The 47252-nt window shown below is 68.1% G+C and carries 40 protein-coding genes (1 of these 40 running past the window's edge); 23 read left to right on the forward strand and 17 right to left on the reverse strand.

Annotated elements, in window-relative coordinates:
* Positions 1-493, forward strand: partial view of a LysR family transcriptional regulator gene (locus tag IB278_RS03505; protein ID WP_145745300.1) — the 3' portion only. 410 nt of this gene lie to the left of the window's left edge; the window shows 493 of its 903 coding nt (coding positions 411-903); the start codon falls outside the window, past its left edge; its stop codon occupies positions 491-493.
* Between the two features lie 22 nt (positions 494-515).
* Here the strand turns inward: IB278_RS03505 and IB278_RS03510 are convergent, their stop codons facing one another.
* The gene (locus IB278_RS03510; RefSeq protein ID WP_370878886.1) at positions 516-830 is read right to left on the reverse strand and encodes a c-type cytochrome; all 315 of its coding nucleotides are present in this window, start codon (positions 828-830) and stop codon (positions 516-518) included.
* 128 nt (positions 831-958) lie between these two features.
* On the opposite strand from IB278_RS03510, the gene IB278_RS03515 reads away from it, so the two are divergent.
* The gene (locus IB278_RS03515; RefSeq protein ID WP_192322612.1) at positions 959-2020 is read left to right on the forward strand and encodes an adenosine deaminase; all 1062 of its coding nucleotides are present in this window, start codon (positions 959-961) and stop codon (positions 2018-2020) included.
* Here IB278_RS03515 and IB278_RS03520 read toward each other — a convergent pair.
* Positions 1981-3279, reverse strand: a complete 1299-nt coding sequence (locus tag IB278_RS03520; RefSeq protein ID WP_145745296.1) for an MFS transporter — start codon at positions 3277-3279, stop codon at positions 1981-1983. The genes IB278_RS03515 and IB278_RS03520 overlap by 40 nt on opposite strands.
* A gap of 97 nt (positions 3280-3376) precedes the next feature.
* Here IB278_RS03520 and IB278_RS03525 point away from each other — a divergent pair, with 97 nt between their 5' ends.
* The 4 genes from IB278_RS03525 (at position 3377) to IB278_RS03540 (ending at position 9057) form a co-directional block, all read left to right on the forward strand.
* Positions 3377-4321, forward strand: a complete 945-nt coding sequence (locus IB278_RS03525; RefSeq protein WP_192322613.1) for a LysR substrate-binding domain-containing protein — start codon at positions 3377-3379, stop codon at positions 4319-4321.
* An 89-nt stretch (positions 4322-4410) separates the two neighbouring features.
* The gene (locus IB278_RS03530) at positions 4411-5217 is read left to right on the forward strand and encodes a helix-turn-helix domain-containing protein (RefSeq protein ID WP_145745292.1); all 807 of its coding nucleotides are present in this window, start codon (positions 4411-4413) and stop codon (positions 5215-5217) included.
* Positions 5218-5313: 96 nt separating this feature from the next.
* On the forward strand, positions 5314-7845 hold the full coding sequence (locus IB278_RS03535) for a penicillin acylase family protein (RefSeq protein ID WP_192322614.1): 2532 nt from the start codon (positions 5314-5316) through the stop codon (positions 7843-7845).
* Between the two features lie 111 nt (positions 7846-7956).
* A complete protein-coding gene (locus tag IB278_RS03540) occupies positions 7957-9057 on the forward strand; it encodes a BMP family ABC transporter substrate-binding protein (protein ID WP_145745288.1) in 1101 nt (366 codons plus the stop codon).
* Here IB278_RS03540 and IB278_RS03545 read toward each other — a convergent pair.
* Positions 9054-9935, reverse strand: coding sequence for a LysR family transcriptional regulator (locus IB278_RS03545; protein ID WP_145745286.1), 882 nt, complete (start codon positions 9933-9935; stop codon positions 9054-9056). The two genes, IB278_RS03540 and IB278_RS03545, sit on opposite strands and share 4 nt — an antisense overlap.
* A gap of 104 nt (positions 9936-10039) precedes the next feature.
* Between IB278_RS03545 and IB278_RS03550 the strand changes: the two genes are divergently transcribed.
* The 6 genes from IB278_RS03550 (at position 10040) to IB278_RS03575 (ending at position 16209) form a co-directional block, all read left to right on the forward strand.
* Positions 10040-10645 carry a short chain dehydrogenase gene (locus tag IB278_RS03550; protein WP_145745284.1) on the forward strand — a complete coding sequence of 202 codons (606 nt, stop codon included), beginning with the start codon at positions 10040-10042 and terminating at the stop codon, positions 10643-10645.
* On the forward strand, positions 10642-11625 hold the full coding sequence (locus tag IB278_RS03555; protein WP_145745282.1) for a hypothetical protein: 984 nt from the start codon (positions 10642-10644) through the stop codon (positions 11623-11625). The genes IB278_RS03550 and IB278_RS03555 overlap by 4 nt, the downstream gene beginning before the upstream one ends.
* Before the next feature lie 77 nt (positions 11626-11702).
* Positions 11703-12989, forward strand: a complete 1287-nt coding sequence (guaD, locus tag IB278_RS03560) for a guanine deaminase (RefSeq protein WP_145745280.1) — start codon at positions 11703-11705, stop codon at positions 12987-12989.
* An 82-nt stretch (positions 12990-13071) separates the two neighbouring features.
* Complete coding sequence (dcd, locus tag IB278_RS03565; protein WP_018905384.1) at positions 13072-13638, forward strand: dCTP deaminase; 567 nt, start codon at positions 13072-13074, stop codon at positions 13636-13638.
* A gap of 97 nt (positions 13639-13735) precedes the next feature.
* Positions 13736-14617, forward strand: a complete 882-nt coding sequence (locus tag IB278_RS03570) for a neutral zinc metallopeptidase (protein WP_145745278.1) — start codon at positions 13736-13738, stop codon at positions 14615-14617.
* Positions 14618-14748: 131 nt separating this feature from the next.
* Entirely contained in the window at positions 14749-16209 is a 1461-nt protein-coding gene (locus IB278_RS03575; RefSeq protein ID WP_145745277.1) for a DEAD/DEAH box helicase, read from the forward strand.
* Between the two features lie 17 nt (positions 16210-16226).
* On the opposite strand, the gene IB278_RS03580 is transcribed toward IB278_RS03575, so the two are convergent.
* The 5 genes from IB278_RS03580 to IB278_RS03600 all read right to left on the reverse strand — a co-directional run bounded on the left by IB278_RS03580 (position 16227) and on the right by IB278_RS03600 (position 21024).
* A complete protein-coding gene (locus IB278_RS03580) occupies positions 16227-16448 on the reverse strand; it encodes a hypothetical protein (protein ID WP_145745275.1) in 222 nt (73 codons plus the stop codon).
* Positions 16449-16575: 127 nt separating this feature from the next.
* Positions 16576-18201, reverse strand: coding sequence for a rhodanese-related sulfurtransferase (locus IB278_RS03585; protein WP_192322615.1), 1626 nt, complete (start codon positions 18199-18201; stop codon positions 16576-16578).
* The gene (locus IB278_RS03590) at positions 18198-18818 is read right to left on the reverse strand and encodes a cysteine dioxygenase (RefSeq protein ID WP_192322616.1); all 621 of its coding nucleotides are present in this window, start codon (positions 18816-18818) and stop codon (positions 18198-18200) included. Before IB278_RS03590 ends, IB278_RS03585 begins: the two co-directional genes overlap by 4 nt.
* The gene (locus IB278_RS03595) at positions 18815-19795 is read right to left on the reverse strand and encodes an ABC transporter substrate-binding protein (protein ID WP_192322617.1); all 981 of its coding nucleotides are present in this window, start codon (positions 19793-19795) and stop codon (positions 18815-18817) included. Before IB278_RS03595 ends, IB278_RS03590 begins: the two co-directional genes overlap by 4 nt.
* Entirely contained in the window at positions 19792-21024 is a 1233-nt protein-coding gene (locus IB278_RS03600) for an acyl-CoA dehydrogenase family protein (protein WP_145745267.1), read from the reverse strand. The genes IB278_RS03595 and IB278_RS03600 overlap by 4 nt, the downstream gene beginning before the upstream one ends.
* 109 nt (positions 21025-21133) lie before the next feature.
* Between IB278_RS03600 and IB278_RS03605 the strand changes: the two genes are divergently transcribed.
* The 8 genes from IB278_RS03605 to IB278_RS03640 all read left to right on the forward strand — a co-directional run bounded on the left by IB278_RS03605 (position 21134) and on the right by IB278_RS03640 (position 29323).
* Positions 21134-22126: an ABC transporter substrate-binding protein gene (locus IB278_RS03605; RefSeq protein WP_192322618.1), complete on the forward strand. Its 993-nt coding sequence runs from the start codon at positions 21134-21136 to the stop codon at positions 22124-22126.
* A 36-nt stretch (positions 22127-22162) separates the two neighbouring features.
* A complete protein-coding gene (locus IB278_RS03610; protein WP_192322619.1) occupies positions 22163-23272 on the forward strand; it encodes an LLM class flavin-dependent oxidoreductase in 1110 nt (369 codons plus the stop codon).
* A gap of 149 nt (positions 23273-23421) precedes the next feature.
* Complete coding sequence (locus IB278_RS03615) at positions 23422-24246, forward strand: class II aldolase/adducin family protein (protein WP_192322620.1); 825 nt, start codon at positions 23422-23424, stop codon at positions 24244-24246.
* Between the two features lie 22 nt (positions 24247-24268).
* Complete coding sequence (locus tag IB278_RS03620; RefSeq protein WP_192322621.1) at positions 24269-25282, forward strand: ABC transporter substrate-binding protein; 1014 nt, start codon at positions 24269-24271, stop codon at positions 25280-25282.
* On the forward strand, positions 25279-26361 hold the full coding sequence (locus IB278_RS03625) for an ABC transporter permease (protein ID WP_145745257.1): 1083 nt from the start codon (positions 25279-25281) through the stop codon (positions 26359-26361). Before IB278_RS03620 ends, IB278_RS03625 begins: the two co-directional genes overlap by 4 nt.
* On the forward strand, positions 26355-27152 hold the full coding sequence (locus tag IB278_RS03630; protein WP_145745255.1) for an ABC transporter ATP-binding protein: 798 nt from the start codon (positions 26355-26357) through the stop codon (positions 27150-27152). The genes IB278_RS03625 and IB278_RS03630 overlap by 7 nt, the downstream gene beginning before the upstream one ends.
* Before the next feature lies 1 nt (position 27153).
* Entirely contained in the window at positions 27154-28323 is a 1170-nt protein-coding gene (locus tag IB278_RS03635) for a c-type cytochrome (protein ID WP_145745253.1), read from the forward strand.
* Between the two features lie 34 nt (positions 28324-28357).
* The gene (locus IB278_RS03640; protein WP_192322622.1) at positions 28358-29323 is read left to right on the forward strand and encodes an ABC transporter substrate-binding protein; all 966 of its coding nucleotides are present in this window, start codon (positions 28358-28360) and stop codon (positions 29321-29323) included.
* Positions 29324-29392: 69 nt separating this feature from the next.
* Here IB278_RS03640 and IB278_RS03645 read toward each other — a convergent pair whose 3' ends face one another.
* From IB278_RS03645 to IB278_RS03675, 7 genes are all read right to left on the reverse strand, one after another.
* Positions 29393-30445, reverse strand: coding sequence for a DUF6708 domain-containing protein (locus tag IB278_RS03645; RefSeq protein WP_307697571.1), 1053 nt, complete (start codon positions 30443-30445; stop codon positions 29393-29395).
* A gap of 233 nt (positions 30446-30678) precedes the next feature.
* Entirely contained in the window at positions 30679-31797 is a 1119-nt protein-coding gene (locus IB278_RS03650) for a DUF6708 domain-containing protein (RefSeq protein ID WP_192322624.1), read from the reverse strand.
* Positions 31798-31846: 49 nt separating this feature from the next.
* Positions 31847-32959: an MFS transporter gene (locus IB278_RS03655; RefSeq protein ID WP_145745247.1), complete on the reverse strand. Its 1113-nt coding sequence runs from the start codon at positions 32957-32959 to the stop codon at positions 31847-31849.
* A gap of 14 nt (positions 32960-32973) precedes the next feature.
* Entirely contained in the window at positions 32974-35856 is a 2883-nt protein-coding gene (locus IB278_RS03660; RefSeq protein ID WP_145745246.1) for a T6SS effector BTH_I2691 family protein, read from the reverse strand.
* A 5-nt stretch (positions 35857-35861) separates the two neighbouring features.
* Positions 35862-37028 (reverse strand): DUF4123 domain-containing protein, encoded by a 1167-nt coding sequence (locus tag IB278_RS03665; protein WP_145745244.1) that lies wholly within the window; start codon positions 37026-37028, stop codon positions 35862-35864.
* Positions 37028-39403, reverse strand: coding sequence for a type VI secretion system Vgr family protein (locus IB278_RS03670; protein ID WP_192322625.1), 2376 nt, complete (start codon positions 39401-39403; stop codon positions 37028-37030). The genes IB278_RS03665 and IB278_RS03670 overlap by 1 nt, the downstream gene beginning before the upstream one ends.
* A 338-nt stretch (positions 39404-39741) precedes the next feature.
* Complete coding sequence (locus tag IB278_RS03675) at positions 39742-41217, reverse strand: PLP-dependent aminotransferase family protein (RefSeq protein WP_192322626.1); 1476 nt, start codon at positions 41215-41217, stop codon at positions 39742-39744.
* Positions 41218-41331: 114 nt separating this feature from the next.
* Between IB278_RS03675 and IB278_RS03680 the strand changes: the two genes are divergently transcribed.
* Positions 41332-42048, forward strand: a complete 717-nt coding sequence (locus IB278_RS03680) for a GNAT family N-acetyltransferase (protein ID WP_192322627.1) — start codon at positions 41332-41334, stop codon at positions 42046-42048.
* Positions 42049-42054: 6 nt separating this feature from the next.
* Here IB278_RS03680 and IB278_RS03685 read toward each other — a convergent pair whose 3' ends face one another.
* A complete protein-coding gene (locus IB278_RS03685) occupies positions 42055-42906 on the reverse strand; it encodes a symmetrical bis(5'-nucleosyl)-tetraphosphatase (RefSeq protein WP_145747532.1) in 852 nt (283 codons plus the stop codon).
* 23 nt (positions 42907-42929) lie between these two features.
* Between IB278_RS03685 and IB278_RS03690 the strand changes: the two genes are divergently transcribed.
* Complete coding sequence (locus IB278_RS03690) at positions 42930-44240, forward strand: hemolysin family protein (protein WP_145747531.1); 1311 nt, start codon at positions 42930-42932, stop codon at positions 44238-44240.
* Positions 44241-44279: 39 nt separating this feature from the next.
* A complete protein-coding gene (locus IB278_RS03695; protein WP_145747530.1) occupies positions 44280-44939 on the forward strand; it encodes an FABP family protein in 660 nt (219 codons plus the stop codon).
* 30 nt (positions 44940-44969) lie between these two features.
* On the opposite strand, the gene IB278_RS03700 is transcribed toward IB278_RS03695, so the two are convergent.
* Positions 44970-47252: autotransporter outer membrane beta-barrel domain-containing protein (locus IB278_RS03700; protein ID WP_192322628.1), on the reverse strand; the 2283-nt coding region annotated here is incomplete at its 5' end.

Raw genomic sequence — 47252 nt, forward strand, 5'->3', positions numbered from 1 at the left:
CTACCGCAACGCCGCGCGCCATCTCGACGAGGGGAGGGTCAGCGCGGTCATGAGCTTCCTGAAGGACCTGCCGGCGGGCGCCAAGATACGCAAGGTCCGCACGGCGCGCTTTGCGCTGCTGCGTGCCGACACCGCAGCCGCAAGACTGACGCTCGACGACTATTGCCGGCGGCGGCATGTGCTCGTGACCTACGCGGGCGACCTGTGCGGCACCGTCGATGAAACATTGAACAGCCTTGGCCGGCAGCGCGAGGTGGCCTTCTCGGTGCCGCAGTTCGGCAGCCTGCCTGCCGTGCTCGCGGGCACCGAGCTGCTCGCCACGGTGCCGGAACACGTGGCGCTGGCGCTGTCGGCGCAGGGCGGGCTTCGCTGCGAGGCGCTGCCGTTCGAGAGTCCGAGCTACCAGATCAAGCTGGCCTGGCGCGCCGTGACCGACAAGGATGCGGCGGAGACATGGCTGCGCAAGGCGATGCTGCGGGCCTTCAACGACTGATCTGCCAGACTGCGGCCGCGCTTCATGGCGGCGGCTGCGAAAGAACCCATCCGGCCAGGGCCTTCGCCTCTTCATCGCTCAGCTGCGGCTGGCGCGGCATGATGACGCGTCCCCAGGTGCCCACGCTGCCGCCTCGGATCTTGCCGGCCAGCCGGGAGGGCGCCGCCGCGTCGCTGCGGTAGCGCTCGGCGATCTGCGCGAAGCCGGGTCCGACCTGCTTTCGGAGCAGGCCGTGGCAGGCGAGGCAGCCGCGTTCACGGGCCAGTGCCTGTGCGCCGTCGACAGTGGCGGCGAATGCCGGAGCGGAAATCGACAACGAAGCCAGCAGCGCGAGCAATGGAAGTTTCCGCCCGTTGCTTGATGGCCGTTTTGGAATGAGAAGCATGGGCCCTATACGTTCTGGCGCATCTCCCGCGGGGCGGCTGCGCTTATGCTGTGCGGAATCACAACGCCGATTTTCCCACCATGACCGACTACCGCCCCGTCTTCGACCAGAGCTTCGGCAAGATCGCCGCCGAGCGCCTGCCCGAGCTGCTGCGCGCCATGCCCAAGGCCGAGCTGCACATGCATATCGAGGGCTCGCTCGAACCCGAGCTGATCTTCGCGCTCTCGCAGCGCAACGGCGTGGCCATACCGTACGCGAGCGTCGAAGAGCTGCGCCGCGCCTATGCCTTCACCAACCTGCAGAGCTTTCTCGACATCTACTACGCCGGCGCCAGCGTGCTGCTGAAGGAGCAGGACTTCTACGACATGGCCTGGGCCTACCTGGAGCGCGCCGCGGCCGACAACGTGGTGCGCACCGAGATGTTCTTCGACCCGCAGACGCACACCGCGCGCGGCGTACCGATGGAGACGGTCGTCAACGGCCTGCACCGCGCGTGCACGGATGCAGAGGCGAAGCTCGGCGTGAGCGCGGCGCTCATCCTGTGCTTCCTGCGCCACCTGAGCGAGGAAGAAGCCTTCGAGACGCTGGAACAGGCGCTGCCGTTTCGGGACAAGTTCATCGGCGTAGGCCTCGATTCAAGCGAGGTCGGCCATCCGCCCGAGAAGTTCGCCCGCGTGTTCGCGCGCTGCCGCGAGCTGGGCTTCCACCTCGTCGCGCATGCGGGCGAGGAGGGCCCGCCGGCCTATGTGTGGAGCGCGCTCGACGTGCTGAAGGTCGAGCGCGTCGACCATGGCGTGCAAAGCGCGAAGGACCCAGCCCTGATGAAGCGGCTCGCGCAGGACCGCATTCCGCTCACCGTGTGCCCGCTGTCCAACCTCAAGCTGTGCGTGTTCCCCGACCTGGCGCGGCACAACCTGGGTGCGCTGCTCGACGCGGGGCTGGTCGCCACCGTCAACTCGGACGACCCGGCCTACTTCGGCGGCTACATGAACCAGAACTTCACCCAGACCTTCGCGGCCACAGGGCTCGGCGTGCAGCAGGCCTGGCAGCTCGCGGCCAACAGCTTCGAGGGCAGCTTCATCGACGCGGCCGCCAAGCGCGCCTACGTGGACCGGCTCAACGCCGTCTTCGCGGCCTTCTGATCGGCCGCGGCGGGCCGCGGCACCAGCAGCGGCATCGCCATCAGCGCGCAGGCACTGGCCACGAGCCACACCAGCGGCCAGCCCTGCAGCGCCAGCAGGTGCGGGATCGAGAAGGGCGTGAGGAAGCACACCAGGAACACGCTGGTGTTCGCCATGCCGAGCGCCGTGCCCGCGCGGGCCGCACCGGCCAGCGTGGCCAGTTCCGTATAGGCCACGCCGTGCCATGCCGACACGCAGACGCCGCTGGCCGCCAGCAGCGCCACCAGTGCAATGCGCAGCGCTACTGAATCGGCCCCATGGGTGCCCGCCGCCAGCACCAGCGCCGCGAGCCCCGCGAACAGCAGCACGCTGAGGGCGCTGCAGGCGCGCAGGTAGGCGGGACGGTTGCGGCGGCGGTCGGTCCAGCGGCCGCTCCATACCCGCATCACCATCGCGCCGACCTGCACGAAGACCATGGTGGCCGTGATCGCCGCGAGGCCCGCATGGCCGAAATCGTGCAGGAACACCGTGCCGAAGGACAGCACCGCGAACTGCGGCGCGCACAGAAGGCCGATGCCGGCCGCAATGCGCCACACGCGGGCGTCGTGCAGCGGGCCGCTGGCTCCGGGCACCGAGGGCATTTCCGCGGTGCTGGCGCGCCGGGCCACCGGCGGCTCGTGCACCCAGGCCCAGCATGCGGCCGCGCCCAGCGCGCACAGCAGCGCGAGCAGGCCGTACAGCGCGGCAAAGCCGAAATGCAGCGTCACGAATGGCAGCACCAACGCGCCGATGCCGCCACCCAGCGGCACCGCGGTCTGGCGGATGCTCATGGCGAGCCCGCGCTCTCCGGCGTCGAACCATGTCATCAGCGCGCGGCCACTCGCGCCGTTGACGCTGCCTCCCAGCAGGCCGACCAGCAGCAGTCCGCCGCCGAGCCAACCCATGCCCGGAATGCGTGCGGCGCCAGGCACGGCCCACAGCGCCATCGCCACGAGCGCGACGGCCATGCTGCCCAGGCCCATGAGCAGCACCGGCCGGTCGCCCCAGCGGTCGGTCAGCAGGCCCCACGGCAGCTCGCTCATGGCGATGCCCAGGCCCATGAGGCCAAGCACGAGGCCGAGCGCGGCGTTGTCGAGCTGGTAGCCGGTGCGCATCAGCACAGCCGTCATCGGGATGCCGTTGATGGCCACGGAGAACGCCACGTTGGCGGCCACGCCCGCGGCCAGCACCTTCCAGCGGTGGTGCGGCGAATACGAAAGGGGGGAGTTCGAATGGATCATGTTGCGGCGCAGTGTCCGCCGTTGCAAAGCTTTTGAAAATCAGAAAATAATAAGTGAATCGTCCCAAAAATCAGGACGATCAACGAAGGGTGAATCCATGTCCCAGGTGATGTTCGATCTCGACGTGCTGCGCAGTTTCTCCACCGGCATCGCGCTTGGCAGCTATGCGCGCGCCGCCGACAGGCTGGGCCGCTCCACATCGGCCGTGAGCGCGCAATTGAAGAAGCTCGAGGCGCAGGCCGGCACCGCGCTGTTCCGCAAGGCCGGCCGCGGGCTGGAGCTCACCGACGCGGGCGAAACGCTGCTGGCCTACGCCCACCGCATGCTCGAACTCAACGCGGAAGCCGGCGCCGCCATGCGCGGTGCGGACCTGCAGGGCTGGGTGCGGCTCGGCCTGCAGGAAGACTTCGGCGAAACGCTGCTGCCCGCGGTGCTCGGCCGCTTTGCGCGCGCGCATCCCAAGGTGCGCATCGAGGCCTGCGTGGCGCGCAGCGCGGAACTGCGCGAACGGCTCGAGCTGCGGCAGCTCGACCTGGCCCTGGTGTGGGACACCGGCGAGCAGATGACGCCGCATGGCGAGCGCGTGGCGCGGCTGCCCCTGCAATGGATCGGCCCCAGGGCGCCCGATGCGCTCGACGCGGCCTGGTGGAAGGAGCGCGAACGCCGCCCGGGCGTGCGCAAGAGCCGGGAGCCGCTGCCGCTGGTGCTGCTCGATGCGCCATGCCCGCTGCGCGAGATCGTCGTTGCCGCGCTCGACCGCGCCGGCACGCCGTGGCGCCATGCGTTCACCAGCGCCAGCCTGGCCGCGCTGTGGGCCGCCACCTCGGCCGGCCTGGGCCTGTCGGTGCGCACGCCCTTCGGCCTGCCTGCGCATGTGCGTGCCATCGAGCGCACGGCCATCGGCCTGCCGGCGCTGCCGCAGATGTCGCTCATGCTCTATCGCGCGCAGCCCGCGGCCGAGGCGCCGGTGACCCGCCTTGCCACGCTGCTGCTGGAGGCGGTGCGCGAGCATGTGCAGGCGGAGCCCGCGCAGCTTCACTGAACCGCACCGGGCACAATCCCGTAGCCCTTGCGCCGTGCCGATGCATGAGAATCCGTCGCCGGAGACAAGACAAAAAAACGAGACACGGCATGACCACGCAGCAAAACTTCCTGCATCTCTGGGACGACAGGTTTCTCTACATCACGCCGGCGATCCAGTCGGGGCTCACGGCGCGCTCGTCGGCGACGCTGCTGGCGTCGGTCAGCGGCCATCCGTTCATGCTCGAGGCGGTCGATGGCACGCGCGTGCATTGCACCGCCGCGCTGGTGGCCCCGCATGTGTCGCGCCGGCTCGATGTCGATGGCTGCGGGCTGCTGTCGCTCAACCTCGATCCGGCATCGAGCGCCTACCGCATGCTCGCACGCTGCATGGGCGGCCACGGCATCGAGCCGATCGATGCGCGCCGCTTCGGCAAGCTGCGCGACGACTTCGACCCGGCGCAGCGCGGGCTGCTCGGCGACGCCAGCCTGCAGTCGCTCAGCGCGAAGATGGTCGAGGCAATCACCGGATGCCCCGAGCTCGTGCCGCCGATCGACCGGCGCATCGAGCGCGTGCTGCAGGCCATCCGCGAACACGCGGGCCAGATCCCGCTGAAGAAACTCTCGGCCGTGGCCTGCCTCTCGCCCGACCGGCTGACGCATCTCTTCGCCGAGCAGGTGGGCGTGTCCGTCAAGCGCTATGCGTTGTGGACCAAGGTGCGGCGCACGGTGCAGCAGTTCACCGGCCACCGGCCGCTCACGGATGTGGCGCTGGTCAGCGGCTTCACCGATGCGGCGCACATGAGCCGCACCTTCCAGCGCTACTTCGGGCTGCCGCCGTCGTTTCTCGCGAGCCGGGTGCATGTGACGGCGGACGCGCAGGCGTCGCATGCGTGGGGCCACGCGACCGTCCACTGAACCGCCCGCACGACAGCGGCTGCGTTCAAGCCGCCGCCTGTCTCCATGCGTAGGCTCCAGGTTGCTCCATCAAGAGAGCATCAACCGGAGACATCCATGAGACAGACATCTTCGCGCGGCGCCATGCCGCCGTTCCTGCTCGCGTTGGCCACGGCAGCCGCGCTCACCGCCTGCGGTGGCGGAGGAGGCGGCAACGGGTTCTCGTTCCCGCCCGTCACCGGCAATCCGCCCGCCAACCCGCCGGCCGACAGCACCTACAAGGCCGAGATCCGCCGCACTGCGATGGGCGTGCCGCACATCAAGGCCGACACCTGGTCCGGCGCGGGCTACGGCTATGGCTACGCGCAGGCCGAGGACAACCTCTGCACCATGGCCGACTCGTTCCTCACCTACCGCGGCGAGCGTTCGCAGTACCTCGGCGGAGAGGCCCAGCTCGTGGCCGGCAGCACCATCGGCCGGCCGAAGAACATCGACTCCGACTTCTTCCACCGGCACGTGATCTCGGCCGACGTGCTCGAGAAGATGATTGCCGCACAGCCCGACAACCTGAAGCAGCTGGTCGAGGGCTTCGCCGCGGGCTACAACCGCTATGTGCGCGAGCTGAAGGCCGGCGGCGCGGCGCACGAGGCCTGCCGCAACGAGCCCTGGGTGAAGCCCGTCACGGCCGAAGACATCTACCGCCGCATGTACGCGGCCAATCTCGCAGGCGGCTACAGCAACTTCCTGCCGAACATCGCCAACGCGATCACTCCGGCACCGGCGGCGTCCACCAAGACCGCCGCGCGCGGCAGGCTCGACAAGGGCGCGCTGCAACTCGCGAGGGCCGGCATGCGCATGCCCGGGCTGCAGGTGGGCGGGCACGAAGGCGTCGGCAGCAACATGATCGGCTTCGGCACCGCGGCCACCGGCGACGCGAGCCCGCTGCTCTTCGGCAACCCGCACTGGTACTGGCGCGGGCCCGACCGCTTCTACCAGGCGCAGCTCACGATTCCGGGCCAGCTCAACATCAGCGGTACCTCGTTCCTGGGCATTCCGGTGATCCTGATCGGCTTCAACGACAACATCGCGTGGAGCCACACGGTGTCGACCGCGCGCCGCTTCGGCTTCTTCGAACTCAAGCTCGTGGCGGGCGACCCGACCCGCTACATGCGCGATGGCAGCGCCGTGAAGATGCAGGCGCTGGAGATCACGGTCAAGGTGAAGCAGTCCGACGGCAGCGTGGCGCCGGTGACGCGCACGCTCTACAAGTCGGAGTACGGGCCGATGGTCAACCTGGCGCCGCTGAACGCCGCGCTGGCCTGGAGCCAGACCACGGCCTTCGCGATCCGCGACATCAACGGCGAGAACTACCGCACCTTCCGGAACTGGCTGCGCTGGAACCAGGCGAAGTCGCTCGACGAGTTCATCGCGATCCAGCGCGAGGAATCGGCCATTCCGTGGGTCAACACCGTGGCCGTGGGCCGCGGCGCGCCCAAGGCCTGGTATGCCGACATCGGCGCGATCCCCAATGTGTCGCCCACCCAGGTGGCGAGTTGCACGACGCCGCTGGGTGCGGCGATCGGCGCCTCGCTGCCGCGCGTGCCGGTCTTCGATGGCTCGAAGAGCGAATGCGACTGGCAGACCGATGCCGATTCCGCGCAGCGGGGCGCGATCGGCCCGGCCCGCATGCCCAGCCTGATGCGCGACGACTACGTGGCCAACATGAACGACAGCTACTGGCTCGCGAACCCCAAGGCACCGATGTCCGGCTACCCGGCCATCATGGGGCCTGCGGGAACCGAACCGGTCACCTTCCGCACGCGCCTGGGCAACCTGCTGGCACAGGGGCGCATCGACGGCGGGGATGCGTACGGCGCCAAGGGGGCCACTGCCGACACCGTCAAGCGGATGGTGCTCGACAGCCGCGTGCTGACGGCCGAGCTGTTCAAGGATCAGGCGCTGGCCATGGTGTGCGCGACGCCGACGATCAATGTGGCGGCCGATCCGCAGGGCGGCGCAGCCATCGGGCGCGACGTGGACACCGGTCCGGCCTGCGCGGCACTCCAGGCCTGGGACAACACCGGCACGAGCGGGGCGCGCGGCGCGCACATCTGGGACGAGTTCTGGATCCGCGCCTCGTTGCAGTCCGCGGCCACACTCTACAGCGTGCCCTTCAGCGCGAGCGACCCGATCCACACGCCGCGCGACCTGAAGCCCGGTGCGCAAGCCGCGCTGCAGCAGGCTTTCGGCGCGGCCATCGCGCGCGTGGAAGCCAGCGGCTTTGCGCTCGATGCGAAGCGCGGCGACTACCTGTTCGCCACGCGCGGTGGCCAGAAGATCCCGCTGTACGGCGGCTGCGGCGGGCCGGGCTACTTCACCATCGCCTGCTCGGAGAACCGGCTCGACAAGGGCGGCTACACGATGGACGGCAACCCCAACGGCAACAGCTACATGCAGATCGTGCGCTTCCCCGAGGGCGGCGTCGAGGCGCATACCTTCCTCACGTTCTCGCTGTCGGACGACCCGGCCTCGGCGCACAGCGCCGACTACACGCGCGCCTACAGCGCGGGGCAGTGGCTCAAGGTGCCGTTCTCCGAAGCCGAGATCAAGGCCGATGCGGCCTACCGCAGCGCGGTCGTCAGCGAGTAGCCGGCGCGGGCCGGTCGGCCTGAAAACGGCCGACTAAAATCCGCACCCCGCAGCCGGGCGTCCCGGCCGGTTGCGGGTTTTTGCTTTTCCGGGGCCATGTAGAGGAACACCATGTACAAAAACCTCGCGGGCCGCGCCGTTCTGGCGTGGGCAGCCGCCTGTTTTCTGTCTCCCGCCTTGTCGCAACCGCAGGCTCCGAAAGAGCCGCTGAAGATCGGCTTCGTCTACGTCACGCCGGTCACCGATGCCGGCTGGGTGCGCCAGCACGAAGAGGGCCGCAAGGCCGTCGAGGCCGCACTTGGCGGCAAGGTCAGGACCACCTTCGTCGAGAACGTGCCAGAGGGCGCCGACGCCGAGCGCGTGATCCGCGACCTCGCACAGCAGGGGCACCGGCTGATCTTCACGCCCAGCTTCGGCTACATGGAGCCCACGCTCAAGGTGGCGCGCGATTTCCCCGACGTGAAGTTCGAATCGATCACCGGCTACAAGGCCGCGCCCAACGTCGCCACCGCCAATGCGCGCTACTACGAAGGCCGCTATCTCGCGGGCATCGCGGCCGGCCGCATGACGAAGACGAACGTTGCGGGCTATGTGGCGGGCTTTCCGATTCCCGAGGTGCTGCAGGGCATCAACGCTTTCACGCTCGGCATGCGCTCGGTGAACCCGGATGCCAAGGTGGCCGTGGTGTGGCTCAACGAGTGGTTCGATCCGCCGAAGGAGCGCGACGCGGCCATGGCGCTGTTCAACCAGAACGCCGACGTCATCGCCTTCCACACCGGTTCCACGGCCGTCATGGCCGCGGCGCAGGAACGCGGCAAGATGGCCGTGGCCTACCACTCCGACATGCGCAGGATCGCGCCCGACGCGCAGATCGTCGCCGTCACGCACCAGTGGGGCGGCTACTACACCGAGCGTGCGCGGGCCGTGCTCGAAGGCAACTGGAAGAGCGGCAACGTGTGGGGCGGCGTGAAGGAGGGAATGATCCGCGTCGGCGACTTCGGCACCAAGGTGCCCAAGGCCGTGCAGCAGGAAGTTTTGGCGCGGCAGAAGGACATCGCGGAAGGCAGGCTGCAGCCGTTCCGCGCGGTGGGCGGCGACGTGCGCGACAACGAAGGCCGCACCGTCATCGCCAAGGGTGCGCAGCTGAACGACGAGCAGATCCTGAAGATGAACTGGCTGGTCGAGGGCGTGCAGGGGCGTGTGGCGCGCTAACCCAAGCGCTCGACCACGAAGTCGACGAAGGTGCGCAGCTTGGCGCTCGGCCGGGCCTCGGGCAGCCGCATGATGTGCACCTGCCGCGTCGGCAGCTCCCACTCGGGCAGCAGCTGAACCACCTGGCCCGAGGCCAGGGCAGGGCCGAGCAGCGCATCGGCCTGCACGATCACCCCGACGCCGGCCATTGCGGCAGCGAGCAGCGCCTGCCCGTTGTTGGTGGTGAGCGGGCCGCGCACCGGCACATGCACCGTCTGGCCGCCGCGCGTGAAGCGCCATGAATGGTTCGGGCCCCAGGCGGCAAAGCCCAGCAGCGCAAAGGCCTCGAGGTCCGAGGGGTGCTTCGGCTGGCCGTGGCGCGCGATCCACGCGGGGCTTGCGACCGCGAACATGCGCGCCAGTGCGAGCGGCCGCGCGATGAGGCGTTCGTCGACCGCCGCGCCCGAGCGGATGCCGCAGTCGAAGCCTTCTTCGGCCAGGTCGACCACGCGGTCGTTGAGCACCAGGTCCACCTTCACCTGCGGATAGGCCGCGATGTAATCGCCGATCACCGGGGTGAGCCGGTGTGCGCCGTAGGCCACCGGCGCCGTCACGCGCAGCACGCCCTGCGGCATGGCGCGCAGCGACTCGGCCACGCCGTCGGCCGTGTGCACGCTCGCGAGCACGTCGCGGCAGCGCTCCAGGTAGGCCGCGCCGATTTCCGTGAGCGCATGGCGCCGCGTGGTGCGCTCCAGCAGGCGCGCGCCGAGCTGATCTTCGAGCGCGCGGATGTGCTTGCCGACCATCACGGCCGAGAGATCGAGCGCCTCGGCCGCCGCGGCGAAGCTGCCCGCGTCCACCGTGGTGACGAAGACTTCCATGGCGCGCAGCTTGTCCATATTGAGAACTTCGAGTTTCGAATTGCCGAACCGAATGGCAATTTATCAAACTATCTGTTCGTAAAACAATGGGCCCTTCCTGATTCATTTCGACGAGGTTGTTCATGAAGATTCTTGTTGTGGGCGCGACGGGCGCCATAGGCAGTGCGGTGGCCGGAGTGCTGGCCGAACGCGGGCACGAGGTGGTGCGGGCGGGACGTACGCGCGGCGAACTGCAGGTCGACATCACCAACGATGCGAGCGTCCAGGCGCTGTATGCGGTGGTGGGGCGCGTCGATGCGATCGTCTCGGCGGCTGGGGGGTTGTTCTTCGGGCCGCTCGCAGAAATGCGGCCGGCCGATTTCAATATCGGCCTGCAGGACAAGCTGCTCGGCCAGGTGCGCCTTGCGCTGCTGGGCCAGCAGGTTCTGGCAGATGGCGGCTCGATCACGCTGACCACGGGCGTGGCGGCCGACGATCCGGTTCGCGGGGGAGCCAATGCGGCGGCCGTGAATGCGGCGGTCGAGGGTTTCGTGAAAGGCGCGGCGATCGAGCTGACGCGCGGCCTGCGCGTCAATGCGGTCAGTCCGACGCTGCTGACCGAATCGGTGGCGGCGTACGGCGCCTTCTTTCCGGGCGTCGAAACCGTACCGGCCGCGCGCGTGGCGCTGGCCTACGTGCGCAGCGTCGAAGGCCCGCTCACGGGGCGCGTGTTCCGCGTGTGGCAATGAGCGGGCGCACGCGATGGGCCGGTGCGCTGCTCGCGCTCGCCACGGCGGCGGCCACTGCCGCGCCGCCCACGGTACAGGCGCTGCCCGAAGACTGGTACCCGGAAAGCGTCGCGATCGGGCCGGACGGTGCGTTCTATGTCGGCAGCTGGCGGCAGGGCGCGGTCGCCAGGTTGAAGCCGGGCGCCGCGCCGAAGGCCGAACTGCTCGTGAAGCCCGGCGCCAACGGCCTGGCGAACGGGCAGGGCGTGCTGGTCGATGCGAAACACCAGGCCCTGTGGGTCTGCTCGGGCAACAGCGGCTTCACCACCGTGCCGCAGACGCCGAGCGCGCTCAAGCGCTACGACCTGGCCACGGGCACGCCGCGCGCAAGCTACGCCATGCCCGATGCAGGCTACTGCAACGACCTTGCGCAGGACACGCGCGGCAACATCTACGTGACCGATTCCTTCCACCCGCGCGTGCTGCGGCTCGCGCCAGGCGCATCCGCGCTCGCGGTCTGGAAGGAAGATCCGGCGCTGGCAGGCGAAGGGCCCTACAAGGGACTGAACGGCATCGCCATCGATGGTGGGCGCGCCATCTACGTGAGCCTCGTGGTGGCATCGTCGCATCTGCTGCGCATCGGTTTGAACGCCGATGGCCGGGCTGGCGAGGTCACGCGCATCGAGGCGCCGCGCGTGATGAAGAATGTCGACGCAATCCGCGCCTGGAAGCCCGGGCGGCTGGTGCTGTTCGAGAGCAATGCCTTCGGCGACGGACCCTATGGCGGGCAGGTCACGGTGGCACGCATCGATGGCGCAAAGCTCGGCCTGCAGACGGTGGCCGCCGGGCTCAACGACCCGTCCTCCGGGGCGGTGCTCGGCAACCGCGTCTATTTCATCGAATCCAAATACGCGCTGCTGCTCAAGCACAAGGACGACGACGCGGCCGTTCTCCGCGGCGTGCCTTTCGACATCCAGTCGCGCGCCTTGCCGCCGGATTGAAGTGCATTCGGCATATAGCATTCATACGCACATGGAAATTGCGGCGCCGCGGCGCTGGATTACCCTCGGCAGTCACGATGAAAAAAGCCTACCGCGCCTCCCTCCTGCGATTCGACGACGCCGGACGGCCCGTTTTCGATGAAGACGGCCTGCTGGTCGTCGCGCCCGACGGTGCCGGCCGCCAGCGCGTGCTCGACGCCGGCAGCCATGCGGCCGTGTCGCCGCGCCATCCCGATGCCGAGCTGACGCACCTGCCGGGCCGCATCCTCGCGCCGGGCTTCGTGGACATGCACATCCACTTTCCGCAGACCGACATCATCGGCTCGCCCTCGCCGGGGCTCTTGCCCTGGCTCGAGAACTACACCTTCCCGGCGGAAGCCAGGTTCGCCGACCCGGCGCATTCGAATGAAGTGGCGGACGTGTTCTTCGACGAGCTGCTGCGCAACGGCGTCACGACCGCGCTGGCCTTCGCGACTTCGCACGTGGCCTCGGTCGACGCCTTCTTCGAGGGCGCCCGGCGCCGCAATTTGCGCATGATCAGCGGCAAGGTGCTGCAGGACCGGCATTCGCCCGACGGCGTGCGCGATGAAACCGAGCAGAGCCTCATCGACTCCGAGGCGCTGATCCGCAAGTGGCACGACACCGGCCGCCTGGGCTACGCCATCACCCCGCGCTTCGCGCCCGCGAGCACCGACGCCCAGATGCGCGGCGCGGGCGAGCTGGCCGCAAAGTATCCCGGCACCTGGATCCAGTCGCACGTGGCCGAGAACCGCGACGAGGTGGCGTGGGTGCGCGAGCTCTATCCCGAGGCGCGCTCCTACCTCGACGTGTACGCCGGCTTCGGGCTGATGCGCGAGCGCGCCGTGTATGCGCACTGCATCTACCTGGACGACACCGACCGCGCGCTGCTGCGCGACACGAAGACGGCCGCGGCCGTGAGCCCGACCAGCAACCTGTTCCTGGGCAGCGGCTTCTTCGACTTCGGCGCGGCCGACCGCGTGGGCTACCCCTACGGCCTGGCCAGCGACGTGGGCGGCGGCACCAGCTTCAGCCCCTTCCACACGATGATGGCAGCCTATTACGTGGGCCGCGAAGGGCAGACCAAGGCCGGCCTGAGCATCGCACCTTCCGAGCTCTGGTGGCGCCACACCGGCGGCGCGGCGCGCGCGCTGGGGCTGGGTGGCGTGGTCGGCAACCTGCAGCCCGGCTGCGAGGCCGACTTCCTGGTGCTCAACCCGCAGGCCACGCCCCTGCTGGCGCGCAAGGCCGCGCGCGCGAACAGCCTCGAGGAGCTGCTGTTCGCAATGATCGTGCTGGGCGACGACCGGCTGGTGGAGCGCACGGTGATCTCGCAGGCGGGATAGCCGCAAGCTCGCCGTAGGGCCGGGGCATGGCGCATGCCACAATTCGCGCCATTCCTCCCCGCAGCAGCATCAGCGACCGCATATGAGCATCAAGAGCGACAAATGGATCCGGCGCATGGCCGAGCAGACCGGCATGATCGAGCCCTTCGAGCCCGGCCAGGTGCGCGAGGCCGCCGGCCACAAGATCATCAGCTATGGCACCTCGAGCTACGGCTACGACATCCGGTGCGCGCCTGAATTCAAGGTTTTCACCAACATCCACAGCACCGTGGTCGACCCGAAGAACTTCGACGAGAAGAGCTTCGTCGACATGCACGGCGACTACTGCATCATTCCGCCCAACAGCTTCGCGCTGGCGCGCACGGTCGAGTACTTCCGCATTCCGCGCAACGTGCTCACCATCTGCCTGGGCAAGAGCACCTATGCGCGCTGCGGCATCATCGTCAACGTGACGCCTTTCGAGCCCGAATGGGAGGGCTACGTGACGCTCGAATTCAGCAACACCACGCCGCTGCCCGCCAAGATCTATGCAGGAGAGGGCTGCGCACAGGTGCTGTTCTTCGAGAGCGACGAAGTCTGCGAAACCAGCTACAAGGACCGCGGCGGCAAGTACCAGGGGCAGCGCGGCGTCACGCTGCCCAAGACCTGATCCGCGCATTCTGACCGCCGGTTACGCAGCCGGCGGCAGGGCCAAGTACCATCCCGAGGCGATCCGGCAAATCCGCAAGGCCGGCAAGGAGACTGCGATGAGATGGGAAGGCAACGAACAATCCGAGAACGTCGAAGACCGCCGTGGTGAAGGTGGCGGCGGCGGTTTCATCGGCGGGCGAAGCATCGGCATCGGCACCGTTGCCGTCGCGCTGATCGCGGGCTGGATCTTCGGCATCAATCCGCTGACCGTGCTCAGCCTGCTGAGCGGCGGCGGTGGCGAGCAGGTCCAGGTGCAGCAACAGCAGCAAGGCCCCGCGCCCAAGCCGCCCTCGAGCGACCGCGAGGCGGCCTTCGTCTCGACCGTGCTGCGCAACACCGAGGTGGTCTGGACGGACATCTTCCGGCAGAACGGCGGCAGCTACCAGCCGCCGCGGCTCGTGCTGTTCCGCGGCGCCACGCCCACGGCATGCGGCACCGGCCAGGCGGCCATGGGGCCGTTCTACTGCCCCGGCGACAAGAAGGTCTACATCGACCTCGGCTTCTACGACACGCTCAAGAACCAGCTCGGCGCGCCCGGCGAATTCGCGCAGGCGTACGTCATCGCGCACGAGGTCGGCCACCACGTGCAGGACGAGCTCGGCGTGACCGCCAAGGTCGATGGCATGCGCGGGCGGCTGAGCCAGTCGCAGAACAACGCCCTGAGCGTTCGCGTCGAACTGCAGGCCGACTGCTTCGCGGGCATCTGGGCGCACCATTCGCAGGAGTCGAAGAAGTGGCTCGACCCGGGCGACATCGAGGCCGCGATGAATGCCGCGCAGAAGATCGGCGACGACGCGCTGCAGCGTTCCGCGGGCCGCGCGGTGGTGCCCGACAGCTTCACCCACGGATCGAGTGCGCAGCGCCAGCGCTGGTTCGGCGCGGGCTACCAAAGCGGCGACGTCAAGTCCTGCGACACCTTCAACGCACGCAATCTTTGAGTCTCGAGGCCTTCAAAGGCCCGTGGATGTTGGGCGAGTTGCTACAAAATAAGTAGCAATGCGGCTGGCGCGGAGTTTGTCGCGCCGCTGTCACTGCCATTTTTTGCGGCAGTGCGACAATAGAAGGCTTAATGACAAGCTCCTTCTCCAATCTATCGCTGGCGGAACCGCTGGCGCGCGCCGTAGCCGAAATGGGCTACGAGACCATGACTCCCATCCAGGAGCAGGCCATTCCGGTCGTGCTTTCGGGGCAGGACGTGATGGGAGCCGCGCAGACCGGCACCGGCAAGACCGCGGCGTTCTCGCTGCCGCTGCTGCAGCGCATGCTCAAGCACGAGAACGCCTCCACCTCGCCCGCGCGGCATCCGGTGCGTGCGCTGGTGCTGCTGCCCACGCGCGAACTGGCCGACCAGGTGGCCCAGCAGGTCAAGCTGTATGCCAAGTACACCAACCTGCGCAGCACGGTGGTGTTCGGCGGCATCGACATGAAGCCTCAGACGCTCGAGCTCAAGAAGGGCGTTGAAGTGCTGGTGGCCACGCCGGGCCGGCTGCTCGATCACATCGAGGCCAAGAACGCCGTGCTGAACCAGGTCGAGTACGTGGTGCTCGACGAGGCCGACCGCATGCTCGACATCGGCTTCCTGCCCGACCTGCAGCGCATCCTGAGCTACCTGCCCAAGCAGCGCACCACGCTCCTGTTCTCGGCCACCTTCTCGCCCGAGATCAAGCGGCTTGCAAACAGCTACCTGCAGAACCCCGTCACCATCGAGGTGGCGCGGCCGAACGAAACGGCCTCCACGGTCGAGCAGCATTTCTACAGCGTGATTGACGACGACAAGCGCCGCGCGCTCAAGCAGATCGTGAAGCAGCGCGGCATCACGCAGGCTTTCGTGTTCGTCAACAGCAAGCTCGGCTGCGCACGCCTGGCGCGTTCGCTCGAGCGCGACGGCCTTCGCACGACCGCGCTGCACGGCGACAAGAGCCAGGACGAGCGGCTGAAGGCGCTCGCCTCGTTCAAGGCCGGTGAGGTCGACCTGCTGGTGTGCACCGACGTCGCGGCCCGCGGCCTCGACATCAAGGACGTGCCCGCGGTCTTCAACTTCGACATTCCGTTCAATGCCGAAGACTACGTGCACCGCATCGGCCGCACCGGCCGCGCCGGCGCCTCGGGCCTGGCCGTGAGCTTTGCGAGCGGTGGCAACGACGCGCGCCTGGTGGCCGACATCGAGAAGCTGATCAAGAAGAAGATCGAGCTCGAACCCGTCGAATTCGAGGAAGACCGTCCGCGCGGCCGCATCAACGACGGACGCCGCCACTGGCGCGAAGAAGGCGAAGCCGGCGATGCGCGCGACGTGCTCGACCAGCCGCGCGAGCGCCGCGAGGCCGAAGTCCGCCGCGGCGGCGGACGTCCGCACCGCGCACCCTCCGCGCCGCGCGATCCGTTCTTCGACAAGCCCTACGAGCCGGGCCAGGCCGACGCCACGCCGGCCTGGGAAGCCGCCGCCAAGGCGGCGCCTTCACGCGGCATCTCGAGCAACATCAAGACCAAGCGCAAGGTCGCGGCCCTCTTCAAGAGCGCCGAAACCAGCTGATTTCCCCCCCCGCTGGGCTACCTCCATCCGCGGTGCCAGCCGTAGCGGGGGTGGTACCAGCCATACCCGTAGCGCGGGTGGTAGTTCCAGACGAAACCCACGCCCGGCGACACATAGGTCGGGGCCACGTAGGCGACGCCGGGTGGCGCTGTGTAAACAGGTTGCGCCGGCGCGACCACGCAGCCGGTCAGGATGGCCGCCAGCGCGGCGGCCGAAAGGGCGAGAACAGGCAGTCTCATGGCGATGCTCCTGGGACGAGTTGATCGTTATTCCCAGAAAACGCCCCGCGCCACCGGCGGATGACCTCCTTTACCCTCGCGAAATAATGTGACCGGCCGGTTGCAAGCCAGGGCGGCGCGCCGCGCCTCAGATCACGTGGAAATGGTGCGTTCCGTCGCGCGCCAGCTGCGCCACAAGGCCGTATTCCCAGTCCAGGTAGGCCTGCATGGCCTCCGCCGGCGCATCCGTGCCTTCATAGGGCCGGCGGTAGCGGTCGGTGCGCGGCGTCCCGAGCCGCGTCTCGCCCGATTCGGCTTCGAGGCCTGCCGCAAACCATGCCGCGTTGCCACCGGCCAGCACAAGCACTTCGACGTCGCGCTGGCCGCGCGCATCGAGCAGCAGGCGCAGGTCGGCCGCGGCGTAGCATGCGAGCAGGCTGCTGCCGCAGGTCAGCACATAGCGTTGCGATGCAGGAATGGCCGCATCGATCGCACCCGCGAGCTGCGCACGGATCGCATACCAGGCGCCGGGGATGTGGCGCTTCACATAGTTGGCGCTGGTGGTCACGTCGATCACTGCCGTGCCGCTCTGCTGCTTCAGCAGGGCCGCCAGCTCGCTTGGCGAGATCTCTCCCACGATGGCCGCGGCGGGCGGAAAGGCGGGCGACGGCGCGGCCGTCTCGGCGAAGGCCGAAGCGGCAGGCACCGTGTCGAGCACGTAGGCCTCCCATCCCATCTGCGCGAGCCAGGATGCGCTCATCGAGGCCCGCACGCCATCGTCGTCGGCCAGCACGATGCGCGCGCCGCGCACCGGCACCTGGTGATCGGTTTCCTGCACCAGCTGCCCGCCGGGCGCGCTCGCAAAGCCGGACAGGTGGCCGGCCTCGTATTCCTCGGGCGTACGCACGTCGAAGCGGTACACGGTGCGCCCCGGGGCTTCCAGCGCATGCAGCGCATCGAGCGCGATGCGGCGCACGCCGGCCCTGTCGGCCACGCGCCGCGCATCGGCCTGGGCCTGCGCGCGGTGCGCATCGGAGACCTCGGCCGGCGCCTTGCGTTGCGCTCCATGGTCCAGCACCTGTCCTGCGAGCTTCCAGCCGATGGTGCCGTTGCGCAGTGCCGCCACCGGGTTCGGAATGCCCGCATTCACCAGCGACTGCGTGCCGATGATGCTGCGGGTGCGGCCCGCGCAATTGACAATCACCTGGGTCGACGGATCGGGTGCGAGCTCGCGCACGCGCAGTACCAGTTCGGCCCCGGGCACGCTGGTGGCCGAGGGAATGCTCATGGTCTGGTATTCGTCGAAGCGGCGCGCGTCGAGCACCACCACGTCGGCCTTGCCGTCGACCAGCGCCTTCACCTCGGGCGCGGAGAGCGAGGGCGTGTGCCGCTCGTGTTCGACCAGCTCGCCGAAGGACTTGCTCGGCACGTTCACGTCGCGGAACAGCTCGCCGCCGGCCGCGCGCCAGCCCTCGAGGCCGCCTTCGAGCAGGTGCAGGTTCGTGTAGCCCAGCGAGGCCAGCGTGCGCGCGGCGAGCGGCGCCAGGTCGATGCCGCCATGCGCGCCGTACAGCACGATGAAGGTGTCCCGCCGCGGAATGCGCCGCCAGGCCTCGATCTCGATGCGCGAGAGCGGCAGGTTCGCGGCCCACAGCGGATGTTCCTGCGCGAAGGGGTCTTCCTCGCGCACGTCGAGCAGCGCGGTTTCCTCGCGTGCGAGCAGGCGTGCGCGCACGGCGGCGAAGGGCAGCAGGGGGAAGGCAGTGGTCGTCATGCGGATGTCGTGGTCGATCTGAGTTCGGCTGAGCGGTCCCACAGGTTGGGCAGCAGCGTGTTGGAGTAGCCCGAGACGAAGGGCTTGCGCCCGCCTTCGGCCGGGTAAGTATGCCGCCGCACGGCGCCGATGTTGGCGCCGTACACGTGGATGCTGATCGATACGCGGCCTGCATGCGCGTTGTGCACGCGATGCAGGTCGCCGATGGCGGGCGACACGGCCTCCACGTCGCCGGCGTCCAGCCGCACCGCTTCGCCTTGCGGCCGTGCCCGGCCGTCGCTGCCGACGGCATAGCCCTGGCTGTATTCGGCGCCGCGCAGCATGCCGATCAGGCCCCATACGGTGTGGTCGTGCACCGGCGTGGCCTGGCCCGGTCCCCAGACAAAACTCACAACCGAGAAGCGCTCGGTGCTGTCGGCATGCAGCAGGAACTGCTGGTAGCGCGACGGGTCGGGCTGGGCGAAGGCGTCGGGCAGCCAGTCGTCCTGCGCCACCAGCGTTCGGAGCAGGGCGCCGCCTTCGGAAAGAATGCGCGGCTCCTCGGGGCCGCTGTCGAGCAGGCGGCCGAACGCGGTGACGAATTCGCGCAGCGGCGCGATGGCCGAGGTGCCGCTCATGCGGGGCGCTTCCACAGCTGCGCATCGGTGATGGCGCGCACGTCCACCCGCAGCGGCAGGATGCCGTCGCGCGCCGAGCGGTCGGCCACCGTCTGCAGCGCGGCGATGTCGGCCTCGGTCACAGGCCGGCCCGTGACCGAGGCGCGCGCCGTGATGATGCGGGCCGATTCGATCGGCAGGCGCGTGAGCTGGCTGTAGGCCTGCGCATAGGCCTCGGGGTTGGCCAGCGCCCATTCGCCTGCGCGCGCCAGCCGGTCCAGAAACTGCACGATGGCCGCGCGCCTGGCGGGGTCGGCCAGCGAGGGCTCGCTGGCCGTGATGAAGCCCAGCGCCGTGTTGATGCCGCGTCCGTCGCGCAGGATGCGCCCGCCTTGCTGGTGCGCGATCGTGTAGTAGGGATCGAAGACGGCCCAGGCGTCGATCTGCTTCGAGGCGAAGGCCGCGGCCGCATCGGTCGGCAGCACGAACTTCACCGTGACCTCGTCGCGCCGCACACCGGCCTCTTCGAGCGCGCCGTAGAGCTGGTATTGCGAGATGCTGCCGCGCGCGGACGACACGATCACGGTCTTGCCGCGCAGATCGGCCACCTTGCGCAACGGCGAATCGGGCTGCACCACGATGCCCAGGGCATCGGCCTTGCCGACGCGCGTGGCGACGATCTTCAGCGGCGTCCGGCCGACCGCCGCGGCAAGCACCGGCAGGTCGCCGGCCACGGCGGTGTCGACGGCCGCGCTGCGCTGCGCCTCGAACAGTGGCGCCGCGCCCTGGAAGTTGGCCCATCGATAGGCGAAGGGCACGCCTTCGAGCGCCTTCGAGGCTTCGAACAGCGCGCGCAGGCCGCCGGCCTGGTCGCCGAGCACCAGCGTGGTTTGCGGTTGCGCCCATGCGCGCAGCGGTCCGGCCGCGGCAAGCGAGAGCGCCGCGCCCTGCTTGAGCCAGCGGCGGCGCGAGGCCTTGGAGAACGGCAGATCGGTCATGCGGCAGCTCCCTCGGACAGCAGCGCACGCCTGCCCGCCACGACCAGGATCGCATCGTTCTGCGGCGTGTGGATGCGGCTGCACAGCACGTCGCGGTAGTGCCGCTCGAGCGGGTTCTGCCGCGCGAGGCCGTGGTTGCCGCTGAGCTGCAGCGCGAGCTCGACCGCGCGGATCGCGTTGCCGGTCACGGTGTACTTGAGCAGGCCGCTGTCGGTGGCCGGCGGCGCGCGACCTTCGTCCACGGCACGGGCGGCCTCGTCGAGCAGCACGCGGTTGGTGCGAAGCAGCGCCTCGATCTCGCCCGCATGCTCCTGCACGCGCGCAAGGCTCGCGAGCGGCGCGCCCAGGCTGCCGGGCGCGCGATGGTTCAGGAAGTCCACCAGCCAGCCGCGCGCCGCCTGCGCCACGGCGTCGTAGAGGCTGCCGAGCAGCACCGTCATCCAGGCCTGCTGCGCGGCGTGGGCATCGATGTCGGTCTGGCTGCCGGCGTCGGGCGCCCAGTCGGCCGGTGCACGCAGGTCGACCGCATGGTCGAGCTCGATGGCCACGTTCTCGAACACCACTTCGTGGCTGCCCGAAGCGCGCAGGCCCAGATGGTCCCAGCTCGCGATCACGCGCACGCCGGGCGCATCGCGCGGCACCAGGAAGACGCCGGTGCGCGGCGTGGCTTCATCGGTGCGGGCCCACACGGCGAGCCACCTGAGGCCTTCGATGCCCGTCGTGTAGAGCTTGTGGCCGTCGATCCTCCAGCCGCTGCCTTCGCGGCGCGCGACCGTTGCGGGCAGCCCGCCGCGCGCGGGCGAGCCGAGCGCGGGCTCCACGCGCAGCGCATTGATGAGCGCGCCGCGTTCCACCGCACTGCGCAGCACCCGTTCGCGCAGGTGCGGCGGCCAGCGGCTGTCGCTGCGCGCGAGTGCATGGTGCTGCAGGTAGGTCATCGTGAGGATCAGCGCGGTCGCCGGCTCGCCGCGCGCCACGGCCGCAATCACGCGGCGTGCCGTGGCCAGCGTGGCGCCGCCGCCGCCGTGCGCCGCGGGCGCCACCAGGCCGATGAGCCCATGCGACTGCAAGGCCGCGAAGTTCGGATGCGGAAAGGCGCCGCTTCGGTCGTGGTCGGCCGCGGTGGCGGTGAACTGCGCCGACAGATGCGCGAGCAATGCGGCATCGACGGTGGCAGGCGCGGGGTCTTCATTCGTGGCCGGCGGGCGGCGCAAGGGGAGTGCACTCATGGCTGCGCACAGTACCGGGACCGCGCCACACCGGAAACGACGCATCCCGCATATGCAAACTCGTTTTTCTGCGTTCGCTTTTTCCGGCTGCCTCGGTACGGTCCGGTGCATGACAACTGACTTCCCGATCGACAGGCGCCGCCTGCTGCAGGCCGCCGCAGGCTGGAGTGCCCTGGGCGCGGCGCGGGCTGCGGCACCGGCGCGCGACCTTTCCGGCGTGACCTTGCGCGTCGGCACCTACAAGGGCCTCTGGCGGCCGCTGCTGCAGGCTTCCGGCCAGGCCAACACGCCCTACAGGATCGACTGGCGCGAGCTCAACAACGGCGTGCTGCACATCGAGGCCATCAACGGCGATGCGCTCGACCTGGGCTCGGGCAGCGAGATCCCGCCGGTGTTCGCTGCGCGCCAGAAGTCGAGCGTGAAGCTGGTGGCCGTGACGCATGAAGACCTCAACAACCAGGCCACGCTGGCACGCAAGGATTCGCCGATCCGCCGGATTGCCGACTTCAAGGGCAAGCGCGTGGGCTATGTGCGCGCCACCACCTCGCACTATTACCTGGCCCGGCAGCTGGCCGAGGCGGGCCTGTCGTTCAGCGACATCCAGGCCGTGAGCCTCACGCCTTCGGACGGCCTCTCGGCCTTCGCGCGCGGCGATCTCGATGCCTGGGCCATCTACGGCTACAACGGCCAGATCGCGCGCATCCAGTACGGCGCGCGCACCATCAAGACCGGCGTGGGCTACCTGTCGGGCAACTTCCCGATCTACGCCAACCCGCGCGCGCTGGACGACGAACTGCGCCGCGCGGCATTGAGCGACCTGCTGCAGCGCCTGCAGCGTTCGTTCGCGTGGATCAACGGCAACTTCCTGGCCTATGCGCGTGCGCAATCGGCCGAGACGCGCGTGCCGGTCGGCGACCTGGTCGAACTCTTCAACGGCCGCAGCGGCGACTACAGCCTCGGCCCCGTCACCGACGCCGTGGTGCGCAGCCACCAGCAGGTGGCCGACACCTTCCTGAAGATCGGCGTGCTCGACGGCCCGGCCGACGTGACGCCCCTGTGGGACCGCAGCTTCGAGAGCGTGCTGCGCCCGCCTGCCGCTTGAACCACCACGCATCCATTCTGAAAACACGAGGACACCATGAGCCAGAACGACGTTGAATTCATCGGCATGATCCAGGGCCAGAAGGTCTCGGAGATCCACGCCGCCAAGGGCCCGGCCATCGACCGCGACTACGTGCGCGCCTTCGCCCAGGCGCACGAGAACGCCGGCTTCGACCGCGTGCTGGTACCGCACCATTCGACCGGCCCCGATGCCACGCTCACCGTGGCCTACGCCGCATCGGTCACCGAACGCATCCACTTCATGCTTGCGCACCGCCCGGGCTTCGTCGCACCCACGCTGGCGGCGCGGCAGTTCGCCTCGCTCGACCAGTTCAGCGGCGGCCGGCTCGCGGTGCACTACATCTCGGGCGGCTCCGACGAGGAACAGCGCCGCGACGGCGACTGGCTCGGCCACGACCAGCGCTATGCGCGCACCGACGAATACCTCGACGTGCTGCACAAGGTGTGGGCCGCCGACAAGCCCTTCGACCATGAAGGCGCGCACTACCGCTTCCAGAACGCCTTCTCCGAAGTGAAGCCGGTGCAGACGCGCAATGGCAGGCCGCATGTGCCGGTGTATTTTGGCGGTGCTTCGGAGGCGGCCATTCCGGTGGCCGGCAAATACGCCGACGTGTATGCGCTGTGGGGCGAGTCGCTCGACCAGGCGCGCGAGCTCACCACGCGCGTGCGTGCCGAGGCCGCGAAGCACGGGCGCAGCGTGCGCTTCTCGGTGTCGTTCCGCCCGATCCTGGCGCAGACCGAAGAGGCCGCATGGGCGCGTGCCGACAGCATCCTGGCCGAGACCCGGCGCCTGCGCGTGGTGCAGGGCTACAACCGCGGCGGGCCGCAGCAGAGCGAAGGTGCGAAGCGCCTGCTCGCCGCGGCCGAGAAGGGCACGCGGCTCGACAAGCGGCTGTGGACGGCGGTCGCGCAGGAGATCGGCGGCCGCTCCAACAGCACGGCGCTGGTCGGCACGCCCGAGCAGGTGGCCGACGCGCTGCTCGACTACTACGACCTGGGCGTGACCACCTTCCTGATCCGCGGCTTCGATCCGCTGGAAGACGCGATCGACTACGGCCGCGAGCTGATTCCGCGCACGCGCGAGCTGGTGGCGCAGCGCGCGGCTTTGGCTCGCAAAGCGGCGTGACCTGACTTTCTCCCTCCCCTTCCGGGGGAGGGCAGGGGTGGGGGCTCGCGGCCTCGACCACTGCCACTGCATTGGAAGCCGTCATGCCCCCATCCCAACCTTCCCCCGGGAGGGGAAGGAGCAACACCCAATACCCCAAGAGATTTCCGATGAATGCCGTTCTTTCCATCGACCGCCACGCGGCCCAGCCGCTCAAGCTCAACCCCCACCCGCAGCAGAAGTACTGGTTCGACCCGATCCCGCCGCGCACCAGCGTGCAGGCCGAGCGCCGCCACCGGCAGGAGCGCCTCGCAGGTGCGTTCCGCCTGTTCGCGCGCTTCGGTTTCGCCCAAGGCCTGGCCGGCCACATCACCGCGCGCGACCCCGAGCTCAGCGACCACTTCTGGGTCAATCCGCTGGGCGTCCACTTCTCGCGCATCAAGGTCTCCAACCTGCTGCTGGTCAACGCGAAGGGTGAGACGGTGATCGGCGACCGGCCGCTCAACAAGGCCGCCTTCGCCATCCACGCCGCGATCCACGAGCACAACCCGAAGATCGTCGCGGCCGCGCATACGCACTCGACCTACGGCAAGGCCTGGTCCACGCTCGGCCGCAAGCTCGACACGATCACGCAGGACAGCTGCGTGTTCCACCGCGACGTGGCGCTGTTCGACGACTTCACCGGCATGGTGGTCGACACCAGCGAGGGCGACCGCATCGCGCGGGCGCTGGGCGACAAGAAAGGCGCGATCCTCAAGAACCACGGCATCCTGACCGCGGGCCCCACGGTCGAGGCCGCCGCGTGGTGGTACATCGCGCTCGACAACGCCTGCCACACGCAACTCCTTGCCGAGGCCGCCGGCAAGCCGCAGCCCATCGACGAGGACACCGCGCGCCACACGCACAGCCAGATCGGAGGGCCGGAGGGGGCCATCCATTCCTTCGACAGCCTCTACGAAGGCCTGGTCGAAGCGGAGCCCGATCTGCTGCTCTGAAGAAAAACTACTGGAGTTCCCGATGACCGCATCTCTTTCACACGCTATATCGCGCCGGGGTGTCCTGCGCGCAGGCGGCGCCGCTGCCGTGGTCGCCTCGGGCGGCCTGATCGCCTCGCAGGCCTTCTCGCAGCAGGCACGCAAGCTCACTTTTGCATGGAACGCCGCCGCGTTCTGCCTCTCGCCCGTCGTCGTCGCGCAGGAGCGCGGCTACTTCGAGCGCAATGGCCTGCAGGTGGACCTGATCAACTACACCGGTTCGACCGACCAGCTGCTGGAGTCGCTGGCCACGGCCAAGGCCGATGCGGCGGTGGGCATGATCCACCGCTGGCTCAAGCCGTTGGAGTCGGGCTTCGACGTGAAGATCGTCGGCAGCTCGCACGGCGGCTGCGTGCGGCTGGTGGGTGCGAAGAGCGCGGGCGCGACCAGCATCGCAAGCCTCAAGGGCAAGATCATCGGCGTGTCGGACATCGCGAGCCCGGGCAAGAACTTCTTCTCGATCCTGCTTGCGAAGAACGGCATCGATGCCGACAAGGACGTGACCTGGCGCCAGTACCCGGCCGACCTGCTCGACATCGCGGTGCAGAAGGGCGAGATCCACGCCATTGCCGATGGCGACCCCAACGTCTACCTGATCGAGAAGCGCAACAAGGGCGCCTTCGTGGAGATTGCGAGCAACCTCTCGGGCGAGTACAAGGACAAGGTCTGCTGCATCGTCGGCGCGCGCGGCGAACTGGTGCGCAAGGACAAGCCGACCGTCGCGGCCCTCGTGCGCGCCATCGCGCAAGCCTCCGACTACGTGGCCGAGAACTCGAACGAATCGGCCAGGCTGTTTGCGAAGTATTCGCCCAAGGTGCCGGTGGAAGACCTGCGCGCGCTGCTCGGCACGCTCACGCACAACCACCATCCGCTCGGCAAGAAGCTGCGCGACGAGGTGGAGTTCTATGCGCGCGATTTCCGCGGTGTCGGCGTGCTCAAGAAGACCACCGATCCGGTGCGCTTTGCCGAACACGTCTCTTTCGATCCACTCGCATGAGCACCCCAGACCCCGCATTGGGCTTCGATTCCCTCCCCTTCCGGGGGCGGGCGAGGGTGGGAGCCGCGGCGCCCGAACGCGCGCCGGCTCCTGCTTCGACATCGACCCGCATCCAAGCAGCTGCGCCCGCATGGCGCATCGGCTTCGCCGCCGCTGCAGCATGGTTCGCCCTGGGCCTGCTCACGCTCTACTGGCCGAACAAGGCCGTCGGCTTCAGCGACTGGGCCTACACCGACGAGTTCGGCATCGCCGCCATCGCGGTGGGCGCGCTGCTGCTGGCCGTTGCATCGCTCGGGCCGCGCGCCGGCCGCGTCGCGCATGCGCTGCGGCCCGCGGGCCCATGGCTGGTCGCGCTGCCCGTGCTGTTCGCCATCTGGGAGATCGCGACCGCCAAGCTCGCGCTGCTCCCCACGCCGTTCTTCGCGCCGCCGCAAAGCCTGGTCGAGACCTACATCGACGACTGGCGCCGCCTCGGCGAAAGCCTGCTGCACTCGACCCGGCTGCTGGCCCACGGCTTCGTGCTGGGCGCGCTCGCGGGCTTTCTCACGGGCGTGACCATCGGCTGGTCGCGCATCGCGGGCTACTGGGTGCATCCGGTGCTGCGCTTCGTGGGGCCGGTGCCGGCTTCGGCGCTGCTGCCGCTGGCGTTCTTCTTCTTTCCGTCGAGCTATGCGGCCGCGGTGTTCCTGATCGCACTCGCCACGGGCTTTCCTGTGGCGGTGCTCACCTGGTCGGGCGTCGCTTCGGTCAACCGCAACTACTACGACGTGGCGCGCACCATGGGCGCGAGCGAGCGCTTCCTGGTGCTGCGCGTGGCGATTCCGGCTGCCTTGCCGCAGGTGTTCGTTGGCCTTTTCATGGGGCTGGGCGCGGCGTTCTCGGTGCTCGTCACGGCCGAGATGATGGGCGTGAAGGCCGGGCTGGGCTTCTATCTTTCGTGGGCGCAGGGCTGGGCCTCGTACTCGAACATGTACGCCGCGCTGATCGTGATGGCCGTGCTGTGCTCGGGCCTGATCACGCTGCTCTTCAAGGTGCGCGACCGCGTGCTGTCGTGGCAGAAGGGGACCGTGAAATGGTAGCCACCGCAACAACGGCAGGTGCAGGTGTGCGCCAGGCCGGCGCGCACATCGACATCCGCGGCGTGAGCCATTGGTTCGATGTGTCCGCGGGGCCGCTGCAGGTGCTCGACGACATCGACCTCACGGTGAAGCCCGGCGAGTTCGTCGCGCTGCTGGGGCCGAGCGGCTGCGGCAAGTCGACGCTGCTGCGCCTGGTGGCGGGGCTCGAGCCCGCCACGGCCGGCCGCATCACGCAGGACGATGCGCCCATCACGCGGCCCGACCCGTCGCGCATCGTCGTGTTCCAGGACCCGACGCTCTACCCCTGGCGCAGCGTGTGGGACAACGTGGCGCTGGGCCTGCAGGCGCGCGGCGTGCTCAAGGCGCAGCGCGGCCGCGTCGACGAGGCGCTGAAGCTTGTCGGCCTCACCGACTTTGCCAAGGCCTTTCCGCACCAGCTCTCGGGCGGCATGGCGCAGCGCGTGGCGCTGGCGCGCGCGCTGGTCAACGATCCGCAGCTGCTGGTGCTCGACGAGCCGCTCGGCAAGCTCGACTCGCTCACGCGCATTGCGATGCAGAGCGAGTTGGTCAACCTGTGGCAGCGCGCGGGCTTCTCGGCGCTCTTGGTGACGCACGACGTGGAGGAGGCGCTGTTCCTCGCCAACCGCGTGATCGTGCTAAGCGACCGGCCGGCGCGCATCGCAGCGGAGATCGTGGTCGACCTGCCGTATCCGCGGCACCGCGGCCATGCGAGGCTCGCCGAACTGCGGCACGAGGCGTTGCGGCACCTGGGGCTCGACGCCACCTGGTGAGATGAACAGCACGCCCGAGGCCGATTGGCTCAACCTGCTGATCGACCTGCTGCAAGGCGCCCAGCTGCAGCTGCTGCGCGTGCTCGATGCACTCGGGCTCGCGCAGCATGTGCACGGCCAGCCGGCGTGGCCGTGGGCGCGGCGGCTGTCGGGCGAGAACCTGCTGATCGACCTGGGACAGGCGCGCAGCTTGGCGTGGACGCTGGTGTTCGTCGCAGTGGCGGTGCTCGCGTTGCTGCTCGCGCTGCTCTGGCCGCGCCTGCGCTTCTACTTTCTCGCGTTGGTGCCGATGCTGCTGATCGCAGCGCCCTGGCCCGAGTCGCGCGTGGTGCTGGTGCCCGCAACGCCCACCAGCTTTCAGGCATCGCCGACCGGCTTCACGGCCAAGTCCATCGCCCGGGGCCGCATGCTCTACCAACAGAACTGCGTGGCCTGCCACGGTGCGGACGGCAAGGGCGAAGGCCCGCTCGCAGCCTCGCTGGCGGTGTGGCCGCCGGACCTCAGCGGTCCATTGCTGTGGCGGCGCGCCGATGGCGACCTGCTCTGGCGCATCCTCCACGGCACGCGCGATGCGCAGCAGGGTGGCCAGTCCACGATGCCCGGCTTCGCCGGAAAGCTCGGCGAGGCCGACGCCTGGGCGCTTGTCGACTACATGAAGGCGCAGGGCGCGGGCCAGAGCCTGCGTGCGCTCGGCAGCTGGCCGCAACCCATCGGCCTGCCCGACATGGCGGTGCGCTGCGGTTCGCAACCGCCACGACTGCTCGCGAGCTGGCGCGGGCAGCGCGTGCGCATCGTGGCGGGCGGCGCGATGCCGGCCGAAGACCCGCGCCTCGTGACCGTGCTGCTGCGGCCGCCTTCGAGCGCGGTTGCAACGGCTGCCGATTGCGTGGCCGACTCCGCCGCCGGATGGGAGGCGCTGGCGCTCATCGCCGGCACCGAGCAACTGGCCGGCACCCAGCTCATTGCCGATCGCGACGGCTGGCTGCGCGCGCGCGGTGCGCCCGGCAAGGCGGGCTGGTCGGACGACGACCTGCTGTGCCGCAGCGAACGCGCGCCCGGTGCGACGGTGGAGCAGGGCGCTGCTGCACTGCCCGCCGATGGCCTGGGCGCGCTGATCGCCCGCATGGACGCGCAGCCGGTGCGCTTCGTCAAGGGCGGCTTCATCCACTGACTTTTTTCTTATCTCGACTGAACACGGAGAACCCATGAACCCACATCTCGACCGATCACGCCGGCAGCTTCTTGCACGCGGCCTCGCCGCTGCCGTGGCCTTGCCCGCCTTCTCATTGCAGGCGCGCGCACAGGGCCGCCCTGTTCTCAAGGCCGGCGACCAGAAGGGCGGGCTGCGCGCGCTGCTCGAAGCGGCAGGCGGACTCGAGGACCTGGGCTACGACATCCAGTGGTCCGAATTCCCCGCGGCCGCGCCGCTGGCCGAGGCCCTGAATGCCGCGGCGGTCGATTCCGGCCCCATCGGCGATGCGCCGCTCATCTTTGCGCTTGCGGCCGGCACGCGCGTCAAGGCCATCGGCGCGAACCGTTCGGATTCCTACGGCACCGCAGTGCTGGTGCGGCCCGATTCACCGCTCAAGACTGCGGCCGATCTCAGGGGCAGGAGCATCGCGACCAACCGCGGCTCCATCGGCCACTACGTCACGCTCAAGGCCATCACCGCGGCCGGCCTGAAGCCCGACGAGGTCAACATCCGCTTCCTCGCGCCGGCCGACGCCAAGCTCGCGCTCACGCAGGGTTCGGTCGATGCCTGGGCCACCTGGGAGCCCTACACCGCGCTGGCCGAGGTCAGCCGCCATGCGCGCGTGCTCGTGAGCGGGCGCGGGTTGCTGCCGGGGCTCAGCTACCTCGCGGCCACCGATGCAGCCATTGTCGCCAAGCGGCCGGTGCTGCAGGACTTTCTGCAGCGCGTGGTGAAGGCCCAGCTCTGGTCGTACCGCAACGTCGATGCCTACTCGGCCGCGCTGGCGCGCATCATCGGCATTCCGCCCGAGGCGGCGAAGCTGCAGTTCGAGCGCCGCCAGCAGAAGTGGGTGCCCATCGATGCGCAGGTCATTGCCGACCAGCAGGGCACGGCGGATTTCTATCGCCAGGTGGGGCTCATCAAGCAGCCGCTCGATGTGAAGGGCACGTTCGACACGGGGTTTGGCGTGGCGGGCTGAGCAAGAAGCGCAGAGCCGCGTGCGGCATTCGCACAGATACGTCCGGCGCGCGGAGCATGCGCGGTCGCTTCACGCCTTGCGCGACATTGCTTCTTGCACAGCCTCGGGCGTTCCCCAGTGCTGCAGGAACTCGATCTCGTCGGCCTTGCTCAGCTTGCCTTGTGCCCGGTAGACGAGAGCCGTCATCACGGCGCCTGTCTGCACCGGCTTGTCTTCCGGCTCTCCTATGCCCGAATCGCTTTGCCATTCCTTCGGGAATGCCGGCCACGAACAGGTGACCTGGCTGAGCATGTGATAGGCGGTTTCCATGACTCCGGGACGTTGCTCCAGCTTGTACTGGCGGACACTGGGCTTGCCGCAATAGGTCGTGTGCTCTTGGCCTATTCGCTCGGGAATGCCCTCATGGCCAGGACCGTATTCCATGTAGCGACGGATGTACTCCCACAGCGGCGCCGCGTCCTGCTGCATGGGCAGCGTGGGGCCAACGAAGATGGCGTCTTCGCCCTGGGCGTGCGGATCGGCAGCGTCGAAGGGTCGGTGGTAGAGGATGAGCGAGTAGTACGCGGCCTTTCCAGGCGCTCCATTCTTTCTGGCCAGCAAGTCATAGCCGTCCATGTCGACGATGGCACGCAGGCGATCCCAGTCGAAGACGGCGTTGCCACCGCAACCTCGTGGTCTCAGCAGGTAGACCTTGCGCGTCACCCGATTGAAGCGGATGCGGCCTCGTGCATAGGTGAAGAAGCACGTGCGTACGCCCATGATGTCGAACCACAGCCAGAGCAAGACACAGCAGCCGAGGGACACGGGGAAAAGCAGCAGCCAACCGAACCATAGATCGGCTGAAGTAGCCACATTTTCGCTGGTACCCCAAAACAGCAGTACGCGGTCAAAAACAATGGGGTGTAGAGAAAAGCCGTAGAACCCCCAGAAAATCAACAGGCATGGAAGCAGAACGAAAACTGTTCCGATACTTGCTTTCCATTGCCGTTCCCACCCCGAGTTGCACAACTCCAGGTAAGTTTCGTTCTGCGCGTAGATGCACCGCCCTGCTGGCAAGGCAGCATTACTGAGTTCTACAGGCTCGACAGGCTTCAACAGCCTCTTGCTGCCGTCAGCCTGCACGCACCTGCGCCCCTCCTCAATCGAACGTCTGCGTGCACGCTGATAGACATGCTCATTTGGGAACATCCTGTAATTCCTGGTGGTCCGATTGCAATTCAGATCGCAGGTTGGCGAGCCTTCTGCAGTGCTTCTTGTAGGTTGGTGTGAATCGGAGCTTGTTCTTGTTCAGTGGACGATCTGCCCAATTGATGCATTCATCTTCCAGTGCAGTCGACAGCAGAAAGTTTCGGTGTTCACTCCTCGCGTGACTTCGCTTCTCGCAGCGCCTCGGGCGTTCCCCAGTGCTGCAGGAATTCGATCTCGTCGGCCTTGCTCAGCTTGCCTTGTGCCCGGTAAACGAGAGCCGTCATCACAGCGCCCGTCTGCACCGGCTTGTCTTCCGGTTCGCCCATGCCTGAATCGCTTTGCCATTCCTTCGGGAACGCAGGCCACGAGCATGTCACTTGGCTCATCATGTGGAAGCTCGTCTCCATGAAACCCGGCTTCTGCTCCAACCAGTACTGGCGCGCGTCGGGCTTGCCGCAATAGGTGGTGTAGTCCGGATGCAGGTAGCGGGCGATGCCCTTGTAGGTGGAAGAGGCGTCGGCGGGCACGTGATCGACGGTGGGGCCGACTTCCATGTATTGGCGGATGTACTCCCACAGAGACGCCGCCTCTTGCGGACCCGACAGCCCTGGGCCGACGAAGATGCAGTCTTCGCCCTCGGCGCTCGGATCGGCCGGATTGAAGGGCGGGTGGTAAAGCGCCAGCGCCTTGATGGTCTGCTTGGCGCCTGCGCTGGAGCCTTCGGGTTCGAACAATGCGACCAGGCGCTCCCAGTCCAGCACCACGTTGCCGCCGCAGTAGACAGGCCGCAACACATACACCTTGCGGGTGAGCCGGTTGAAGCGGATGCGCCCCCGGGCATGGGTGAAGAAGCAGGTGCGCATGCCCATGTAGTGGAACCACGCGAAGATCATGAAGGCGCTGGCCAATGCAAGGGGAAATAGCAAGAGCCAGCCGAGCCACAGATCCGTTGACGAAACACGATCACTTCTCACGAAGAAGAAGATGATCTGATTGAACAGCAATGGGTGAATGGCCAATCCATACCACATCCATATCAGCACGAGAGCCGGCAGGAGGACATAGAGATTCCCCATTCCGGCACGCCACTGCAAATCCCACCCCGGGTTGCACAGTTCCAGATATGCATCGTTCTGGGCGTAGGCAGCCCGACCTGGCATCTCGATACCGCGCGCACCGGAGCGCTGGGTCGGCCAGTGTTTTTGCCCTTGCAGGTTGAGGTGGGCGCGGCCTTTTTCGGGGGAGCGGCGCCTGGCCAACCAGTAGCTGTTTTCGCGAACGAACATGAAGGGTTCTCAAGTGGGGTGCAGTTCGGCCTGCACGCTACTTGCCGTGCTACCTCGGCGCCTTGCACGGCCAGCGCAATGGCTCTTCGGGGCCGATGCCGCTCTCGCGACGTTTCTGGCCACAGTCGCTGTTCCATTCTTCGGGGAACGTGGGCCAGTAGCACAGCCGCTCGGCCAGGCTGTGCAGCGGCGCCCACAGGAAGTTCGTCGCGTAGTTGGTGAAGGTCGCACCCGAGGTGCCCTTGCCGATGATGTCGTCGCGCATGTGCGAGCCATGCATGACAGTTTCTTCCAGATGCTCGCCAGGGCCACTGAATCCTTTGCGTAGCCACTCGTGCTCGGAAGGTCTGGGTACGGCATCCATGCCTTCCTCCATGAAGGCTCGGATGTATTGCCACAAAGCCTCGCCGCTGCCGCTGGGACCAACCCAGAGTATGTCTTCTCCCTTGCGCTCGGGATCGTTGGCATTCAGCGGGGGCCAATACAACAGTAGATTGCTGTCCAGTCCAGCCGAGCGCAGGCGCTCTTCACGCGCCACCTCGCTCGCTGCGAGTTGTTCGGCCGTCCAGGACTTTGGCGGGGCCCACCGAACATGTGCCTGCACGCGGTCCCAGTCGAGGATGACATTGCCGCCGTACTTCTTCGGGCGCAGTGCGTAGACCTTGCGGGTGGTTCGATTGAAGCGGTAACGGGCGCGCAGGCTGGTGAAGAAGGCTGGAGCAAACAGGTAGGGCCATGCCAAGAAGTACAACAGGCAGAACACCAAGAGGAACATTCCAAACATCGCACCAGCGAACCAAGCGGGGTCTGTTCCGAGAATTGCACTGACAGCTACGTATAAAGGTAGGGCAAGGACGAAGGCGAAAAGGAAAAAAAGCAATGAGCTGAGCGAACGTTTTTCCTCTTCCGCATTGCTTAGCTCAATGAAATGCTCGTTGAAGTCGAACAACGAGCGCATTCCGTAGAGTTGAGGCCGTGCGAGTTTCTGCTGCTCGATCTTTTCCTTTCTCGTAAGCTTTGGCTCACTCTCCCGGCGAGGTGCCATGCCCTCATGGATCCCGTACAGCCGCGTGTATTGGTTAATGTCCGCAAAGTACGCGAGCGCTTGAGGTGTACCTCTGCTGCGTTGCTCCTGTCGATAACCGCTCTCTGAAAGAAACATGTGGTCGCCGTTCGTCAGTCCATATCTGCAATCGCATTGGCGAGCTGATTGAGCATGAATTGCTCGCTGTTATGCGGAATCTTTTTGCTGTCGGCTTTCCGGAAAGGTTCGGCCATGAGCCAGTCGATCCACTCTTTTTCCTTCATCTTCTCGATGGCATAGCTGAGCGCCAATGTGGCAGCGCCTGTCACGAGATTGATGCGAGTGCACCAAAGAACGACCTTCACATTCTTGAGATTATGAGCGCTCAAAAGTACTGATCCGATGGTTGTGCCACCAACAATGGCACGGCCATAGTAGGCGAGAGCGAGGAGATGATTTTCTTCTCGACGCGCCGCTCCACCATCAATCGCATCCCAAACCACCCCCACAACCGCAGCAGACGCAACCCAGTGCGCCGCACCGATCTTCAGCATGCGCAGTTCATTGTCCAATGCCGTCACCAGATTTGCCCGCGCGGCCAGCGGCGTTTCGGCTTTGATCGCCTCGTAGACGTTCTTTTCGTAGTAGTCGGATCGCCAACTCTTCCAGGTTCCCATCGCGCCGGCCAGTGCCCCTGCGCTCTGGCTGCCCGCCCTCGGATCATCGCCACGCTCGCTCGCGCGACCGAAGGTCGGGATCAGGCTCATGATCTCCAGGCCCCCGACCACCGACGGAATGCGCATGTTCTTCACTGCGTTGTCTGCACCCAGCGCCAACGCCCGATCCACCCGGGCTTGCATCTTCTCGCCCTTGTGGTCGTAGTGCCGCTTCCACGCTCGTCCGCCCGGCCTGGGATTGTGTTTGTTGCTGTAGACCACCTGCCTTCCCTCGGCATGCAGTTTCTCGTCCAGCAGGCGCTGCTCCGCTCGCACAAACTCAATCGCCTTGTCGCCCAGGCCGTGCGAGAGCAACACGATCTGCCCTTTGGCGAGGTTCAGCTCCATCGCCGAAGCACCCAACTTCTGGGCCGCCCGCACCACCGCAATTCCCCACACCGAATGAACATTCTTCGCGGCCGTCTCGGCGATCTTCTGCAGTGACTGAATCTTCTGCATCGTGCCGGCTCCGGGGTCGACGAGCTTGGACGCTTCTTTGATCAGCGTCTGGCTACCCTTGAGCGTCTTCGGGATCTTCTCCAGCGCCGCCGCCATCGCGGCCCAGGCCCGCTGCTGGCGCGCGCTCTCTTCTGCCGTTTCCGCATCCGCCACCTCGGTGGCCGGCGGCAGCGTGTCCTTCAGTGTGTCCAGCACGCGCAGCAACTCCTGTGAGATCGCCTCGTTGTTCAGCGTCGCCATGCGCCACACGAGGTTCTTCGGTTCGTCCTTGAACAACTGGAGATCGGCATACCACTTGCGCCCGCGCGGGCTGCTGTCCATGGTTTCCAGAATGGCGCACAACTGGCCCGCGCAGCGCGCGCCATCGCGGGTTTCGATGCCGCTCGGCTTGCGGTCGTAGCGCCCCAGTGTCTTGACCAGGAATGCATCGCACTGGAGCCAAGCGATCAGGTCCTCGCTCATCTTGTCCATGCACTTGTCGCGCTCCTTGATCTGCGCCATGTGATCAGCGTCGAAATCCTTGAGCCTGGCCTCATCGACATGCGCAAGCGTCGTCTTGAGCGCGGCTTCGGATTCCGCATCGCTGATGAGCCTACGGTCCGATTCACGCGCGGCAATTTCTCCCTCCAGCGCTTCCCGGCGCTGCGCCCGCATCGCCTCGACGGACATCTCGGCATAGGTCCCGTCCTTTTGCCGGACCATCGTCGTGCTCACGGGGTAGGCGCGGCGCTGGCCCAGGACGTCGTGCACGCTCTTCAGGCGGTCCGTTTCGGCGTCATACATGCCCATGGCCTTCTTGTAGAGGGCTCCGCGCACGGTCTTGATGCTCTCGCTGGCTGCGTGCTTCCATGCATTCGTCACGGTCGCGTTGCCGGGGTCCGAAGCATCGACCTCCTTGAGCCACTGCACATACGGCATGGCGGCGGTGAGATGGTGCAGGCTGAGTTCCTGGGCAATGCCGATGGGGTCGTCGCATGCGACGACGGCGCCCTTGTGCTGCGTCAGGAACTCGGCCATCTTTCGCAGCCGGGGGCCATGCGCGTCCTTGTAGAGCGGGCCGGTGATGCGTGCGATGTAGGGGCCAATCGCCATGCCGGTGACGGGGCCTGTGTCGGTGACGGCCACGCTGCCGTCGGCGCGGCGCGTCTCGTTGCGCACCTTCTCGAAATGCCGGCCGGTCCGTGCCTCCTCGTAGGTGCCCCATTCGCGCTCGGCGCCGTGCACACCCATGAGTCCGTAATGCTGTTCGCTGCCCACGGTCTGTACGGCTGTGTCCTTCAGCGCCGAAAACTCCATCACCTGGCTGTTGAGCTGTCCCGGTTGGCAGGTGTCCTTCTGGCTCGTGTTGCCGCCCAGCCACCCTGCGACATCGAACTTCTGCATGTAGGTGTCGCGCTGGGGCTCGATGTGCTCGAACAGGTGCTTGGGCACGACCGGGTCCGGGTGGAACATGTAGTGCAGCTCGGTGACGTTCTTCGCGTCCGCCACCCACACCATGGAGGCGTTGGCGCCGCGCACTTCCATTTCGCAGGCCGGGTTCGACTTGGCAGCCTCCGGAAACCCGACGTCGAACTGCGCCAGGTAGCCGTGGGGGTGCACGATGTAGGCAAGCCACTCGGGGTGGGCCTTGCATACGTTCTGAATCCGCACGTACAGGTAGCCCGGCCGCAGCATGCGCACGCCGTAGAGCGCCGTGCGCATGGCCACGCCGCCGGGCTGGGCCTGGAAATTTCCCGTGGGCTGCAACTGCTTGAGCGCAGCGAGCCCCTGCTCCTGCGCGCTGAAGGCGGCGGCATAACGGGTAAACAGGATCGGCAGGCCCTTGCGATCGCAGTTTCGGCAGGGGGTGGCGCAAGGCATGGACTTCAGTCTCTTCGCGAAGTGTTGGGGTTGGTCGAGATCGAGAAGGCTTGCTCGGCTTCATGCAGTGCGCTGGCAAAGCCAGGTGAAGCAACGCGGCTGTTGGCCGGCTGGTTCGTGTGATCGCGTGCCGGATGCATCAGGGCGAGCGCCTGCCGCAGCACGGCCGCATCGCGGGGCGCCGACCAGTCGCGTGCGATGAGTCGGTCATCGTAGTGGTGTGCCCTCCATGACGCGTCGACGAATTCGGATAGATCCGATTCCTGGGTCAATCCCAATGCAGCCCCTTGGCGAAGGAGGCGGGTCATCGTTTCTCCATCGGGTTGGCGTCGAATGGGAATTCGTCGCGAAGCCATGCTCAACCACAGCCGCGTACCTGTCGTCGCACTGTGCGCCGCATGCCATTGATCGAGGCGCAAAAGATGGCGCATGGTTTCGTGCCGTGGCTCTCGAGTCGCTGCCTGGGACAGGACCGGCCGGGTGGCAATGAACCATTCGGGCGAGTCTGCGCCACTGCCGGTAGGTACTTCTCCACCCGTGGCGAATGCCTCCTCGTATGACCAAGGCCGCCAGGGTTGGCTCAATGCCCACCACCCTGTCACTGGTCCGAGCCACTGCAAGCGCTGCTCGTCATCGAGCAGCGGCCACACGCGCTGCATGACGCGTGCATCCTGGTAGCGGAAAAGTTTGTCTTTGCCGTCGGCGGGCGAGGTCTGAAAGCCGAGGCGGGTCCAGTGCATTGCAATGCTCGCAGGCGTTGACGGACTGAAGACGACGGCGCACAACATCTGGTCCACCAGGCGGCGCTCGCTCTGCAGCCGTGCTGCGGCCAGCGCGAGTTCTATCGTGTGCAGGACAGCCTGGGTACTGGCATCGAGCGCATCGGCTACCCAGCCTTCAGGCAGTGGCACGAGGGTGGGCGCGGCTTCGGGACGTCCGCGGTAGATCTCGTCGGGGACGTCGACTCGTTCATCGGCCAACAGCGGATGGTGCTCCTGCAGGTGCTCGGCGAGCGGATTGTCTCGCCACCGTTCGAGCACCAGGAAGGCCGACAATGGTGGGGCGACGGAGGCTTGCGCAGGCGACCCCTGCGTCTGCGCCCTGGCAAAGCCTTTTTGCAAGCTGCGCAGCAGAAGCGAGGCATCCGGGTGCACGGGCAACACGCTAGCCATCAACGCGAGGCCGATGCGCCGCCCGCGGCGCCGCTGTCCTGCAGGTCGCACTTGGCTTCGTAACCCTTGGACGTTGGAAGGCTCTTCGGCCCCACCATCGAATGCGAAGCCGCATGCGCACGCCACACCCCATTGGTGCCGCTCTCGATGCCGTCCGCACTCCACCGGGTGTAGCTGGAGCCGCCGTTGATCAGCACCTCGTCCCGGGCCGTGATGGTGATGCGGTTGGCCTCCATCTTGATGTTGAGCTTGGCCAGCGCATGGATGCTGGCCTTCATGGCCGTGATGTCGATGTCGGCCTTCGCCGCCGTCACGCGGATGCCGGCCTTGGCGGCGGACAGGCGCACCGCCTCCTTGGCGCTCACCAGGAAGCTGTTGCCGGCAGCAATGCTGGTGTGCGCGCCGCTCGTGAGGGCCGTGTGCTCGCCGCTCACGAGATGGGTGCTGCCGGCCGTGGTGGCCTGGATGCCCGCGGGGCTGGCCAAGGTCAGGTGCGGCTCCTGGAATTCGGGGAAGAGGCCGTGCGCCTTGTCGCCGCCGCTGCCCGCGATGGCGTCGTTCTGTGCCTTGAGTGCCTTGGCCACCTCGTCCTGGTCGCCGGCCTCGTGCGCCTTGGCCGCCTGCGCGGCCTGGCCCAGGCTCTCGTGCAGGTCGCGCCCCTGCGTGAGCCGGGCGGTGGTCTCGGCCACGTCGGTGATGTGGCCCTGGGCGTTGGGCCGCGCCTCGGTGCTCAGCAGCAGGCCCTGGCCGGCGCGCAGGGCGCCATGGCCGTCGGTGCGCAGCTCGGCCCCCTGGCCGCGGTCGTCCTTGCGGCCCGTGACGTCGTCGAGGCGGCCGATGTGGCCCAGGCTCAGGCTGCTGCTCTGGTGGTCGCTCTTGAGCTGGGCCTGCACCTTGCCCGTGGAATCGTCCAGCGCCAGGTGGTTGCTGCGCCCGCCGCCCAATTCGCGGCTGCGCAGGCCCGTGAGCTGCTTTTGCTGGGGCAGCTGCCAGGCCGGCATCTCGTCGGCGTTGTGCACCCGGCCGGTGACGATCGGATGGTCGGGGTCGCCGCTCAGGAAATCGACGATCACCTCCTGCCCGATGCGCGGCAAGGCGGCCGCGCCGAAAGTGGCGCCGGCCCAGGATGTGGACACGCGCACCCAGCAGCTCGAATGCTCGTTGTGCTGGCCGATACGGTCCCAGTGGAACTGCACCTTGATGCGGCCGTAGCGGTCGGTCCAGATCTCCTCGCCCGCGGGGCCCACCACCATCGCCGTCTGCGGCCCCTCGGTCCAGGGCTTGGGCGTGCTGCGTTGCGGGCGCCAGGCGTAGCTCGTGGGCTGGGCCTCGAAGGCGAAGCGCTGCACCGAGCCTTCGGAGGCATCCACCCCTTCGCTGGCCTGCAGGTTCTCCTGCAGCTCGTAGTCGACGGCCAGCAGCAGGTGCTGGCGGTTCTGGTCGTCGCGCGGGTGGTGCGTGAGCCTGAAGAGGTGGCCCGGGGCCAGGTCGCGCCGGTTGGAACGGCCGCTGGCGCGGCTGCGTTCGCTCAGCTGCTCCTCGGTGCGGATGCGCGCGTAGGTCTCGCCGTCCTCGTGCTGGGTGAAACCGCCGGGCCATTGGTAGCGCTCGAAATCGTCGTGGTCGTGCCCGGGCGGCATTTGCCGCAGGCTCGTGAGGTCGGCCCGGGGCTTCTCGAAGTCGTGGTCGTCGGTGTAGTAGTGGCCGGGGCGCACTTCGTCCGAGGACGTCCATTCGGTGATGCGCTCACTGGCCTCCAGCCCGCCGGTCATGCCGGACTTCTCGTGCGGGTGGTAGCGCACGGCCTCGCCGCCGGGCAAGGGGGCATGGGCGCTGGCGATGTCGTCGGCGAAGACCAGCACCTGCTGCCCGGCCTCGTGGCGAAACCAGTAGTAGATGCCTTCGTGTTCGCACAGGCGCGCGATGAAGTCGAAGTCGCTCTCGTGGTACTGCACGCAGTAGGTCCAGGCGCGGTAGCTGCGGTGGAGCTTCTGCTCGAGCGGGTGGCCGTAGCGTCCGAGCACGGCCGCAACGATCTCGGGCACGGTCTGGTCCTGGAAGATGCGGAAGTCGCTGCGGCGCGTGGCGAGCCACAGCCACGGTCGCAGGCGCATGCCGTAGAAGGCCTGGCGGTCGTCCTGTCGCGCAAGGCCAAAGCGGGTGACGAGGCCGCCCAGGTGGCGCACGCTGCCGCTCTCGGTTTGCATGGCGACGGTGGCGGGCTGGCCCAGCAGGGCGTTCGCGTCGATGGCGTTGTGGCGCCCGAGCAGTTCGAGGTCGAAGGCGTACAGCTGGCTGAGCGCCTCGCGCCCCGCCAGGCGATGGAATTGCAGGGCTTCGCCCAGCGGCGTCTGGAGGGTGACGCGGCGGCTCACGGATTGCATCTCCACGGGATCGACAAGATCGCCGGGGACGCGACGGACGATGTCGCAATGGCGTTTTTCACGCGGACTCCCTGCAGACTTTTTGTTGATTACTTTTTGCTTAAGAGAGCGATATGGCCGCTCTCGATGCGTCGTCGTGCGCTGCGACAAGACGTTTCAAGCGACCGCAATTATGCGATTTCAATGCGTGGCAAGGCGCGAGTCTTCTTTCGCTTTTGGGGGATTTTGTTGCAGTTGCACCAGCGATTTGAATTGCGCAGCAATTGCACTCATACGACGTATGTAGTCAATGGATTTCGGCCGCACTTTTTATTTAAACGAAAGAACTCCTAGCCGCGCTCCACTGCACGCGCCAGCTGCGACAGCCGCTTGACCAGCGGCTCGAAAAGTTCCGCTGAAGTGTTGCCATAGCCCAGCACCAGCCCGTTGTCCGAAGGCCGCGGCCGGATCGCAAAGCCCGACAGCGCAGCGGGCGCGAGCCGGTAGCGCAGCGCATCGGCCGCGATGCGGCGGTCGTCGAAGCGCGGCGGCAGCCGCACCGTGAGGTGCAGCCCGCAATGGCCGCCGTCGATCTCGTGCGGCACCTTGAAATGCCTGTCGAGCGCCGCCCGCAGCGCCTGTTGCCGGTCGCGATAGAGGCGCCGCATGCGGCCCAGGTGCCGGCTGAACTGGCCGCTCTCGATGAAGTCGGCCATCGCGAGCTGCACGTGGCGGTGCCCGCCGCGCAGCATCTCCTCGAGCGGCTTCTGCACCGCGGCCATGAGCGGCGCGGGCAGCACCACGAAGCCCAGCCGCAGCGACGGAAACATCGTCTTGCTGAAGGTGCCCACGTAGAGCACCGGCGCGTCGTCCACCAGGCCCTGCATCGCGCCGATGGGTTCGCCGGTGTGGCGGAACTCGCTGTCGTAGTCGTCCTCGATGATCCACGCGCCATGCCGGCGCGCCTGCGCGATCAGCGCCAGGCGGCGCGCGATGCTCAGCACCGCACCGGCCGGGTACTGGTGCGAAGGCGTGGTGTAGACCAGCCGGGGCGGGTGCTTCTGCCAGTCGCGTTCGCTTGTGCACAGGCCTTCGGCGTCGACGCGCATCGGCACGATGCGCATGTCGCCGGCGTGCATGGCCGCCTTTGCGCCGCGGTAGCCGGGGTCTTCGACCCAGCCGGTGTCGCCGGGGTTCGACAGCAGCCGCACGCACAGCGAAATGGCTTCCTGCGCACCCTCGGCCATCACGACCTGGTGCGGCTCGCAGCGCACGCCGCGCGCAATCGCCAGGTGCCGCGCGATGGCCGCGCGCAGCGGTGGTTCGCCCAGCGGATCGCCATAGCCGAGCGTGGCGGGGCTGGCATTGCGGATCGCGCGGTCGATCGCGCGCCGCCATGCGGCCGCGGGAAAGTGCGAGAGCGCGGGCATGCCGGGCCTCAAGGCCGCGTCCATCTCGGCGCGGGGCGTGCCGGGCTGGATGCGGACGAGCCGCTGCGCCGCGGCCGGTGCGGCACCGGATCTGGCGGGGCGCAGGGACTTTGCTGGCGGGGCCAGCTCGGTCACGCGCGTGCCCTTTCGATCGGGCTGAACATAGCCTTCGGCCGCCAGGTGCTCGTAGGCCGCAGTGACGGTGTTGCGGGAAATCGAGAGTGCCTCGGCCAGCGCGCGCGAACCGGGCAGCCGGCTGCCCGGCGCCAGGCCGCCGCCGAGAATGGCGCGCTTCAGGCGCTCGTGCAGCTGGCGCTGCATCGGGCCGGCCTCGCGCTCCTTGGCCAGAGGGGATTCGAACAGTGCCGCGGCGGCAAGATGGGGCTGGTTGCTCATGAGCGAAAACGTGGCACCATGAAATTGAACGAGCGTGGTGCTTCCGGTGGAGCCACGCAGGGCGTACTTTATCGTTCCCCGGCACTGCCGCCTCATTGCTTCCGAAAGCCTCCCATGTCAGCTCGCCACAACGAATACGGCCAACCCATCGGTCCCCTGGTGCCCGGATGGACGCCGCGCTCCCTGCCGCCGCGCCGCCCCATCGCAGGCCGGTGCTGCGTGCTCGAACCGCTCGACGCCGCCAGGCACGCCGACGACCTCCACGCGGCCTACGCGCAGGCGCCCGACGGCCGCGACTGGACCTATCTGTTCGTCGAGCGGCCCATTGATCCTGCGGGCACCCGGGCCCACATCGAACGCGCCGCACAGAGCGCCGATCCGATGCACTTCGCGGTGATCGACCGGCACAGCGGCCGCGCCGTCGGCACGCTCGCACTGATGCGCATCGACCCGGTCCACGGCGCGATCGAGGTCGGCAGCGTCACTTTTTCTCCGCTGCTGAAGCAGACGCCGATGTCGACCGAAGCGCAGTACCTGCTGATGAAGCTGGCCTTCGACGAACTCGGCTATCGGCGCTACGAATGGAAGTGCGACAACTTCAACGAGCCTTCGAAGCGCGCGGCCGCGCGCCTGGGGTTCCAGTTCGAAGGCGTCTTCCGGCAGGCGATCGTCTACAAGGGCCGCAGCCGCGACACCGCATGGTTCTCGATCACCGATGCCGAATGGCCGATGCTGCGCACGGCCTTCGAGCGCTGGCTTGCCCCCGAGAACTTCGATGCCGAGGGCCGGCAGCGCATGGCGCTCGACCGCTTCCGGCTGCCGCGCGCCTGAGGCCGCTCAGTCCGGCTTGCCGGGCTTTTGCGCCTGCTCGCACTTCACCTGGATCAGCTCGCGTTCATCGAGCGTCGCGCCAATGCGCACCGCGCTGAGGCAGCCGCCCCAGACGCAGCCGGTGTCGGTGGAGAGCAGGTCGGGCCGCGAGAGCCAGCCCAGCGTGGACCAGTGGCCGAAGGCGATGGTGGCATTGGCGGTCTTGCGGCCGGGCACGTCGAACCAGGGCATGAAGCCCTCGGGGCCGGGCAGCATGCCGTCCTTGCTCTCGAACTCCATCACGCCCTCGGCGGTGCAGAAGCGCAGCCGCGTGAGCGCATTCACGATGGCGCGCAGCCGCGCGCTGCCGGTGAGCGTGCCGCTCCACTGCGCGGGCTCGTTGCCGTACATGCCGAGCAGGAATTCGCCCAGCGCCGGGCCGCGCAGCACCGATTCGACCTCCGACGCCAGCGCGAGCGTGTCGCCGACCGTCCACTGCGGCAGCACGCCGGCATGCACCATGAGCAGGTCGCCGCCATCGATCTGCATGTGCAGCGCCATGTGCTGCTGGCGCACCCATTCGAGCATGGCTTCGCTGTCGGGCGCTTCGAGCAGGCCGGCCAGCGTGTCCTTGCGGCTGGACTTGCGCGCGCCGTGCGCCACGCCCAGCAGGTGCAGGTCGTGGTTGCCGAGCAGGCTCAGCGCCGAGGCGCCGTAGCCCTGCACGCGCCGCAGCACGGCGGCCGAGTCGGGGCCCCTGTTGACCAGGTCGCCCAGCAGCACGAGGGTGTCGCGGCTGGGTGAAAAACCGATCTTGTCGAGCAGTTTCTGAAGGGCGGCGTCGCAGCCCTGGATATCTCCGATCAAGTAAAGTGCCATGTCCTCATTTTCACCCCCCGTTCATGGATGTTCTCCTGCTGGCCTTGCTGACCACGCTGAATGCGTTGTTTGCGATGTCCGAAATGGCCCTTTCAACCAGCCGGCGTGCGCGCCTGGCAGCACTGGCCGAAACGGGCGATGCCGGGGCGGAGGCCGCGCTCCGGCTGATGGAGGAGCCGACCCACTTCCTGTCGACGGTTCAGATCGGCATCACCTCGATCGGCATGCTCAGCGGTATCGTGGGCGAGGCCGCCTTTGCGGAGCCGCTCTCGGTCTGGATGGAGAGCCTGGGCATGGGCCGCGGCACCGCCAGCGTGGTGTCCACTGCGGTGGTGGTGACCTGCATCACCTTCTTCACCATCATCTTCGGCGAGCTGGTGCCCAAGCGCATCGGCCAGCTCTACCCGGAGCCCGTGGCGCGCTGGGTGTCGCGCCCGATGCGCGGGCTGGCCAAGGGCGCCAAGCCGTTCGTGTGGCTGCTCGCGAGCGCTACCGCTGCCGTGCTGAAGCTGCTGCGCATCGACGCCAACGCCGCGCGCTCCATGACCGAGGAAGAAATCTCGGCCAGCCTGGAAGAGGGCGTGGACGCCGGCGTGATCGAGCAGCACGAGCACCAGATGGTGCGCAACGTGTTCCACCTGGACGACCGCCGGCTGTCGTCGCTGATGATCCCGCGGGCCGACATCGAATGGCTCGACGCCTCCGACACCGTGGCCGAGGCGTTGCAGAAGGTGGCCGACGCGGGCGCGCTCAACCTGGTGCATTCCTGGTATCCGGTGTGCCGCAATTCGCTCGACGACGTGGTCGGCGTGATCAGCGTGGCGCACCTGCTGCGGCTCGGCACCGGCCATGACGGCGTTCTCGGCCAGGAGGCCGCGCCGGCCGTGTTCGTGCCCGAGACGCTCACCGGCATGGAGCTGCTCGAACAGTTCCGCGAACGCGGCGGCCGGCTGGTGTTCGTGGTCGACGAATACGGCGTGGTGCAGGGCCTCATGACACCGCGCGACATGCTCGAAGCCATCACCGGCGAACTGCAGCCGGGCACCTTGACCGATGCCTGGGCGCGCGAACGGCCCGACGGCGTGTGGGAGCTCGACGGGCTGATGCCGGTGTCGGAGCTGCGCGCACGGCTCGGCATCCGCGAGCTGCCGGAGGAGGAGCGCGGGCGCTACAACACCGTGGCCGGCCTGCTGATGGCAGTCTCGGGCCACCTGCCCAAGACCGGCGAAGTCATCGACTGCGCGGGCTGGCATTTCGAGATTGCCGCGCTCGAGGGGCGCCGCATCGACCGGGTGCTGGCCACGGCCGACAAGTCGGCGTCGACGAACGGCTAGAGCCCGTTCACCTCATCAGAAATCAGAAGTCCACACACCATGAACCCCACCGAAGACATCTACACCGAGCCCAACGCCGATCCTGACACGCTCGCCAATCTCGGGCCGCTGCGCGCCATGGCGGGCATCTGGGAGGGCAGCCGCGGCGTGGACGTCAAGCCCAAGCGCGAAGGCCCCAAGACGCAGGTCTACGTCGAGCGCTACGAGCTGCAGCCGATCGATCCGCAGACCAACGGCCCCCAGCTGCTGTACGGCCTGCGCTACCACACCTACATCCACAAGCCCGGCCTGACCAAGATGTACCACGACCAGGTGGGCTACTGGCTCTGGGAGCCGGCCACCGGCACGGTGCTGCACACGCTGGCCATTCCGCGCGGTCAGGTGGCCATGGCCAGCGGCCATGCCAAGGCGGACGACACGCGCTTCACGCTGAGCGCCGAGCGCGGCAGCCTGGTGAACGGCATCGTGTCGAACCCCTTCATCGAGCACGCGTTCACCACGCTGGCGTGGAACATCACGGTGACCATCAACGCCGACGGCACCTGGTCCTACGACCAGGACACGGTGATGCAGATCCAGGGCCGGGCCGAGCCCTTCCATCACACCGACCGCAACACGCTGACGCGCGTCGAGGGGCCGGGGCGCAATCCGCTGGCCATGCCCGACGCGCCGGCCGCCGTGGCCGTGCAGAAAAAGTAGCGGCGAAGGCGCCCGCCGGGCGCCCCGCACTCACCAGCGGATCTTCAGGCCCACGCTGCCGTTCAGGCCGCTCTTCACGCGCGCGCCGCTGCCCGAGGCCCAGAACTTGCCGACCTCGCCATACAGGCTCATGCTTTGTGTGAGCTGCAGCGTGGCGCCGGCCGCCAGTTCGGTGCTGGTGCCGCCGGTGCGCGTGGCAATGTCGGTATAGGCCGCGGGGCCGATGAAGCGCGTGACGTCCGTGCCGCTGCTGCTGCGGTAGAGGTTCAGCCGCGCATAGGGCTGCAGCGGGCCGGCGCTGGTGGTCATCTCGCCCTTGACCCGCACGCCGGCGCGCACCAGCCAGCCGCTGTGGCTGTGCTGCTGCACCACGGCGCCGATGATGCCGGCGTCGTCCAGGCTCACGCGCTGATGCACCAGCTGCAGCTGCGGCTCGACGATCCACTCCGGCGAGATGTGGAATCCCTGGCCCACCTCGACGGAAGCCAGCAGGCTGTGGCCCTTGCCCGAGCCGGCCGAACCCAGCGTCGTGGCCGCTGTGTAGCGGTGGCGCCCTGCCTGCAGCACGCCGTCCACGTACAGGCCGCTGTCGTTCTTCCAGGTGGCGTAGGCGCCCAGGTACTGGCTGCGCAGGTCGCTGGAGCCGACCCCATAGCCCTGCACGCCGCGGGCAAAGCCGGTCACGCGCATGTCGCCCTCGAGCTGGCCGACATAGATGCCGACGCGCCAGTGGGGATCGGCCCACAGGTCGTTGCCGGCCTGGAAGCCCGTGAGGCGCCCCTTGCTGGTGGGGCTCACGGTGCCGGCCTGGGCGATGGTGCGGTCCATGCTGATGATGCGGGCCCAGCCCTGGCGGTAGCCCTGCTCGGGCGTGGCCGTGGCGAGGCCGGCCGCGCCGTCGTCGCCCACGCGCTGGTGGAGGTTGCCCACCATCGCCAGGTTGGACTGGCGGAACTGCTCGGGCAGCGCCGCGTACAGCGGGACTTCGGCACGGTAGGTGGGCACCGTCACGCCCGCAGGCGGGGAGCCGCCATCGCTGCTTCGCGGGGGGCCGCCATCGTCCGGTGCAGGTGCAGGTGCAGGTGCAGGTGCAGGCGCAGGTGCAGGTGCAGGCGCAGGCGGTGCAGGCGGTGCAGGTGGCGCAGGCGGTGCAGGCGGCGCAGGTGGTGCAGGCGGCGCAGGTGGCGGTGGGGGTGGCGGAGGAGGAGGAGGAGGAGGAGGAGGAGGAGGAGGAGGAGGAGGAGGCGGCGCGACGATGACGCCGGAGCGCAGGTACCAGTTCTCGCCGGCGCCGCTGGCGTCGGCGGCGTGCAGCCGGTACTCGTAGGCGCCGGCGTCGACGTGGCCGCCCGCCAGGCGGAAGGCGTCGCGGGTGGTCTGCGCCGTGGTGGTGGCGCCGTTCATCGCGGTCACCACCTCGATGCCGTTGCCGCTGGTCAGTGCGCCCAGGCCGCCCAGGTTGGTGATCTGGATGTTGGTGGTGCCGCTGGCAATCGCGGTGCAGCCGCTGAGGATCAGCCGGTCGCTCAGACTGGCGCTGGTGCCCAGCGCGGTGCCCAGGCGCAGCGTGCCGTCGTTGCCTACCCAGGGGCCCTGTACGGTGAGCGTGGCGCCGGGCGTGCCGCTTAACAGCGAGACGATGCCGCTGTTGGCCATCGATGCGATGGTCTGGCTGTGGCCCGCCAGGTCGAGCGTGGCGCCCGCGTTGACCGTGAAGGCGCTCGCGCTGCTGAGGGTGCCGGCCGCGCCGGCGCGCAAGGTGCCGGCCGCGACGTTGGTGGCGCCGGTGTTCGTGTTGGCGCCGCTCAGGGTGAGCGTGCCCGCGCCGACCTTCACCAGGTCGCCGGCGCCCGAGATCGGGCCCGACCAGCCCATGCCGTGGCCGTTGGTGTCGATGGTGCCCGTGCCTCCCAGCAGCAGTGCGTTGTCCAGGCTCAGGCCGTCGGCTCCGGCGATCACGCTGGCGCTGGCACCGCTTCCGATGGCAATGGCGCCCAGCATCGATGAGCCCGTGTTTACGGTCAGGCTGTTGCTGCCGCCGGTGAATGCCACGGCCGGTGCGCGCGTGGCGCCGTCGCCGCCGAGCCCGCCAGAAATGGTGCCGCTGTTGCTGATGTTCAGGTTGGCGCCCGCGATGCCGGCGCCGCCGGTGCCGTGCGCGCCGCTTGCGCCGCCGTTGCTGTTGGCCCCGCCGGTGCCGCCCGCGCCACCGGCGATGGTGCCGCTGTTGGCAATCGCCGCGCCGCTGCCGGAGGAGAGAAGGCCCACGCCGCCGTCGCCGCCGCTGCCGGGCGCACCGGTGCCGCCCAGGCC

Source organism: Variovorax sp. VRV01, from assembly GCF_014852545.1.
In the GTDB taxonomy this organism is placed as follows: Bacteria; Pseudomonadota; Gammaproteobacteria; order Burkholderiales; family Burkholderiaceae_C; genus Variovorax; species Variovorax beijingensis_A.

Coding starts and splice junctions, on each gene's coding strand:
- IB278_RS03515 (WP_192322612.1), top strand. CDS start 959: ATGACCGACTACCGCCCCGTCTTCGACCAGAGCTTCGGCAAGATCGCC.
- IB278_RS03520 (WP_145745296.1), bottom strand. CDS start 3,279: ATGATCCATTCGAACTCCCCCCTTTCGTATTCGCCGCACCACCGCTGG.
- IB278_RS03525 (WP_192322613.1), top strand. CDS start 3,377: ATGTCCCAGGTGATGTTCGATCTCGACGTGCTGCGCAGTTTCTCCACC.
- IB278_RS03530 (WP_145745292.1), top strand. CDS start 4,411: ATGACCACGCAGCAAAACTTCCTGCATCTCTGGGACGACAGGTTTCTC.
- IB278_RS03535 (WP_192322614.1), top strand. CDS start 5,314: ATGAGACAGACATCTTCGCGCGGCGCCATGCCGCCGTTCCTGCTCGCG.
- IB278_RS03540 (WP_145745288.1), top strand. CDS start 7,957: ATGTACAAAAACCTCGCGGGCCGCGCCGTTCTGGCGTGGGCAGCCGCC.
- IB278_RS03545 (WP_145745286.1), bottom strand. CDS start 9,935: ATGGACAAGCTGCGCGCCATGGAAGTCTTCGTCACCACGGTGGACGCG.
- IB278_RS03550 (WP_145745284.1), top strand. CDS start 10,040: ATGAAGATTCTTGTTGTGGGCGCGACGGGCGCCATAGGCAGTGCGGTG.
- IB278_RS03555 (WP_145745282.1), top strand. CDS start 10,642: ATGAGCGGGCGCACGCGATGGGCCGGTGCGCTGCTCGCGCTCGCCACG.
- guaD (WP_145745280.1), top strand. CDS start 11,703: ATGAAAAAAGCCTACCGCGCCTCCCTCCTGCGATTCGACGACGCCGGA.
- dcd (WP_018905384.1), top strand. CDS start 13,072: ATGAGCATCAAGAGCGACAAATGGATCCGGCGCATGGCCGAGCAGACC.
- IB278_RS03570 (WP_145745278.1), top strand. CDS start 13,736: ATGAGATGGGAAGGCAACGAACAATCCGAGAACGTCGAAGACCGCCGT.
- IB278_RS03575 (WP_145745277.1), top strand. CDS start 14,749: ATGACAAGCTCCTTCTCCAATCTATCGCTGGCGGAACCGCTGGCGCGC.
- IB278_RS03580 (WP_145745275.1), bottom strand. CDS start 16,448: ATGAGACTGCCTGTTCTCGCCCTTTCGGCCGCCGCGCTGGCGGCCATC.
- IB278_RS03585 (WP_192322615.1), bottom strand. CDS start 18,201: ATGACGACCACTGCCTTCCCCCTGCTGCCCTTCGCCGCCGTGCGCGCA.
- IB278_RS03590 (WP_192322616.1), bottom strand. CDS start 18,818: ATGAGCGGCACCTCGGCCATCGCGCCGCTGCGCGAATTCGTCACCGCG.
- IB278_RS03595 (WP_192322617.1), bottom strand. CDS start 19,795: ATGACCGATCTGCCGTTCTCCAAGGCCTCGCGCCGCCGCTGGCTCAAG.
- IB278_RS03600 (WP_145745267.1), bottom strand. CDS start 21,024: ATGAGTGCACTCCCCTTGCGCCGCCCGCCGGCCACGAATGAAGACCCC.
- IB278_RS03605 (WP_192322618.1), top strand. CDS start 21,134: ATGACAACTGACTTCCCGATCGACAGGCGCCGCCTGCTGCAGGCCGCC.
- IB278_RS03610 (WP_192322619.1), top strand. CDS start 22,163: ATGAGCCAGAACGACGTTGAATTCATCGGCATGATCCAGGGCCAGAAG.
- IB278_RS03615 (WP_192322620.1), top strand. CDS start 23,422: ATGAATGCCGTTCTTTCCATCGACCGCCACGCGGCCCAGCCGCTCAAG.
- IB278_RS03620 (WP_192322621.1), top strand. CDS start 24,269: ATGACCGCATCTCTTTCACACGCTATATCGCGCCGGGGTGTCCTGCGC.
- IB278_RS03625 (WP_145745257.1), top strand. CDS start 25,279: ATGAGCACCCCAGACCCCGCATTGGGCTTCGATTCCCTCCCCTTCCGG.
- IB278_RS03630 (WP_145745255.1), top strand. CDS start 26,355: ATGGTAGCCACCGCAACAACGGCAGGTGCAGGTGTGCGCCAGGCCGGC.
- IB278_RS03635 (WP_145745253.1), top strand. CDS start 27,154: ATGAACAGCACGCCCGAGGCCGATTGGCTCAACCTGCTGATCGACCTG.
- IB278_RS03640 (WP_192322622.1), top strand. CDS start 28,358: ATGAACCCACATCTCGACCGATCACGCCGGCAGCTTCTTGCACGCGGC.
- IB278_RS03650 (WP_192322624.1), bottom strand. CDS start 31,797: ATGTTCGTTCGCGAAAACAGCTACTGGTTGGCCAGGCGCCGCTCCCCC.
- IB278_RS03655 (WP_145745247.1), bottom strand. CDS start 32,959: ATGTTTCTTTCAGAGAGCGGTTATCGACAGGAGCAACGCAGCAGAGGT.
- IB278_RS03660 (WP_145745246.1), bottom strand. CDS start 35,856: ATGCCTTGCGCCACCCCCTGCCGAAACTGCGATCGCAAGGGCCTGCCG.
- IB278_RS03665 (WP_145745244.1), bottom strand. CDS start 37,028: ATGGCTAGCGTGTTGCCCGTGCACCCGGATGCCTCGCTTCTGCTGCGC.
- IB278_RS03675 (WP_192322626.1), bottom strand. CDS start 41,217: ATGAGCAACCAGCCCCATCTTGCCGCCGCGGCACTGTTCGAATCCCCT.
- IB278_RS03680 (WP_192322627.1), top strand. CDS start 41,332: ATGTCAGCTCGCCACAACGAATACGGCCAACCCATCGGTCCCCTGGTG.
- IB278_RS03685 (WP_145747532.1), bottom strand. CDS start 42,906: ATGGCACTTTACTTGATCGGAGATATCCAGGGCTGCGACGCCGCCCTT.
- IB278_RS03690 (WP_145747531.1), top strand. CDS start 42,930: ATGGATGTTCTCCTGCTGGCCTTGCTGACCACGCTGAATGCGTTGTTT.
- IB278_RS03695 (WP_145747530.1), top strand. CDS start 44,280: ATGAACCCCACCGAAGACATCTACACCGAGCCCAACGCCGATCCTGAC.